The sequence below is a fragment of the Thalassospira sp. MIT1004 genome (assembly GCF_001858545.1).
Classification (GTDB): domain Bacteria; phylum Pseudomonadota; class Alphaproteobacteria; order Rhodospirillales; family Thalassospiraceae; genus Thalassospira; species Thalassospira xiamenensis.
In genome coordinates this window covers 230,687-277,652 of record NZ_MCAO01000044.1, presented here as the reverse complement: position 1 = coordinate 277,652, position 46,966 = coordinate 230,687, and the positions used below count along the sequence as shown (strand labels likewise).

The window sequence follows — 46,966 nt, the reverse complement described above, 5'->3', positions numbered from 1 at the left end:
CAGAAAGAACTTCAAAACCCCTGCCGAGCTATTCTCTGAGCAGGTCAAACATGTTGCACTTCAAGTGTGAGTCCATCTTTCCGCCTGCGCGGGAATGACGTTGGGGAAGTTGCGGGGGACGGTTAAGAGGGCGGGCTGGCAAAGGGGGGTGCGGGTTTAGGCGGTGGGGAGCCTGAAAGCCGCGTAAAACAAAACGGCCGCCCCATTGGAGCGGCCGTTTGAATGATCGGGTTGCCCTGATCGGGATTACATGTGGATCGCGCGTTTGTCGGCGTCCAGGGCGGCTTCCTTGACGGATTCGCCAAGGGCCGGGTGGGCGTGGCAGGTGCGTGCAATGTCTTCGGCAGAGGCGCCGTATTCCATCGCCAGCACAACCTCGGCAATCAGATCGCCAGCCGCCGGGCCGACAATATGTGCGCCGACGACGCGGTGGGTTTTCTTGTCTTCGAGGATTTTAACGAAGCCCTCGGTGCTTTCCATTGCCTTGGCGCGACCGTTGGCAGTGAAGGGGAATTTGCCGACCTTGTAGTCAACGCCTTCTTCCTTGAGCTGCTCTTCGGTTTTGCCAACGGCGGCAACTTCGGGCCAGGTGTAAACAACACCCGGGACCTTGCCGTAATCGACATGGCCTTCTTCGCCCGCGAGCATTTCGGCCAGCGCAACACCGTCTTCTTCGGCCTTGTGGGCCAGCATCGGACCGATGATGGCGTCCCCAATGGCAAAGATGCCCTGCACGTTGGTCTGGAAATGTTCGTCGGTTTTAACGCGACCGCGATCATCAAGTTCGACGCCGACCTTATCAAGGCCAAGGCCCTTGACGAACGGACGGCGGCCAATGGCGACCAGAACGACGTCGGCCTTGACTTCCTCGGCATCGCCGCCCTTGGACGGTTCAACCGTGAGCGTCACGCCAGACTTGCCGGTTTTCGCACCGGTAACCTTGTGGCCCAGTTTGAATTCAAGGCCCTGTTTGGCAAAGATGCGCTGGGTCTGTTTGACCAGTTCGCCGTCCATGCCCGGCAGGATGCGATCAAGATATTCGATCACGGTGACTTCGGAACCAAGGCGACGCCAGACCGAACCGAGTTCGAGACCGATCACGCCCGCCCCGATGACAACCATCTTTTTCGGCACTTTCGGGAGCACCAGACCACCGGTCGAGGAGACGATGTTTTTCTCGTCAATCTCGACACCCGGCAGCGGGGTGACTTCCGAACCCGTGGCGATCACGATGTTCTTGGCATTCAGGGTTTCTTCGCCGCCGTCCAGAAGGGCAACCTTGACCGAGGTCGGCGAGGTGATTTCGCCAGCACCCTTGACATAGGTGACCTTGTTCTTCTTGAACAGGAATTCAATGCCCTTGACATTGCTGTCAACGACCTTGTCCTTGCGGGCCATCATCTTTTCGAGATTGACCTTCGGCTTGGAGACTTCGATGCCATGGGTATCGAAATGTTCCGTCGCTTCCTCGAACAGGTGGGAGGAATGAAGCAGGGCCTTGGACGGGATGCAGCCCACATTGAGGCAGGTCCCGCCAAGGGTGCCGCGTTTTTCAACGCAGGCAACCTTGAGACCAAGCTGTGCGGCGCGGATGGCGCAAACATAACCGCCAGGACCGCCACCGATCACGACAACGTCGTAGTTCTCAGCCATGAGTTCTTTGATCCTTTTGTCTGATCAGATGTCGAGCAGGATGCGTTCCGGGTTCTCGATGCATTCCTTGACGCGTACCAGGAAGGAAACGGCTTCGCGGCCGTCAATGATACGGTGGTCATAGGACAGTGCCAGATACATCATCGGACGGATTTCGACCTTGCCGTCGATGGCGACCGGGCGCATCTGGGTTTTGTGCATGCCGAGGATACCGGACTGCGGCGCATTCAGGATCGGGGATGACAGAAGGGAGCCAAACACGCCACCATTCGAGATGGTGAACGAGCCGCCGGTCATTTCATCCATGCCCAGTTTGCCGTCACGTGCACGTTTGCCGAAATCGACAATGGTGCTTTCGAGGTCGGCAAAGGTTTTCTTTTCAGCCGAACGGATGACCGGAACAACCAGACCCTGCGGGGTGCCAACGGCAACGCCGATATCGCAGTAGTTCTTGTAGATGAAGCTGTTGCCATCAATCTCGGCATTGACCGCCGGCCATTCATTCAGTGCGGTGGTGCAGGCCTTGATGAAGAAGGACATGAAGCCGAGCTTCACGCCGTGTTTCTTTTCAAAGCCGTCCTTGTACTGGTTACGGCAAGCCAGAAGGTTGGTCATGTCCACTTCGTTATAAGTGGTCAGCATGGCCGCGGTGTTCTGGGCTTCTTTCAGGCGGCGCGCGATGGTCTGGCGCAGCTTGGACATTTTGACGCGTTCTTCGCCTTCGCGCAGTTCGCGTTCCGGCTTCGGTGCAGCAGGGGCGCTCGGCGCGGCAGCCGCCGCGCGCGGCGCCGATCCACCATTTTCGAGGAAGTTCAGAACGTCGCCCTTGGTCAGGCGGCCGTCTTTGCCCGATGCCGGAATTTTCGACGGATCGAGATTTTTGTCTTCGACCAGTTTGCGAACGGCAGGCGGCAGCGGATGATCGGCATTGGCCGAGGTCGAAGCAGCCGGTGCGCTTGCTGCCGGGGCAGCCGCCGGTTTGGCTTCTTCTTTTTTCGGCTCTTCTTTTTTCGGTTCTTCCTTGGCCGGAGCAGAGCCTTCGGCACCTTCCTTGATCATGGCGATCAGGGCGCCGACTTCGACTTCGTCACCTTCCTGGGCGACCAGTTCGGCAATCGCACCGGCGACCGGTGCGTTGACTTCGACGGTGACCTTGTCGGTTTCAAGTTCGACAATCGGTTCATCGGCTGCAACTGCATCACCGACTTTTTTGTACCATTTCGCAATTGTTGCTTCGGTAACAGACTCGCCCAGCGTGGGAACTTTAACTTCAGTCGCCATTTTTTCCTCGACCGTTTTTTCAATCAGACAGTTTGGGCCTGCCCGAATACGAATGAATTCTGAATGTGCGGGTCGAACGGGCGGTTTCCCGCCCGTCCGATAAAGTTATTTTACGCTCAGCGCGGCATCGACCAGTTCGGCCTGTTCGCGCAGGTGAGCCTTGAGCAAGCCCGTTGCCGGGGACGCGGCAGCCTTGCGACCGACATAGATCGGGCGACCGGCCTTGTGTTTGATCTCGGACAGCACGCCTTCGATACGACGATCGACGAAGTACCAGGACCCCATGTTTTCGGGTTCTTCCTGACACCAGACCACGTCGGCATTCGGATATTTGGCAAGTTCTTCTGCCAGTTCCTTGGCCGGCCACGGATAGAGCTGTTCGACGCGCACCAGGGCGACATCGTCAATCCCGCGGTTTTCGCGTTCAGCGAGCAGATCGTAATAGACCTTGCCCGCCGACAGGACGACGCGTTTGACCTTTTTGGCATCGGTCAGCTTGCCGGTTTCGCTGATCACTGATTTGAAGACGGTCCCCGGTCCGAATTCGGACAGCGGCGAGACCGCCTGTTTGTGACGCAGAAGCGATTTCGGCGTCATCAGGATCAGAGGCTTGCGGAACGAACGGCGGATCTGGCGGCGCAGGATGTGGTAATAGTTTGCAGGGGTCGTGACGTTGGCCACCTGCATGTTGTTTTCACCACAAAGCTGCAGATACCGTTCCAGACGGGCGGAACTGTGTTCCGGGCCCTGACCTTCGTAACCGTGCGGCAACAGCATCACCAGACCCGACATGCGCAGCCATTTGGCTTCGCCCGAGCTGATGAACTGGTCAATGATGACCTGTGCACCGTTGGCAAAATCACCGAACTGGGCTTCCCACAGAACCAGCGAATGCGGTTCGGCAAGGGTGATGCCATATTCGAAGCCCAGAACACCGGCTTCGGACAGGGGCGAGTTGAGGACTTCAAGCTCGGCCTGGCCGGTACGGATGTTGTTGAGCGGGGTGTATTTTGCCTCGTTGGTCTGATCGACCAGTTTTGCGTGACGCTGCGAGAAGGTGCCGCGCTGGCAATCCTGACCGGACAGACGCACAGGTGTGCCTTCGCACATCAGGGTGCCGAAGGCGAGGGCTTCACCGGTTGCCCAGTCGATGCCTTCGCCGGTTTCGAACATCTTGGCCTTGGCCTTGAGCTGGCGCAGGATTTTCTTGTTGATGTCATAGTCGCTGGGCGGGGTCGAAAGCGCCCGGCCAACTTCCTGCAACAAGTCGTTTTCCACACCGGTCTGACCGGTCCAGTCCGCATCTTCGCCGTGCGAGGAGGCGAGGCCCGACCATTTGCCTTCGAGCCAGTCTGCCTTGTTCGGGCGATAGGCTTCGGAGGCCTTGAATTCGTCGTCAAGGTGGCTCTGGAATTTCTGATCCAGTTCCTTGACGCGTTCTTCGGTCAGAAGACCTTCCTTGACCAGCTTCTGGGCGTAGATGTCCTTGGTGGTCGGGTGTTTGCCGATCACGTCATACATCTTGGGCTGGGTGAAGGCCGGTTCGTCGCTTTCGTTGTGGCCAAAGCGGCGATAGCAGAACATGTCGATGACAACGTCCTGTTTGAATTCCTGACGGAATTCGGTCGCGATGCGTGCGGCGTGAACCACGGCTTCTGGGTCGTCACCATTGACATGGATGATCGGCGCCTGAACGACCTTGGCAATATCCGAGCAGTAAGGCGAAGAACGGCTATCGGACGGCTTGGTGGTGAAACCGATCTGGTTGTTGACGACAAAGTGGATCGTACCGCCGGTACGATAGCCTTTGAGGTGCGACAGATCGAAGGTTTCAGCGACAAGACCCTGACCGGCAAAGGCCGCATCCCCGTGAAGGAGGATACCCATGACCTGTTCGCGTGCGGTGTCCTTGCGCTGTGCCTGTTTGGCGCGGACCTTGCCCAGAACGACGGTGTTTACCGCTTCGAGGTGGGACGGGTTCGCGGTCAGCGACAGGTGAACAACGTTGCCGTCAAATTCGCGGTCAGCGGATGTGCCAAGGTGATATTTGACGTCACCCGAGCCCATCACGTCGTCCGGCTTGGACGGGTTGCCCATGAATTCCGAGAAGATCGCCTGGAACGGTTTGTTCAGAACGTTGGCCAGAACGTTCAGACGACCACGGTGCGGCATGCCGAACACGACCTCGCGGATGCCAAGCTGGCTGCCGCGTTTGAGGATCTGTTCAAGGGCCGGCATCAGGGCTTCGCCACCGTCGATGCCGAAACGCTTGGTGCCGACATATTTGGTGTGCAGATAGTTTTCGAAACCTTCGGCTTCGACCAGACGTTCAAGGATGGCTTCCTTGCCGCGTGCGGTAAACTGTGTCTGGTTGCCGATGCTTTCGACGCGCTGCTGAATCCAGGATTTCTGTTCAGGTTCCTGGATATGCATGAATTCGATGCCGATCGAGCCGCAATAGGTTTTGCGGGCCAACGATACGATCTGACGAACGGTCGCGGTTTCAAGGCCAAGAACATTGGCGATGTAGATCGGGCGATCCATGTCGGCTTCGGTGAAGCCATAGGTTTTCGGATCGAGTTCCGGGTGCGGATCGCGCGGGGCAAGGCCCAGCGGATCAAGATTCGCTTCGAGATGGCCGCGCACGCGATAGGAGCGGATCAGCATCAGGGCGCGAATCGAATCATGTGCCGCGGCACGGATGGCGTCGGAGCTGACCGGCGCGGTCTGTTGTGCGGCGTGGGCCGCCGGTGCGTAACCGCCATTGGCGGGACGTTCGGCGTGACCCTGTGAGACGTCGTAACCTTCCATACCGCCAACAACCTTGGTTTCCCGCGGCTGCCAGCTGGGTCCCTGCATTTCGGCAAGGAGATCGGAGGCGTCGTCCTGCAACCCGTCAAAAAACTCGGCCCAGCTCTGATCAACCGCAGTTGGGTTGCTCTGATACCGGGCATAAAGTTCAGCGATGTAGGTTGCGTTCGACTCGTTCAGAATCGTGTCGATATCTTGAGGTTTCATTTGTGGTCTTGGAAGGCATGGTCCCGAAAGAGACCACGCCTCCCCCTGCCTTTCCTCTGACTACCCTGATTACCCGTTCAAAGCCTTGAGCATGGTCGAGCCAAGGCTTGCCGGGGAATCGGCAACAAGAATACCAGCGCTGCGCATTGCTTCCATTTTCGCATCCGCAGTGCCCTTACCGCCGGAGATGATCGCACCGGCATGGCCCATGCGTTTACCCGGAGGTGCGGTGACACCGGCAATGAAGCCGGCAACCGGCTTTTTGACTTTGGAAGCCTGCAGGAATTCGCATGCTTCTTCTTCGGCGGAACCACCGATTTCACCGATCATGATGATGCCCTGGGTTTCAGGGTCATTCAGGAACAGTTCAAGGCAATCGATGAAGTTGGTGCCGTTGACCGGGTCACCACCGATACCGATACAGGTCGACTGACCCAGCCCTGCGGCGGTGGTCTGTGCGACTGCTTCGTAGGTCAGCGTACCGGAACGTGAAACGATACCGATTTTGCCGCGACGGTGAATGTGGCCCGGCATGATGCCGATCTTGCATTCGTCCGGCGTGATGACACCCGGGCAGTTCGGACCGACCAGACGGGTTTTCGAACCCGAAAGGGCGCGCTTGACGCGAACCATGTCTGCAACCGGAATGCCTTCGGTGATGCAGACAGCCAGTTCGACCTTGGCGTCGATGGCCTCTAAGATCGCATCAGCCGCGAAGGGCGGCGGAACATAGATCACCGATGCATTGGCACCGGTCACATGGACTGCTTCGTCAACGGTGTTGAAGACCGGCAGGTCAAGGTGCTTGGTGCCGCCTTTACCCGGGGTTACGCCGCCAACCATTTTGGTGCCATAGGCAATTGCCTGTTCGCTGTGGAAGGTACCCTGCGAACCGGTGAAACCCTGGCAGATAACTTTGGTGTTTTTATCGACGAGAACAGCCATAGTTACGCGGCCTCCTTCACAGCTTTGACCACCTTTTCGGCGGCATCGGCAAGGTTATCGGCCGAAACAATCGGCAGACCCGATTCTTCGAGGATTTTCTTGCCAAGTTCGACATTCGTGCCTTCGAGGCGAACGACCAGCGGAACGTTCAGGCTGACTTCGCGGGCTGCTGCCACAACGCCGTCTGCGATCACGTCACAACGCATGATGCCGCCAAAGATGTTGACCAGGATGCCTTCGACATTCGGATCAGACAGGATCAGTTTGAACGCGGTCGTAACGCGTTCCTTGGTGGCCCCGCCGCCAACGTCGAGGAAGTTTGCCGGTGCGCCGCCATAAAGCTTGATGATGTCCATGGTTGCCATGGCAAGGCCAGCGCCGTTGACCATGCAGCCGATGGTGCCATCGAGCTTGATGTAGTTGAGGCTGTGTTTTGCAGCTTCGAGCTCGGCCGGGTTTTCTTCGTCTTCGTCGCGCAGTTCTTCGATGTCCGGATGACGGAACAGCGCGTTGTCGTCGAAGTTCATTTTGCAATCGAGCGCGATGATGTCGCCATCACCGGTGACGACCAGCGGGTTGATTTCAACCATCGCCGCATCGGTTTCGAGGAAGCAGTTATACATGGCGGTCATGAATTTGACGGCCTTGGAAACCTGTTTGCCTTCGAGACCCAGTGCGAATGCCAGTTTGCGACCATGGAAGCCCGAGAAACCGGCAGCCGGATCGATGTCAACGGTGACGATCTTTTCCGGGGTTGCTTCGGCAACTTCTTCGATGTCCATGCCGCCTTCGGTGGAGGCCATGAAGATCACGCGCGAAGTGGCACGGTCAACAAGCAGCGAAAGATAAAGTTCGCGTGCGATGTCGCAGCCTTCTTCGATATAGACGCGTTTGACTTCCTTGCCATCCGGGCCGGTCTGGTGGGTGACCAGGGTCGCGCCGAGCATCTGACCGGCATTGGTGCCGACTTCCTCGACGCTTTTGACGACGCGAACGCCGCCCTTGTCGCCAGCGGTTGCTTCCTTGAAGGTGCCTTTACCGCGGCCGCCTGCATGGATCTGTGATTTCACCACGTAAACCGGGCCAGCCAGGGACTGGGCCGCTTCGGTGGCTTCCGCAGCGGTGTATGCAACCTTGCCGTTCGGCACGGTCACACCGTATTTGCGAAGAATTTCTTTCGCCTGGTACTCATGAATATTCATGTTCGGTCGCTTTCTTGCCTTCCGTACGATTTCCTGTGGGTCAGAAATCGTGGTTTCAATGTCCCTGCTTCATAACGGGACGTTGTTGCGAGGCCCGCGTTCATTGACGTTATAATAACGACAATGAATGAAAAACGGGCCGGTCACTGACCAGCCCGCTTCGCGATCTTAGAGCATGCCCTTGGCAGCTTCGACGAGGCCGCGAACAGCGTTCACGGAGTTGTCGAAGTTTGCCTTTTCGGACTCGTCGAGGTTGATTTCGACGATGCGTTCAACACCGCCAGCGCCCAGAACGACCGGGACGCCGACATACAGGCCGTCAACGCCGTATTCGCCGCTAAGGTAAGCAGCAACCGGCATGACGCGTTTCTGGTCTTTCAGGTAGCTTTCGGCCATCGCGATTGCCGAAGCAGCCGGGGCGTAGAAAGCGGAACCGGTTTTCAGAAGAGCGACGATTTCAGCACCACCGTCACGGGTGCGCTGAACGATCTGGTCGATCTTTTCCTGGGTGGTCCAGCCCATTTTGATCAGGTCGGGAACCGGGATACCGGCAACGGTCGAATAACGGATCGACGGGACCATGGTATCGCCGTGACCGCCCAGAACGAAGGCGGTGACATCCTTGACCGATACATTGAATTCTTCGGCGAGGAAGTAACGGAAGCGGGCAGAGTCCAGAACGCCAGCCATGCCGACAACTTTTTTCGGATCGAAGCCGGTTGCCTGCTGCATCACCCAGACCATCGCATCAAGCGGGTTGGTGATGACGATGACGAATGCGTCCGGGGCATGTTCCTTGATGCCCTGACCAACCTGGGTCATGACCTTGGTATTGATGCCGATGAGGTCATCACGGCTCATACCGGGTTTGCGGGCCACACCGGCAGTCACGATAACGACATCAGCGCCTGCGATGTCCTTATAGTCACTGGTGCCCTTGAGGTCGGCATCAAACATGTCGACGGGGGAGGATTCAGCAATGTCGAGAGACTTGCCCTGTGGCATGCCATCAACGATGTCGAAAAGGACGACGTCGCCAAGCTCTTTCAGGCCGACGAGGTGGGCCAGAGTACCACCAATATTGCCGGCACCGACGAGCGCGATCTTGTTGCGGGCCATTCCGTTACCTTCTTCCCTATTGCGCTTCCGAGGCGTCGAAACTCAACTTGGGAGCGCGATTGAAAATTTAAACCTGCGAACGCGAAAGAATCGTTCGTAAACACCGAGTGTCGTAAACTGATTCGGCCGCTTTTACAAGGGGAAACGCCGCTGTTTTCACGAGGAAAACCGCCGGTTCCCGGTTTGTTGCAACTATTGTCTAAACGCTTAAAAACCAATCATGTTGCAGATGCGAATAAATGCAAATCGGCAGCAAAACCAAAGCCTGTTTGCGCCTTGGCGCTGCCTAAAGGAAAGGCAGGTCGCGCTTTTGCCGCGAATTGATGCGCATGATCTTATCTTTTGACGTCCAGCCTTGCAGGAAACGGCCATCTGCCATGCGGCAGGCGGTGCATGAGGAAATCGTGCTTCAGGCAGATTCTGCATTTTTGCAAAGACAAATGCGCGCCAGACGCAAGAATCGGCATGCCAACCCGCACCTGCTGGTGATTTTTTGTGCCATCATTGAACCCGTGCGGGTGGAGTCGTTTTTGAGGCGTTCAAATTCGCCCGGACCAGACGGGCATCAGATAGGGCGTCAGATGGGGCAGCAGACCGATCAGGTCAGATGCGGCATGTCGAGATATTCCTGGCTGCGCATTTCGGTCATGCGCGACACGGTGCGCTGAAATTCAAACGAATAATCGCCGTCGGTATAGATTTCCGACGGATCGCATTCAATCGCACAGATCAGCTTGGTTTTATGTTCATACATCGCATCGATGAGGGTTCCGAACCGTTTGGCCCAATCACGGCGCGAGTCCGGCAGTTTCGGGATCAGGTCGATGACGATGGTATGGAAATGGGTGGCAATCGCGATGTAATCGCCCGGTCCGAGCGGCTTGGTGCAAAGTTCATCAAAGGTAAAGCGCGCCACACCGGCCCCGGCGGCGGAAATTTCGATCTTGCGGCCCTTGTTGGTCAGGCTGTCGGGGGCGACACGTGCGCCTTCGGTGACGGTTGCGAACATTTCATCGATCTTGGCTTTCGCATCCGGTCTCGCCGGGAACAGGAAGACATCGGCCGCGGTCAGATTGCGCATGCGGTAATCGGTCGGGCTGGCGAGTTCGAGCACATCAAGTTTCTGTTTGATCATGTCGATGAAGGGCAGGAAGTTCTGACGTTGCAGGCCGTCTTTGTAAAGATCATCGGGCATGCGGTTGGATGTGGTGACAATCACCACGCCATGATCAAAAAGCTGTTCGAACAGGCGGCCCAGAATCATCGCATCGGTGATGTCGGTGACCTGCATTTCATCAAAGCATAAAAGCCACGCATCATTGGCCAGATCCTTGGCAATCGGGGGGATCGGGTCGGCGTCGTCCTTTGATTTGGTTTTGCGGAAACGGTGCATGCGATCATGCACATCCTGCATGAAATCGTGGAAATGCACCCGGCGTTTGCGATCCACGGCAACGGTTTCGTAAAACAGGTCCATCAGCATCGATTTGCCGCGCCCGACTTCGCCGTAAATATAGAGCCCTTGCGGCGGTTCGGGTTCCTCGCGACGGCGCGTCAGGCCAAACCGTTCGCGCCAGCCGCCCGACCCGGTGTGGGGTTCGTAATGGTTCAGCGCCTTGAACAGGCTTTGCAGTTTTTCGGCACAGAGTTCCTGCATGGGATCATGGGACAGTTCGCCCGCGGTGATTTTCGCGCGGTAACGTGAAAGCGGGCCGTCGGTCATCAAGGATCTCGTCATGCAGTGAAAAGGAATAAGGAGGCAATGTCATAGCGCCAAGCTGCTTTGCAATGCAACATGCTGATGTGACATAGGTGTTTATGCCGTGTTTTGGAATCAGATCAGGCGCATCTTTTTAAACAGCCAGATTTCAAACAGGACAATCCCGGCCAGAATGATCGAAACGCCCAGAAAGCCAAACGGGCTTTCGGCGGCGGGAATTCCGCCGACATTGATGCCCAGAAGCCCGGTGACGAAACTGATCGGCAGGAACAGACCGGCGATCACGGTCAGCCAGTACATGGTGCGGTTCATGCGTTCGGTTTCCAGCGCCATCATGTTTTCATTGACGATCTGGATGCGTTCGCGAAGGGAGTCAAATTCTTCGACCAGACGGATGGTTTTATCGGTCAGCGTGCGTGCGCGGCGTTTATAGCGTTTATCAAGCCAGGCGGTTTTATGTTCGACATATTGCGCCAGCGCATCGCGTTGCGGGGACAGGTGGCGGCGCAGACGCAAAAGCTGATTGCGGACATCCGAACAGCGCCGACGCAGCGGCAGGGTTTTGTTTTCAGGCGTGCCTTCCTGATCGTCTTCGATGGTGTCGACTTCGTCTTCAAGGCCAAGCACGACATTGTCGACGCGAAATACCAGCCGTTCGGCGACGGTGAGGACGAAATCATCGGGATTGCGCGGCGCGTTATTCTGCGCAATCGCGGCCCGGATATCATCAAACGCCTTCAGCGACCGGTTGCGCAGCGTAATCACCAGATTGCCCGATACCCAGAAGCGGGCCGAAATCATATCGGCCGGATCATTTTCGGCGTTCAGATTGACGCCCCGCAAATTCATCGAATAGCCATGATCATAAAAGAAGACCGATGGCCGGGTGCCGCGCGTGGACAGGTTATCGGCGATGGTGGGATCAAGTCCGACAATGTCGATCAGCCAGCGCCGAACGCCATCGGCCATCCAGTCGAGATGCACCCAGAGAAATTCATGTTCACCGGTTTGGGGAAGGTTTTTGCTGATGTCCTGCCATTCAAGGGGCGTTCCGTTGCCGTCGCTATCGAGTTTAAAAGCATTGATCAGGGCGGATGAAGGCATGTGGGGCTCCGTCTGGTGCTTGAAGACAGGTTGGGGCCGGTCCGGGAACGAAACGGGACGTGATTCGTTATCGACGACAGTGTAACCTGTTTGCAAATCAGGAAAAACGGGTTTTGGGCATTCGCCCGCCAGAGGTCAGTATGGAATATCTATCATGACGACAGTTCGACCGATTGTAGTGTGGATTATGGCGACAATAATGTCCGCCATCCTGATCAGTGGCGGCGCATATGCGCAGGACAAGACACAGGAAAATCCCCAGAAGATCGAACTGGATCAAAGCCAGAAACTGATATCTGGCTGGAATGACGGTCTTGATGACATTGATGCGGCCCTGTCGGACGGTGAAGCCAGCGGGCGGTTGTTAAATGAAAGCCGGGCCCAGGTCGAAAAGATCACCGAGGGCAGTGCGACATTGCAGTCAAGTGCGGCGGAGCGTCTGAACCGCCTGAATGCCGCCCTTGGCAAACTGGGCGAACCGCCCGCTGAAGGCCAAAGTGAAGTCCCCGCGGTTGCCGCCGAACGATCCCGTCTTAACGATGCCATTGCCGAGATCAGCGGCGTGATCAAGCAGGTTGAACTGGTTGATTTCCGTGCGACCGAGGTTTCCGACCATCTGGCGCGGATTTCGCGCGAACGGTTTACGCGGCGTATTCTGGGCCGGGTTGACGTGCCGTGGGACGGCGAAACCTGGGGCCAGGTATGGTCGGGCGCGATTGAGCTGCCCGACATGGTGCGCAGCCGCTATGCCGATCTTGATCTTGAAGGCCAGATTGGCGACGAGCTGGCAGAGGTCGCGCCGGGGCTGGTGTTGCTGGCGTTTATCGTGATGGCCGCCCTGATCGGAGGCGAGGTCGCGGTGCTGCGCTGGCTGCCGGAAAGATGGCAGCATGTGCCAAAGGAAGACCGGGTTTCATTGATATCGGGGACGCGGTTCCTGTTTACGGCGATGGTGCCGGGTATCGCACTTGTCATTGCCTATCAGATCGTTAATCGACAGCCCGACCTTCTGGCCGGAAGCATGGGCGATTTCATCTATCAGTGCTTTGCAGCCCTTTTGTTCCTGCTGTTTGTCGGGGCGGCGATCCGCAGTATTTATTCCCCGTTCCTGCCGGGGATGCGGCGTGCGGGCACAACCGCGACCGGGGCGCGAGTTGTCGGGCTTTTATCGTTGCTGGCGGCGGTGATTTACGCATCCGATCTGGTGCTGCTGCAGGGTGCGACCACGCTTGGCACGTCGCTTGAAATCGCGCTGGTGCAAAGTGTTTCCAACGTTTTCCTGATTTCGGTCATTCTGTTTGTCTGTTCGCTTGGCGTGTTCTGGGAACATGGCGAACCGGACCGGCACGAATTATGGGCCAAGGTCGAAAGACGGTCGCGCCGCGGATTGCGGATCGTGGCGGTCCTGCTGCCGGTGCTGACGCTTCTGGGCTATGTGGCGCTCGCACGGTTCATCCTTGAAAACCTGATGACCGGGCTTGCGTTTATCACCAGTTACTGGCTGTTGCGCGGCTATGCGCGCGCCCTTGTGCATACCTATCTGGTGAAACCGGCGGCACCCGATGATGACGGGGCCAGTGATGCGGTGCATGGCACGCTTTATTTCTGGCTGCGTGTGACGATTGATGTCGTGATGTTTTCGGTTGCCGTGCCGCTGGCGGTGCTGATCTTTACCGACATTGCGTGGGCGGATTTGCTTGATGCCGCCGAAAAGGCGTTTATCGGGATACAGGTGGGCGGGATCAATTTCTCGCTCCGTGCCATTCTGATCGCGATTTTGCTGTTCCTTGCGGTTCTGGGCGTCATGCGGTTTTTCCAGCGGATGCTCAATACGCGCGTTCTGCCCAACACCAAGCTTGACGAAGGTTTGCAGCATTCGGTTTCGGCGATTTTCGGCTATGCCGGGATTTGCCTTGCGGTGTTGCTGGCGATTTCGGCGGCGGGGATGGATTTGTCCAACCTTGCGATCATTGCCGGTGCGATTTCGGTCGGTATCGGTTTTGGCATGCAAAGTATCGTCAGTAACTTTGTGTCGGGCCTGATCCTTCTGATCGAACGGCCGATCAAGGTGGGGGACTGGATCGTGGTCGGGGCCGATCAGGGGCTGGTCAAGGATATCAGGGTGCGCGCGACCGAGATCGAAACCTTTGACCGGTCATCGGTGGTGATCCCGAACTCCGAACTGATTTCGAACCGGGTGATGAACTGGACGCTGAAAGATCGCAGCGGGCGGGGGATCATCAAGATCGGGGTTTCGTATGGATCGGATGCCAACAAGGTGCGTGAAATCCTGCTGGAGATCGCCGATAAGCGCCGCGAGATTCTCAGCTATCCGGCCCCACAGGTGGTGTTTATCGATTTCGGGGCCAGCTCGCTTGATTTCGAATTGCGCTATTTCCTGCGCGATATCGGTGATGTTCTTTCGGTGGGCAGTGCGGTGCGGTTCGAAATTCTTGAACGGTTCCGGGCCGAGGGTGTTGAAATTCCGTTCCCGCAGCAGGATGTGCATTTCCGCGATATCGACAGACTGGCCGACGCCATCCGCGATGCCGGGCATGGCAATGCCAAGCCGGTGATCGAGGCGAAGGATGATATCGCGGAGCCGAGCGCCGAAACAGGTGATGGCGAGGGCACCGACCCGGCCACACCGCCATCGACCGCCAAGGATGAAAACCGCGACAGGGATGCGGCTGCGCGCAGTATCCCCGATGCCGGGGGGGATGCGGACGGGGATGGGCCGCGTTAAGCAGGTAATCGGGCGGTATTAAATATCGAAAAGCGCAGCCGTGATCTTTTGGCCCATCGGGGCCATCAGGTGGCGGTCGCGTTGCGAGAGCCAGCGCATTTCGGCGATTTCGCGCGACGGGGTCAATGTGCCGGTAAAGCGTGCGGCGAAGCATTGCATGCGGACAATAACCCCAGATGGCTGGTTATGGCCGCGACCGGCATGGATGCCCAGCGGGCGGATGGATTTTTCGATCAGCGTCACGCCGAGTTCTTCGCGGATTTCACGGATCAGGGCTTCGATGGCGGTTTCGTCCGCATCGATCTTGCCACCGGGCAGGTAAAACCGGTCCCGTCCGTGGCTTCTTACCGACAGGACTTTGCCGCCATCACGGAAAATCCAGTTGGCGGTTTCGACAATCCTTGGGGCTGGTCTGATAGCGTTCATCTTGATCTGCCCCGATCAGAGGATGGCGACATCCAGCCCGATATCGACCGCCGGGGCCGATTGGGTGATGCGCCCGACCGAGACATAATCAACCCCGGTGGCGGCAATCGCGCCAATGGTTTGCAGGTTCACACCGCCGGATGCCTCTGTCTTGCAGCGGCCCGCCACAATCGCAACCGCCTGGCGCAGCATATCGGGGCCCATGTTATCAAGCAGGATGATGTCGGCACCGGCATCGGTGGCTTCACGGACCTGATCGAGCGTATCGCATTCGACTTCGATTTTCGGCAGGTTGGCCGCACGGGCGGATTTCACGCATTCGGTGATCGAGCCGACAACGCCGATATGGTTATCCTTGATCATAACCCCGTCATACAGACCCATGCGGTGGTTCTGTGCACCGCCCATGCGGGTGGCGTATTTTTCCATTTTGCGCCAGCCCGGAAGGGTTTTGCGGGTATCAAGCAATTTGGCCGTCGTATTGCCCATCGCCGCGACATAGCTGCGTGTGGTGGTGGCAATGCCAGACAGATGTTGCAGGGTATTGAGTGCGGTGCGTTCCGCGGTCAGGATGCCGCGTGCATTGCCTTCGACCACGGCCAGCACGTCCTTGGCGGCAATCGCATCGCCGTCTTCGCACTGTTTGGTGATTTTGGCATCGGGGACCAGTTTGCGGAAACATTCAAGGGCGATATCCAGACCGGCGACCACAATATCCTCGCGCGTTTCAAGCGCGACGCGCAGGCGCGCATCGGCGGGAATGACATTGTCCGATGTGATGTCACCGGGGCCGATATCCTCGGCAAAGGCGCGGTCGATGAATTCGGAAATTTCAGCCTGGGTCAGGACGGTCATGGTGGGGCGCATCTTTTTGGGGGAGGGGGATGGAAAACAGCCCCGCGAAACGAGATTTCTGCGGGGCTGTTGATAAGGTCGAATTAGGCCGCGTTTTCTTTTTTCAGCGGAATGCCCTTTGACATTTCCAGCATCCGTTCAAGCGGTTTGACCGCAGCAACACGCAAATCTTCGGGCATGATGATCTGCGGGCCGTTATTGACCAGACACAGATAAAGCTTTTCAAGTGTGTTCAGTTCCATGAACGGGCAGTTATTGCACGCACATGACCCATCGGCACCGGGCACGGGAATGAATTCCTTGTGCGGGGCGGCTTTTTCCATCTGATGGATGATGTGGGGTTCGGTCGCGATCAGGTATTTCTGATCCGGGCCGTTGATCACATATTCCAGAATGGCGCGGGTCGATCCGATGTGATCGGCATGTTTGAGAATGCCGTCATGGCATTCCGGGTGGGCGGCGATTTTGGCATCCGGATTCTGGGTTTTAAGGCGGATCAATTCGCGTTCGGAAAACTGTTCATGCACGATGCATGAGCCGTTCCACAGCGTCATGTCACGGCCGGTTTTTTTTGCAAGGTACGTGCCAAGGTGACGGTCCGGTGCCCACAGGATCGGTTTATCAAGCGGGATCTGATCGATGATTTCAGCCGCGTTCGACGAGGTCACGATGATATCGGAGGCGGCCTTTACCTCGGCCGAGCAGTTGATATAGGTGACCGACACGTGATCGGGATGCTGTTCGCGGAATTTGCGGAACGGTTCGGGCTGGCACGAATCTTCGAGCGAGCAGCCGGCCTTTGAATCGGGCAGCAGCACGGTTTTGTTCGGGCTGAGGATTTTGGCGACCTCGGCCATGAAACGCACACCGCAGAACACGATGACATCGGCATCGGTTTCGGCGGCCTTGCGCGACAGATCAAGGCTGTCACCGACAAAGTCGGCCAGATCCTGAATTTCTCCGTCCTGATAATAATGGGCCAGAATGATCGCGTTTTTCTCTTTCTTGAGGCGGGCGATTTCCGCTTCAAGATCAAGGGTCGGATCAATCTGCATTTCAGACATTGCGCCGGGCGCGGCCTCGGCGATGGTGGCAATCTGGTTCATGGCGTCGTCTCATCTCGCCTGTTGCAAGCCGGAGATAAGCAGCGGGTCCCGGCATTGCAAGTTAATGACAGTTTGAAACCTCAATATCGCCATTGGGCCGGGATGGCAAGGAATTGGGCGGTGACGGTGATCTTTGTTGAAGGGCACTTCACCGTAATATAACCGCCCGGCCTATAATCGCGGGGCAGCCGCGACCTGCTGCTACATATCTGCGTTGCAGAACGGGAAGTGTGCATTTGTCCGGGATGGGGGCATAACACGCGCAGCTGATGCAGATGAGAGTCTTTGATATGGATTGGGTCCCTATAGCCTTTGGTACGTTCAAGGGTGTCGCGTTGGGCACGGGCATGTTCTTTGCCATCAAGTGGCATTACGATCAGGGAAAGAAGATCGGCAGGCGGAAGGTGCTGATTGCGACTGCCAAGATGGTGGCAATCTTCGTGTTGGCGGTTCTGGTCCTTGGGCTCGTTACCTTCGGGCTTGGCAATATGCTTGGTCTGGATCTGAGTTACTGACAGCATCACCTGTCCGGTCCGGACAATGGCCCCGTCTGACGGTGATGGGGAATGCCAGATAAAGAACCGGATAAATAAATCGCAAAAGACTATCGGGGAACTGCGCGCCGGATCATTTTCGGGCGATGGTTTTCTGTGCCGATTCCATGATGACGTAAAAATAAAAATAAGTTCGTTGTAAAATATCGAAATCGATTCATATAAGTAAAAATCGGCGGGATATTTTCGCGATTTACCAGAATCGCAAATTTTATTTGTTCAAAAACTCATCGGATATTTTTGGGGCGTTGATTTTTTGAAGAATAAAATCCGTTTCCGCGTGCCTGCATACACCTGAAATAAACTGCGGTTATTTGGCGACGGGATTGATTCCTGTCGTTTTTCTTAACCAATGCGCATCTGCGCGCTAGGAGCTATTTTGACAAACCGTACCACATCGAAAATCCTGAATTTCGCGCGGCCGTTCAGTCTGCGCGGTCTGGCAGAAGTGCTGCCCGCCGGGGCCTATAAGGTGATTACCGAAGAATCGCTTCCGGAAAACGTGACCTATCCGACCTATCAGTGGGTTTCGACCAAGATGCACCTGCATGCCAATGCGGACCGTGCGGGCGATATCCGCATGATGAATGTTGATCCGCGTGATCTTGAAGTCGCCCATCTGCGCGATCAGAAAATGATGGATTCCCGCCCGCGGGTGGCGTTTTCAGCGCACAAATCAAACAACCGCGCCAAACGCGTCTTCTGATTCTGGTCCCCGGTCAGGAAAGCCTGACCGGTAAACCGCCCCGCATCAATCAGACCGAAAACCCGTAATATTCCCATTCCGCCGCACTGACCTTGAGTACCATATGTTCGTATTCTGCCTGCTTTATGCGGGTGAAGGCGGTGTGGAAGCGTTCGCCCAGTGTGCGTTTGTTGAAATCGGACGCACCGAAGCGGTCAATGGCGTCTAGCCAATGGCGCGGCAGGTCGTTCGGGGCTTTGTCATGGCCGATTTCATCGGTGCTTGGTTTGCCGGGATCGGTTTTGTGTTCGATGCCGTCAAGGGCCGCCCCAAGGGTTACGGCGGCGACGAGATAGGGATTGGCATCAACGCCCGCGATGCGGTGTTCGAAATGCCGCGTCTTGCCCGGTGTGCCGGGCACACGCAGCGCCACGGTGCGGTTTTCAACACCCCAGTCATCGGATGCCGGGGAATACATGGCGGACGCAAATCTGCGCCATGAATTCATGAAGGGGGCCAGGATCAGCATGGTTTCGCCAATCGTGCCGCGAATGCCGCCGATGGCGTTGAGCATAAGGGGGCTCAAGCTCCCGTCCGCCTGATCGGCAAACAGGTTATTGCCGTTTTCGTCCGCCAGTGACAGATGCAGATGCATGCCAGAACCGGCTTCGTTGCCGAACGGTTTGGGCATAAAGACGGCTTCCATCCCGAAACGGCGTGCGCAGGTGCGGATCAGGCGTTTGGCGATGATGACGTCATCAGCAGCCCGCATCAGATCGCGATAGCGGATGGTCATTTCATACTGGCCCGGACCATATTCGGAAATCAGGGTTTCAAGCGTCAGATCAAGATGCTTCGCCCCTTCGTACACCGCATCAAACAGCGGCGACATTTCATCGATTTCATCGACCGACATGGTGTTGCGAAGGGGTGACCGGCGTTTGGTCATGGCGTAGGATGCCGGGTGATAAAGCCCGCCCGCGTCGGCATCGCGGTCCACCAGATAAAATTCCAGTTCGAACGCGCCCATTGGGGCAAAGCCAAGGGCATTGGCGCGGTTGACCTGAGTGAGGAACACATTGCGCGGATCGACATCGTGCGGGGTTGCGTCCTCGTTATACATGCTGATCAGAAGCTGCCCCCGGCCCGTGTGGGGCAGATAGCCAAGTGTTCCGGGTACTGGCCAGCAACGACCATCGCCGCCACCGCCGGTCTGCACCAGACCGCAATCATCAACATCCTCGCCCGTGACGTCCTGCCCGAAGATCGAGGTCGGCAATCCGCGCCCGGATTTATAGATGCCTTCAAGCTCGTGACGGCGGATCATCTTGCCGCGTCCGATGCCGTGAAAATCGGTCAGGATGATGTCGATGGCCTCGACATCGGGGTATTTGGCAAGGAATGCCTCGGCCTCGGACATATTGGAGCCGCTGGGGGATGAGGGGGCAGGGGCGTTGGTGCTGGACACGGGTGGAATTCCTGATGGGGGGCGGTTTTGGTTTTAGCCCTGATAACGGCGGAAGAAATAGCGATCCTGCGGGACGCCTTCGGGGAGCGGTTCGGCGATGGTGCCGGGCACGTCGATTTTCTGATCGGAGGCGACAATCGCGCCCTTGATCAGGGCCGCAGGCAGGGTTTTGCCGATGAAAGAGGCGATTTTGGCGTTGAGCGCCTCGTCCCCCGTTCCGACATCGGAATGGACGAGGGCGACCTTGCCAGCGAAGCGTTCAACCGCCATTGGCAGGGTTTCGAAAATGTCACCCAGAAACAGGTGATCGTCATCGGGGATGCATTTCGGGTGGGCGGCGATCTGGCGGTCAAAGACAAAGATTTCGCGATCCGGCATGATTTCACGCAAATGATCGAAGGTGCGGCCATTGCCAAGCCCGATTTCAAGAACAATACCGTCATGGTCCTTGATCATTTCGGCGGCGGCATTCAGGCAGTCGCGCTGGGCCTGCAGGCGGCGGATGACGCTGTTAAGGCGGGACATTTATTCTTGTTCTCCGGGCGGTGAGGGTGAAATCGCGATATCATCCGAAAGCGGCCCGGTGCAAGGTGGTTAACCCGCACCGGGGGCTTTGAACGGGGTGTCAGCCTTTGAAAATCGTGGCGTCAAAGGCCGGGACGCGGGCACGGAAGGCATCGAGCCATGTGACGAGGGCGGCGTAAGTTTCGCGCCATTTGCCATCAAAGCGCAGATCAAGATAACCCAGCGCACAGGCAACCGCGACATGGCCGATGGTCAGGTCACCGGCAAGCGACGGCGGGTTGGCGTCAAGGTGATCCATGGCGCGTTTGACCTTGTCCGACTGATAGGAAAGCCAGTCGGCGGAGCGTTTTTCTTCGGGGCGCATGCGGTGTTCGTAGACCTGCAGGATCGAGGCATCGATGATGCCATCGCCAAGCGCCTGAAGGGTCAATGCCTCCCACCGGGCGTCGCTTTCGGTCGGGTGCAGGGTGATGCCATCGACCTGTGCGTCAAGATATTCGCAGATCACGCGGCTATCGAAAATCTTGCGGCCATCATCAAGGATCAGGATCGGAATTTTACCCAGCGGGTTCTGTTTGCGCAGGGTGTCTTCCGGATCATTGGTATTGGACATTTCGATGGTGAGCTGATCGTAAATGCCAAGAATTTTGGCGACGATTTTGACCTTGCGGCCGAAGGGTGACGGGTCGCTGGAGCGCAGGATCATGGGGTTCCTCCGATGAATTTCAACAAGTTGCCCGCAGTGTAAGGGGGAAATGCCGTTTCGAAGAACCCCAAATTTCGCGATTGTGGAAATCCTGCCGGGAAAGGGGCATCAGCCCCGGCGGTAATCAGGGGAATTGCCGGGCTCCATGACGGCTTCGCCCAACCGGGCAAGATGCAGTTCACGCGCCAGCCGGATCGATGGCCGCAGGGCAAAACACACCGACCCGATGATGAAAAGCCAAGTTCCGGCCTTCATCAGGTCATCATAGAGGAACATGATGCTGCCGATGGTAAACAGCACCGCAGCCAGCCAGTCGACCGAGGTATAGGCGATTTCATAGGCGCTATAGACCTGGCGGTGGCGTGAGGATGCGTCAAAGCGGCGGCTTCGGAAAAGCTTCATGGCGGACTCCCGTTTATGATGGGTTGCTTTGTCCGTAACGCATGAAGGCGGTAAACGTTCTTGAGAGATGTAGCGGAAGATCAACGCCGCGCACGGGGATGGGTCCCCTGATAGACGGCCATCAGGCGTTCGGTATCGACCGAGGTATAGCGTTGGGTGGTCGAGAGCGAGGCGTGGCCGAGCAGATCCTGAATGGTGCGCAGATCACCGCCACCGGCCAGAAGGTGGGTGGCAAAGGAATGGCGCATGGCGTGCGGGGTCGCGGTATCGGGCAGGTTCAGGAGGCCGCGAATTTTGCGCATTTCGCGTTGCGCGACCTGTGCGACCAGCCGCCCGCCACGTGCACCGACGAATAGCGGTTCATTGCCGTTCGGGGCATAGGGACAGGTGTGGACATAATCCTCGATCGCGTCGCGCACGATCGGCAGGACCGGGACAAGGCGCTGTTTGTTGCCCTTGCCGGTGATGACCATCGAATCGCCCGTCGGGCGTTGATTGGCGTTAAGGTCCAGTGCTTCGGATATGCGCAACCCGCAGCCATAAAGCAGGGTGAACAGGGCGAGGTTGCGTTTGGCAAGCCACGGTTCATCCTGCCACGCGCCGGCATTATCAAGGACGGCGATGGCATCCTGCGGGCTAAGCGGTTTGGGGACCGATTGCGGCAGTTTCGGATTGCGGATCGAATTGACCGCAGCATTTTGCCCGCGTCCGGTGCGATCCAGGAAGCGATAGAAATTGCGCAGTGATGATAGGGCGCGCGCGGTCGAGCTTTTGGCCATGCCATCCATGCTGCGCCGGGCAAGCCAGCTTCGGAAGTCGCGCGGGTTTAATTGCAGAAGAACGGTAATATCGGGTGTGTCGCCCTTATGCCCCCGGACAAAACCAAGGAAGGAATAGAGATCGGCGAGATAATTTTCGGTGGTGTGATCGGAGGCGCGCCGTTCGGCGGAAAGCCATTGCCGCCAGTCGGCAATGGCATCGCGCACATCTTCGGGCAGGGTCAGGGCCATAAGCCCCTTATTCATTGCGCCGGTGTCAGCCATCGACGCACACCAAATTCGATCACGGAGGCGAGGAACATGATCAGGTCATGAGCCTGTGCCGGGCTGAAATAATCGGGTTCGGCGACGCCAAAGGCGACAATCCCGACCGGATCGCCATAAAAGGGTGCGACGCGGACAATGGCGGCGGAGCGGATATTATCGGCCTGCGGGCCAAAAATCGCCTCGTCCCCGGCATTGTCGGGCAGAAGCCAGACATCGTTTTCTTCGCCCAGAACCTGATCAACCGCACCGGCGGTCAGACGACGGACACGACCGCCGCAACGCGGCACCGTGGCGTCTTCGCTTTCTTCAAAGCACAATGCGATGGCGTCAAGATCAAGCAGTTCGGGCACAAGGTCCTGAAGGGCTTCGACGAAAACCTCGAACCCGCGGGCATTCAGAAGCGCCAGAACCGCACGATGGATGCGGCTTTGGGTTTCGAGGTTGGATTTGGAGATATTGATCAGTTCGCTTGTGGCGCCGCGCAGCTTTTCGCGTTCATCACGCAGGCGGGTGACGACATATTGCTGCATGTCGGCAATGCCTGAGCCCAGTTCGCGCACCGGCATGTCGAGGCTGTCAAGCAGGTCCGGCCGGTTGGCAAAAAAGTCGGGATGTTCGGCGAGGTAGGCCGCGACGTCGTCGGCGCGCAATGCTGTCTTTTCCATCTGATCCGGTAATTTGCAGTGAAACGAAAAACCCGGCAGCCACAATGCGGGCTGCCGGGTTAAATGCGTGTTAAGGACCGGTGATAAACCTGATCCTTGGCCGAATTTGTCGGTCTTAGAGGATCGACTGGCCGGTTTTTGCCCAATCGGCGACAAAGGTTTCAAGGCCCTTGTCGGTCAGCGGGTGTTTGAACAGCTGGCCAAGAACCTGCGGCGGGATGGTGACGACGTCGGCACCCAGACGGGCCGAATCGACAACATGCTGCGGGCCGCGTGCGGACGCTACGAGGATTTCGGTCTGCCAGTTCGGGTAGTTGTTGTAAACTTCGGCGATGTCGGCAATCAGCTGCATGCCATCGGACGAAATATCGTCAAGGCGGCCAACGAACGGCGACACATAGGTCGCACCGGCCTTGGCGGCCAGAATGGCCTGACCGACCGAGAAGCAAAGGGTGACGTTGGTCTGGATGCCTTCGTCGGTGAAGGTGCGGCAGGCTTTGAGCCCGTCCGGGGTCAGCGGCAGCTTGACGACGACATTGTCGGCGATTTTCGCAAGTTTGCGGCCTTCGGCAACCATGGTTTCATAGTCGGTCGCGGCAACTTCGGCGCTGACCGGGCCGTCAACCACGTCACAGATTTCCTTGATCAGATCAAGGAACGAGCGGCCGGTTTTGGCAACAAGCGACGGGTTGGTGGTCACGCCATCAACGAGGCCGGATTTGGCGATTTCGCGGATTGCGTCGATGTCGGCGGTGTCGATGAAAAACTTCATTGGATTTCCTGCTCAGGAGCTTTTGAAGATCGTTGTTCGATGATGCGGTTAGCTGATAGGGTCCGGTTCCATTCAAATGACGGTACCAGACGCCCAGTGCTGTGGGACCGTTTTCTTTTGTGCCACAAGCCGGTTATGCATAATCATGCGACCAACCCAGAGGCATCCTGACGGGGTTTATAATATATGAGCGCCGCAAAGGCCATATCGGGAAATCTGTTTGGTGATGATCCGGCCTTTCAGGTGACGGGTGAAACGATCAGTGTTCTGCCGCCGCTGCCCTTGGCGGGCCCGTATGATTATCTTGTCCCCGAAGGGTTGAGCGTTCAGCCCGGCGACTTTGTCGAAATTCCACTGGGCCGTCAAACCCAGCGCGGCGTCGTCTGGGGTAAGGCCAGGGGCGACGTCGATCCGGCCAAGCTGCGCGAAATTTATGGCGTTTTGCAGGCACCGCCAATGACCGATGTAACGCGAAAGTTCGTCGATTGGGTGTCGGCCTATACCATGGCGCCGCAGGGGGCGGTGTTGCGCATGGCGATGAGTGTTTCTGATGCGCTGGAGCCGCCAAAGCCGATTTTCAGATTTACCCTTGCCGATCCGGCAGAAGGGGAAGGCGATGGCGAAAGCAGCCTTCGCATGACGCCGCCGCGCAAGCGGGTGATGGCGTTTTTGCGTGACCATCCGCCGATGGAACAGGCTGATATCATGCGCGAAACCGGTGCCGGGGCCAGCGTGATCAAGGGGCTGGTCGAAGCAGGCGTCGTCCGGCGTTTGATGGTCACCCCGCCATCGCCGTTTGACGACCCCGACCTTGATATTGCGCGCCCGCATTTGTCGGAGGCACAGGAACGCGCGGCAGACATGCTGTGTGCCAAGGTGGCGGGGGATGGGTTTTCGGTCACGTTGCTTGATGGTGTGACCGGGTCGGGCAAGACCGAAGTTTATTTCGAGGCAATCCGAACCGCGTTGGAGGCGGGACGGCAGGTGGTGGTCCTGTTGCCGGAAATCGCCCTTTCGGCGCAATGGTTGCAGCGGTTCCGCGACCGATTCGGCGTTGAGCCGGCGCTTTGGCATTCCGAAGTCGGGCAGGCGCGGCGACGCGATACATGGCGGGCGGTGGCCGATGGATCGGCAAAGCTTGTGGTCGGGGCGCGCTCCGCACTGTTTCTGCCCTATGCCAATCTGGGCCTGATCGTGGTGGATGAAGAACACGAACATGCGTTCAAGCAGGAAGACGGCGTGATTTATCATGCGCGTGACATGGCGGTGGCGCGTGCGCATCTGGGCGGTATTCCGGCGATTCTGGCGTCCGCCACCCCGTCGCTTGAGACCCTGGCGAATGTCGAAGCCGGGCGGTATGAGCGGGTCGAGCTTTCGGAACGCCACGGCATGGCGGTTTTGCCAAGTGTCGAGATTGTCGATATCCGGCAGGACAGGCCGGAGCGGCAACGCTGGATCACGCCGACCTTGAAAAAGCGGCTGGCGGAAACATTTGCCGCCGGGGAGCAGGCGATGCTGTTCTTAAACCGGCGGGGTTATGCGCCGCTAACGCTTTGCCGGGCCTGCGGGCATCGGTTCCAGTGCCCGAACTGTACGGCGTGGCTGGTGGAGCATCGGGCATGGGGCAAATTGCAATGCCATCATTGCGGTTATCAGGCCAAGGCACCCGATAGCTGCCCGGCCTGCGGGGCGGAGGAAAAGCTTGCGGCGTGCGGGCCGGGGGTGGAGCGGCTTTATGAGGAAGCGGTCGAGACATTCCCGCAAATCCGGATCGAGGTCGCGACATCGGACAATATCGCCGGGCCAAAGGCGGCGGCAGAGCTTGTCAATCGGGTGCATAATCACGAGGTTGATTTGCTGATCGGCACGCAGATTTTGGCCAAGGGTTATCATTTCCCGATGCTGACCCTTGTGGGGGTGGTCGATGCCGATCTTGGCCTTGCGGGCGGGGATCTGCGCGCGGCCGAACGCAGTTATCAGTTGATGACGCAGGTGGCCGGGCGGGCCGGACGCGGGGATCGGCCCGGCATGGTGTTGTTGCAGACCGCCGACCCGTCCAACCGGGTGATCAAGGCGATTGCGGCGGGCGACCGCGATGCGTTTAACGAGGTTGAATTATCCCAGCGCATGACGCATGGCATGCCGCCGCATGGAAGGTTGGCCGCCCTGATCATTTCGGGGAAAAAGGAAAACGAGGTCGACGAAGCCGCATGGCGGATTGGCCGGGCGGCACCAAGGGGTGATGGCATTGTCGTTCTGGGACCGGCCCCGGCCCCGTTATCGTTGCTGCGCGGGCGGTATCGCAGACGGTTCCTGATCCGGGCCGATAAACAGGTGCGGTTGCAGGCGATGATCCATGACTGGTTATCAAAGGTGAAAACACCGGGCAGTGTCCGGGTGCAGATCGATATCGATCCTTACAGCTTTATGTAGGGTCGGTTCGGATTCAGTTCTGATATTGGGACTGCCACCAGTCGAGCCCATCCGGGCCGAGGTAATCCTGAAAGATGGTGGCGAGGCGGCCATCATCGCGCATTTCGCGGATGATCTGGTCATAGCGTTTGAGAAACGCGTCCTTGTCCGGGTAATCCGACGCCTTTGAAAACACGTTATAATAGGGCGCGCGGCGAAGCGGCGGATAGATGAAGGCGATTTTTTCGCGTTGCCCGTTGCGCAGGGTTTCGTAAAGCGTGCTGAGGTAATTGACCGGCACGACATCAAAACGGTTTTCCAGCAGCATCGGGATCAGCAGATCGTTTTTGGCGACGATTTCGATATCAAGCCCCGATTGCCAGAAGGTATCGGTATAGGAATATTCCGCCGCCGCCCCGACGCGGTGGCGCGCCAGATCGGAAAAATCATTAAACGTGATCCGGTCCCGGTCTTCAATCCGCACGGCAAAGCGCCAATCGAGCAGAAGATGGGCTTCGTCGGGATAGTGCAGATACTGGCTGCGTTCGGCGTTTTGCGAAAGGGTCAGGATGATGTCGCTGCTGCCGGTCTGGGCATTGTGCAAAAGGCGGCGGCCATTATCGACAAGCTGAAAGCGGTAATCGGTGATGCCCATATCGTTGAGCACTTCGGTCATGATGTCGATATCAATGCCACGCGGATCACGGTCGACCATCCATTTCAGCGGGGCTTCGGACAGGCCTTCGATGATCAGGGTGCGGGCAGGGGCGGTGGTTGCAAAGGCCGCAATCAACAATGCCGCGATCAGGGTACATTTACCCGGCAGGTGATATCGGAACGACCCCGCCAAAAGCACGAAATCCCGGCATCGCGCCATATATTGTCTCCCGTCATGCTTGCGGGTTATGGATAGCCCAGATTTTTAAATTCCATGGATAAGATTTGATGACGAATGTTAAAAATTCAACAAGCCTGCGCGAAAGCCAGCAAAGCATATGTGACTGGGCCGAAAAGATTTTTGGCCCGGTGGCCGATCCCCGTGCGCTTGTCACGCGTGCGATGACGGAGATGAAAGAGCTTGATGAAGCGGTTGTTGACCGCGATCTTTCGGAAATCGGGCGCGAAGCGGCGGATGTGATGATTTTGCTGTATCGGCTGGTCGATCAGTTCGGTCTGGACCTTGATCATGAAGTGCAGGCGAAAATGGCGATCAACCGGGCGCGCCAATGGTCGGCCAAGGGCGATGGCACCGGATCGCATATCTAGGGTCCCGACCCTGATTGGCGGATCGGGCCACCGGTAGGGTGACCCGGCGCGATGATATCAGTTGGCGCTGTAGACCTTGCTGGACTTGCTGGTGAGCCAGGCCGGGATGGATTGCTTTTTGGAGCCGACGGTGGCGCTGTTGAAATTGTCAGCTTCGAGATAGACGTGGGTGGGGGTGATGCCCTCCGGGCTCATCCAGCTATCGGAGGGCACGTCTTCGGCCGGGGTTTCGGACAGCGGGGCGGTCACGGCATCGCAGGCGATTTTGTAAACCGTGGTTTTACCGCCGAATGCATTGAGGCGGCTATCAGCCATGGCCCTGTAATCCGCCGATGTCAGATCGACAAAAACGGAAATTGCGGTTCCGGCCTGATCCTGATCATCGTAATAGGCGCGCGAGGCGGACGGCACGAAGGGGCTGGCGGTGCCGGTTTCGACAAAACGGAAATAGCCGTTGCTACACGCGAAGGCATTGATCGGAAGCAGCAGGGCAAGGCCTGCAATCAGCAGGCCGGCCAGAGGGGACATCGAGGGCAGTTTCATTTGAACCTCCTTGGGGATGACATGGGTGTCCGGAATTGACGCCGGGAAGGTTCGAATGTGATGTCGATTACACTTTTTGATCGGAAAAAACGGTTATCGATCAGGGGTTGTACGGACGACATCGTCGAAAAAATCGGGGATTCGTTCCTTAGAGGTGATTTCCCAAAGGCAGAATCCGCCGATGGCGGGAGAGGCGGCATTATAAAATAGTTGTAAAAAGCCTCGAAACGCGAGCGATCCGGGGCTGTTTTGCCCCAACTTCAGTAAAGAATGAAAAAGACCGCCCAAATGGCGTTGCGCGGGGGTTGCCCCTGTCATGGACATGTGATACCAAACGCTCGCTTCTCGGCGGGAACACCTTCCGAGAGACCATTTTTTTATACGTATCCGAGTCGTTCTCATAACCAGAATTGAGGGCTTTCACCGGTGTCCCAAAATACTGCCGCGACCGGGCTTCAAGGGCGTTACGCCACAGCATTATTCGAATTGGCCCAGTCGGCCGATGCGCTTGATGCTGTCAAAAGCGATCTTGAATTGCTCGACCAGGCCATCGTCGAAAGCGATGACCTGCGGAATGTGCTCCGTAGTCCCGTGATTTCCCGGGATGTGCAGGCCAAGGCAATGGCGGCCCTTCTGGACAAGCTTGGCGTTTCCGAGTTGACCAAGAAGACCGTTGGCGTTCTGTGTCAGAAACGCCGCCTTTTCGTTCTGCCGGATGTTATCAGTTCCTACCTTTCCATGCTCTCAGCTTTCAAAGGCGAAGTGACCGCACAGGTGACGTCGGCTTCCGAGCTGAAGAAAGAGCAAATCGAAGCCGTTACCGGCGCTCTTAAAGAAGTTGTCGGTGCCACTGTCAAAGTGGACCTGAATGTCGATCCGGCGGTTCTTGGCGGCCTTGTCGTCAAGGTCGGTTCCCGGGTTTTTGATGCCTCGCTTCGTACCAAATTGCAGAAGCTCGAGCTCGCTATGAAAGGGGTTGCGTGATGGAAATCCGCGCCGCGGAAATCTCCGCTATTCTTAAGGATCAGATCGCCAATTTTGGCGCTGAAGCCGAAGTTGCCGAAGTCGGTCAGGTTCTGTCTGTCGGTGACGGTATCGCCCGTGTTCATGGTCTTGACAATGTTCAGGCCGGTGAACTGGTCGACTTCCCGGGTGGCATTAAGGGCATGGCCCTGAACCTTGAGGAAGACAATGTCGGTATCGTTATTTTCGGTTCCGACCGTACCATCAAGGAAGGCGACCAGGTCAAGCGTACCGGTGCCATCGTTGACGTGCCGGTTGGCAAGGAGCTGCTGGGCCGCGTTGTTGACGCGCTTGGCAATCCGATCGACGGTAAAGGTGAACTGGGTGCGAAAGAACGTCGCCTTGCCGACGTCAAGGCACCGGGCATCATCCCGCGCAAATCGGTTCATGAGCCGGTCCAGACCGGTATCAAGTCGATTGACTCGCTGATCCCGATTGGCCGTGGCCAGCGCGAGCTGATCATTGGTGACCGTCAGACCGGTAAAACCGCGATCATCATCGACACCATCCTGAACCAGAAGCCGGTGAACGATGCAGCGAAATCCGACAGCGACAAGATGTTCTGCATCTATGTTGCGGTTGGCCAGAAACGTTCGACCGTTGCACAGGTTGTTAAGGTTCTTGAAGAACGTGGTGCTATGGAAAACACCATCGTTGTTGCCGCGACCGCTTCTGATCCGGCGCCGATGCAGTTCCTGGCGCCGTTCGTTGCCTGCGCAATGGGTGAATATTTCCGCGACAATGGCATGCATGCCACCATCTTCTATGATGATCTGTCGAAACAGGCTGTTGCCTATCGCCAGATGTCGCTGCTTCTTCGCCGCCCGCCGGGACGTGAAGCTTTCCCGGGCGACGTTTTCTATCTGCACTCCCGTCTGCTGGAACGTGCTGCGAAAATGAATGACGAAAACGGCGCTGGCTCGCTGACCGCTCTGCCGGTTATTGAAACCCAGGGTAACGACGTTTCGGCGTTTATTCCGACCAACGTGATTTCGATCACCGACGGTCAGATCTTCCTTGAAACCGACCTGTTCTATAAGGGCGTTCGCCCGGCTGTGAACGTTGGTCTGTCGGTTTCGCGTGTGGGTTCGTCCGCGCAGATCAAGGCAATGAAACAGGTTGCCGGTTCGATCAAGCTGGAACTTGCCCAGTATCGTGAAATGGAAGCTTTCGCACAGTTCGCATCGGATCTTGATCCGGCGACCCAGAAACTGCTGGCACGTGGCGCACGTCTGACGGAACTGCTCAAGCAGCCGCAGTATTCGCCGCTTAAAGTGGAAGAACAGGTTGTTGTGATCTATGCCGGTGTGAAGGGTTACCTTGACGGTGTGGAAGTTGGCAAAATTCGTGCTTTCGAAGAACAGTTCCTGAACGATATCCGTTCGACCGGTTCTGACATTCTTGATGCGATCCGCACCGAGAAGGTTCTTTCGGAAGCCACCGAAACGAAGCTCAAAGCGTTCCTCGACAAGTTCGCGAAAACCTTCGCGTAAGTCTGAAATTTAGGCGAAGGAGGAAACGCAATGGCTAGTTTGAAGGATCTGCGCTCGCGCATTGCCAGCGTCAAATCGACGAAGAAAATTACTTCGGCGATGAAGATGGTGGCGGCCTCCAAGCTCCGCCGTTCGCAGGATGCAGCAGAAGCAGCCCGTCCCTATGCGGATCGCATGGGGACGATGCTGGGACGGCTTGCAGCCGCGGTTGGTGGCGCACAGGGGGCACCGAAGCTTCTGGCAGGTACCGGCAAGGATGATGTGCATCTGCTCGTCGTCTTTACCGCGGACCGTGGCCTTTGCGGTGGTTTCAACGCATCGATCATCAAAGCGACCCGTATCAAGGTCCGCGCCCTTCGCGCGGCTGGCAAAACGGTGAAGCTGATCTGTGTTGGCCGCAAGGGTGCCGATGCGCTCAAGCGTGAATTTGGTGACGCGATTGTCGCCCGGTATACTGGCGTCGAGGGCAAGAAGGGGATTGATTTCTCTGCTGCTACCGACGTTGCTGACAAAGTTCTGGCGCTGTACGAAGAAGGCGAATTTGACGTCTGCTCGATCTTCTATAACAAGTTCGTGTCAGCAATTTCGCAAGTCGTGACCGAACAGCAGCTGGTACCGTTCGCGGTGCCGGAAGCCGACGGGCAGGAAGAAGCTACCGGTTCTTCTGCGGTTTATGAATATGAGCCGTCCGAAGAAGCCATTCTGGCTGATCTGCTGCCGCGTAATGTCGGGGTCCAGATTTTCGGTGCGATGCTGGAAAGCAGTGCATCCGAGCACGGTGCGCGTATGTCCGCGATGGATAACGCAACCCGCAATGCCGGCGATATGATCGACCGACTGAGCATCCAGTACAACCGCTCACGTCAGGCCCAGATCACCAACGAACTGATTGAAATCATTTCCGGCGCCGAGGCTTTGTAAGCGGGTCGCAGGAACTAACGGATAGTTTTGTCCGAGCAGGAGACAATACCTATGGCGAACAAGAAGGCGGGGAAAATTTCCCAGGTTATGGGCGCCGTCGTCGACGTTAAATTCGACGGCGATCTGCCTCCCATTCTGAACGCGCTGCATGTTGACAACAACGGCCAGCGTCTGGTTCTTGAAGTTGCACAGCACCTTGGTGAGAATGCCGTCCGTACCATCGCGATGGACACCACCGAAGGTCTGCGTCGCGGTCAGGAAGTCATTGATACCGGTGACGCGATCTTGGTTCCGGTTGGTCCGGAAACCCTTGGTCGTATCCTGAACGTCATCGGCGAGCCGGTCGACGAACGTGGTCCGGTCAACGCGAAAATGACCTCCCCGATCCACCGTGAAGCACCGTCCTTCACCGATCAGTCAACCGACACCGAAATTCTGGTTACCGGCATCAAGGTCATCGACCTGATCGCGCCGTACACCAAGGGTGGTAAAATCGGTCTGTTCGGCGGTGCGGGCGTGGGTAAAACCGTTCTCATCATGGAACTGATCAACAACGTGGCAAAAGGCCACGGCGGTTATTCGGTTTTCGCTGGTGTTGGTGAACGTACCCGTGAAGGTAACGACCTCTATCACGAGATGATGGATTCGGGCGTTATCAACCCGGAAGGTGCATCCAAAGCCGCACTGGTTTATGGCCAGATGAACGAACCCCCGGGAGCACGTGCACGTGTCGCCCTGACCGGTCTGACGATTGCGGAATATTTCCGTGATGAAGAAGGCCAGGACGTTCTGTTCTTCGTCGATAACATCTTCCGCTTTACCCAGGCGGGTTCGGAAGTGTCGGCACTTCTGGGTCGTATCCCGTCTGCCGTGGGTTATCAGCCCACACTGGCAACCGACATGGGTGCGCTTCAGGAACGTATCACCTCGACCAAAAAAGGTTCCATTACCTCGGTCCAGGCCATTTACGTCCCTGCCGATGACTTGACCGACCCGGCACCGGCAACCTCGTTTGCCCACCTTGATGCGACCACGACGCTCAACCGTCAGATTGCCGAGCTTGGCATCTATCCGGCTGTTGACCCGCTCGACAGTACCTCGCGTGCGCTTGATCCGGGCGTTATCGGCAAGGAACACTACGAGACCGCCCGTGAAGTGCAGCGTATCCTTCAGACCTATAAGGGTCTTCAGGACATCATCGCAATTCTCGGCATGGACGAGCTTTCGGAAGAAGACAAACTGGTCGTGGCCCGTGCCCGTAAGATCCAGCGTTTCCTTTCGCAGCCGTTCCACGTTGCAGAAGTCTTTACCGGTACTCCGGGCGTGTTCGTTCAGCTCGAAGACACCATCAAGGCATTCAAGGCCATCTGCGCTGGTGAATATGACCACATGCCTGAACAGGCATTCTACATGGTCGGCACCATCGAAGAAGCCATCGAGAAAGCTAAGAAGATGGCCGAAGCTGCCTAAGGCAGCTTCGGTCCCCCTTCCCATACGGGAGAGAGGACTGTCATGACTGATACGACTGTATTGGAACTTGTTTCGCCGTCTGCCCTGCTCAAATCCGAGCCGGTCGAGATGGTCGTTGTTCCGGGCACGGACGGGAATTTTGGCGTGCTGCCGAAGCATTCGCCGATGATCTCGACCATTCGCCCCGGTGTCATCGACATCTATGCAGGTGGCAAGGTTTCCGAACGTATCTTCGTTGCCGGTGGCGTCGCCGAGGTTAACCCCGAGCGTTGCACCATTCTGGCCGAAGAAGCGGTTCCGGTTTCCGATATCAAGGCCGATGAAGCCCAGGCACGTCTTGAGACCGCGCAGGCGGACCTGAAGGCGGCAACCACGGCGCATGACAAGGCGAATGCCGAGCGTGCGCTTGAGGTTGCTCGTGCGCAGATTGCCGCACTGTCCAACTGATCATCGATCTTCGACTTTGTTAAAAAGGCCGCTGTTGTGCAGACAGCGGCCTTTCTGCTTTTGGCATGTCAGAAGGGCTGATCGGGGCAGCGTGATGGGGGTAGCCGCAACCGGCGGCGGGATCAGGGGGACGGGGTCAGGGCAAGACCGAGCCAGAAAGATTCGATCATCTTCATCAGTTCGATGAATTCCGTGACATCGACCGGTTTGCGCAGATAGCAGTTCGCCCCCGCCGCATAGCACAGATCCACATCATGTTCGGCCCCCGACGTGGTCAGTACGATCACAGGGATCGAGGCGGATGACGGATCATTCCGGATTTCGCGCAGCATTTCGCGGCCATCCTTGCGGGGCATGTTCAGGTCCAGCAGGATCAGGCGGGGCCTTGGCGCATTGCGATAAGGGCCATCCTGTTGCAGGAACTGGCGCGCGGTCATCGCATCCTTGACGTGATGCAGCGTAACCGGGTGGGTGAATTCACGGAGCGCTTCCTGAACCAATCGGGCGTCGCCCGGATTGTCTTCTATCAGCAGCAAATTGCTTACGGCCCCGCTTGCACCGGCGATCATGCGACGTCCTTATTCTTTTGGATGGGGAATGTCGGAAACTCCCCCTTTTGATAGATGAGAATTATAGTCAATCTTTTAGGGGAATTGAAGAAAAAGACAGAATAAATTCAATCTTTTAGGGGGAAAGTTTGAAATTTCTGAATCCGGTTCACTTTTTCAACGGGTCAAATTTGAGGAAACAGAACGCCAAATCAATAGGATACAGGCGAAAGTTTGATCAAAACACTATCCTTGCGTATTGTTTGGCTGGCTGCATTCGTATGGGTGTAAACAGAAAAAACGCACCGCGATTTTTCACGGTGCGTTCGATTCTGGGTGATGAATGATGGTGGCCGTTTGGGGCCGGTCATGCCGCACGGGGCGGCACGTGGTCAATTCGCAGGGATGCCCAGTTCATCGGCCAACCCGGCAAAGCGGGTCAGAAGATCGGTATCATCGGAAAATACCTGTCGGGCATTGTCATAGGCCTGCTTTGCCTGATCGGGTTGGCCGATCACCATATAGGCGCGGATCAGACGGGCCCAGCCTTCGGGGTTTTCCGGGTTTTCCGCCAGCTTGTCGGCCAGCTGGGACACCATGCCAAGGATCATTTCCTGACGTTCTTCGGGCGACATTTCGGCGGCTGCTTCCATGTCTTCGCGCGAGGGTCCTCTGGGCCCGGCAGGGGCGTTTGAGGCCATTGGCGGGGTGATCTTGATCCGGCCTGTAATGTCGATCCCCTGGGCGAGGGCGGCTTCGTCGATCCGGGCCAGCACCATCGGAAGCCATCCGGCATCGGACGGCGCACCATTCACCAGCACGATCCAGCGATCAATCGCGGCAGCGACATTGCCGTTCTGCGCATCGGCAAGACCGAGGAAATACTGGATGCGGGGATCCTTGCTGCCGGATTGGGCGGCTTCTTCGAGTGCGCCGCGGGCGATTGTGTTGACCTGACCGTTATTCGCCCGGATGACGCTTTCGGCATACATCGCCAGATAATCACCATCGCGACCGGATTGCTTGACCGCTTCGAGGAAGGCGGTCTGGGCTTCTTCGGCGCGCCCAAGCGCCATCAGACTGGCGCCAAGCAGTTCCCAGCCCTTGAGGTCATCGGGATTTTCAAGCAGGCGGTTTGACAGGTCCTGTACGGCGCGGTTCAGCGCGTCATTGCGGCTGGCGTCATTTTCGCTGGCCTGCCGGGCGGCCATGATTTCGTCAGTACGGCTGGCAATGGGGCGATCACGCAGGTCGGGGCGGCCAAAGTCCAGATAAAGGCCGATACCGCCGACAAACAGAAGCAGGGTAAAGATCGCAACAGCCGGGCGCAGGCGGGAGATGCGCGTTGCGGCCTCGCCGGATTTCTGGCGGGTGCTGATGCGCTGATCGGTGGCAAGGATGCGGCGCTGGACTTCGGTGCGGGCGGCGTCGGCCTGTTCGCCGGTCAGAACGCCGCGTTCGATGTCGCGGCCGATTTCGGCAAGCTGGTCGCGGTAAACCGCAAGATCGCGTTGCAGTTCGTCTTCGTCCATGTCGGCAAGGTGATCATCACCCGCATCGGCACTGGCGGAACGCGCATTTCGCAAGATCGGCCAGAGGACGTAACCCGCCACCAGAGCCGTCAAGGCGCCAAGAACAATCCAGATGGTCATTGAGAATCCTATTCGGCGGGTACGGTGTGAACCGTTTTGGTGGAGCGGGCAGGGGCACCGACGCGATAACGACGATCGGAGAGCGACATCAGACCACCCAGTACCATGATGATGCCACCGGCCCACATCCACGGGATCATCGGTTTGACATAGAAGCGCGTCACCCATTTGCCGCTGGCGTCTTCATCGCCGATGACAGCATAGATATCGCCGGTGAAACCGGACCGGATTCCGGCCTCGGTCGTGGGCATGCCTTCGACGGTGTAGACGCGCTTTTCCGGGGTAAGCGTTATGGTGCGTTCGCCCGGGGTTGCGATGGTGATGGTGGCCTCGCGGGCGAAGAAGTTCGGCCCCTGATATTCGCGAAGGCTGCTGAGTGTGAAGGTATGGCCCGAAACAACCGTGCTTTCACCGATGGCAAGCGATTGAACCGATTCTTCTGTCCATGCCTGTGATCCGGTGATCCCGGCAATGACAATCGCCATCCCGGCATGAGCCAGCATGGTGCCGTGTGCCGAGCGTGGCAGATTGCGCATCCGGCGGAAGCTGGTCGAGAGCGGTTCGCGGAAAAGCTTGATCCGTCCGGCCCATTCCAGCATCGTTCCAACAAACAGCCAGATCGCCAGCCCCATGCCAAACAGGGCAAAGGCCGGACCACCGGCAAGCCAGTAGGTGACGATCAGAACGAGGATCACGGCGGCAATGGCGATTTTGAGCTTGCCCAGAACCGCAAACAGATCGGCACGTTTCCAAGGCATCATCGGCCCGAATGCCATGGCAATGATCAGGGGCGTCATGATCGGAACGAAGGTGGAATTGAAGAACGGCGCACCGACCGAAATCTTTTCACCGGTCAGGGTTTCAAGCAGCAGCGGATAAAGGGTGCCGAGCAGCACCATGGCCGCGGCAATCGAGAGCAGCACGTTGTTGAAAACAAGTGCGCCTTCGCGCGAGATCGGCTGAAACAGACCGCCGCCCTTCAGGGTTGGCGCGCGCCACGCATAAAGGGCCAGCGACCCGCCCACCGTCAGACACAGCAGGAACAGAATAAACACCCCGCGCGTCGGATCGGTGGCAAAGGCATGAACCGATGTCAGCGCGCCCGACCGCACAAGGAAGGTGCCGAGCAGCGAGAAGGAAAAGGCAAGGATCGACAGGAAGATCGTCCAGCTTTTGAGCGCGTCACGTTTTTCAACGACAATCGCCGAATGCAAAAGCGCGGTTCCGGCCAGCCACGGCATGAAGGATGCGTTTTCAACCGGATCCCAGAACCACCAGCCACCCCAGCCGAGTTCGTAATAGGCCCACCAGGAGCCAAGCCCGATCCCGGCGGTCAGGAACATCCATGCGGCCAGCGTCCAGGGACGGACCCAGCGCGCCCATGCCGGATCAACCCGGCCTTCGATGAGTGCGGCAACGGCAAAGGCAAAGGCCACCGAGAAACCGACATAGCCGAGATAAAGGAACGGCGGGTGAATGGCGATGCCGGGGTCCTGAAGCAGCGGGTTCATGCCTTCGCCGTTGAGCGGCGGATTAATCACGCGTTCGAACGGGTTAGACGTCAGGAGGATGAACAGCAGGAAGCCGAGGGCAATCAAGCCCATGACGCCAACGACGCGCGCCAGAAGGCTTGGCGGCAGGTTCTGGCCAAAGCCAGCGACCGCGGCCGAAAACAGGGTCAGGATCATCACCCAGAGCAGCATCGAGCCTTCGTGGTTGGCCCAGACGCCAGTGATTTTATAGATCAGCGGTTTGGAGGTGTGGCTGTTGGCGACCACATTGACGACCGAGAAATCGGATGTGACATAGGCATATGTCAGGGCGGCAAAGCTTGTACCGACAAGGGCAAAGCAGGCAATCGCCAGACGTGGCGCAATTTTCAGAAGTGCGACATCACGCCGCGATGCGGCCAGAAACGGGATGGTCGACTGTGCCAATGCCACCACGAGTGACAGCACCAGGGCATAATGTCCGATTTCAACAATCATAAGTGGGCCTGTTGTTTGCTCTTATCCGCCTGCGGGGCTGATATAGTCGCTCCGGTCTGGTTTGAAAACCTTGCGGAATATCAAATATGCGCTATTTGCTGCACAGGCGAAGGTCAAAGTATGGCAATAGTCATTACATATTACGCCAATTCACGATATAAAACCGCAATCAGCGAGCGGAAATTGAAGACCAAGGGTCTGTAGAACATGAGTCAATGTCCTGTCATTGACATCGCGCAAAGGGAAATATGGGCACGTCGGGCAACCACGGCCTCTATTGTCATTGCTGCGACGCTGATTGCCATCAAGGCCGCCGGTTGGTTCATGACCGATTCCGTCAGCCTTCTGTCTTCGATGATTGATAGCATGCTTGATGTCGGGACGTCTGTGATCAACTTCATGGCGGTCCGAAGCGCATGGCGCCCGGCCGATCACGATCACCGTTTTGGCCATGGCAAGGCCGAACCGCTGGCGGGGCTTTTCCAGTCTGCCTTCATGATCGGGGCGGCCATTCTGGTTCTGGCGGAGGCCGGATCGCGGCTTGCCGAACCACAGCCGATCCGGTTTGCGGTTGAAGGCGTGTGGATCATGTCGATCTCGCTTGTCATGACCGTCGGGCTTGTGTTGCTGCAACGAAAAGCGGTGCGGATGTCCGGGTCGTTGGCGGTTGACGCCGATTCGATGCATTACACCAGCGACATCCTGTCCAATCTGGCGGTGATTGTTGCCCTTGTTGCCGGTTTTTCCGGCCTGAACTGGGCCGATCCGGCGATTGGCGGCATGGTGGCGCTTTTCCTGCTTTATTCCGCGGTCAAGGTCGGGCGCAATTCGGTTTCGGTCCTGATGGATCAGGAATTGCCGGAATCGGACAGCCAGCGGATCATCGAACTGACGATGAAAAACGCGTCCGTGATCGGCATTCACCGTCTGCGCACCCGGTCATCGGGCGTGCATCGCTTTGCCGAGATCGAACTGATCATGGATGGCGGGATGCTGATGCGGGAATCGCACACCATCTGCCATCAGGTGATGGACAGCATCCGGGCGGAATATCCCGATCTGGATATCACGATCCATCCCGAACCGCCCGAAGACATCCATCTCGACGAGTTTAGCGGTTATACCGAAGACCCGGAATTCTGGCATACGGGCCGGGCGCGCAAGGCCGGTCAGGACAGTATTCCGGCGTCAAATGGCGAGCTGGCGACGGGTCGCTAGGTTTTGGGTGTTTTCCACCAATTGACATTACCCGCATAACTTGTAACCCTGCAATCGATCACCTGGGGAGCCCCGACAAGGGGCTGAGAAACTGCTGGCTTTGCAGCGCAGTGACCCTTTGAACCTGATCCAGTTCATACTGGCGTAGGGATGGTGCGGATGCCGGCATATTTACCTGTTTTGATACTGTGGGTACGCCCCGTTTGTCATGGCAGGTTTCCCATTACCGGTCGGCATTTTTCATCAGCAGCCTCTCGCAGAACTGGGTCTCCATTGCCTTGATTGCAAAGGGGCCTTTTATGTCTGTTCCATCTACCAAAACCGATATCACTAGCGATGACACAACCGGGCCGTTGCCCGCATCGCGCAAAATCCACATTACGGGATCGCACTTTTCCGATATTCGCGTACCGATGCGTGAAATTGCGGTTCATCCCACGGCGGGCGAACCGCCGATCAGGGTTTATGACCCGTCGGGGCCCTATACCGACCCGGATGTCACGATTGACATTGCCAAGGGACTGCCACGACTGCGCCGAAGCTGGATCGCGGCGCGTGCTGATACCGAACGATATGCCGGGCGCGACATCAAACCCGAAGATAACGGCTTTGTCGAAAGTGAAAGCCATGCGGTTCCGGCATTTCCGCAAAGCCATGCGCCGTTGCGCGCAACTGGCGGGCGGGCAGTGACGCAGCTGGCCTATGCCCGGGCCGGAATCATTACCGCCGAAATGGAATATGTCGCGATCCGTGAAAATCTGGGCCGGGCGGAAATGCGCGCCAATGCCAAGCGTGATGGCGAGGCATTCGGGGCGGTGATCCCCGATCATGTGACGCCCGAATTCGTCCGTGAAGAAATTGCACGGGGGCGCGCGATCATCCCGGCCAATATCAACCATCCGGAAGCCGAACCGATGATCATCGGGCGGAATTTTTTGGTGAAGATCAACGCCAATATCGGCAATTCGGCGGTGACATCATCAATGGCGGAAGAGGTTGAAAAGATGGTCTGGGCGACGCGATGGGGGGCGGATACGGTGATGGACCTGTCGACCGGGCGCAATATCCACAATATCCGCGACTGGATCATCCGCAATTCGCCGGTGCCCATCGGGACGGTGCCGATCTATCAGGCGCTGGAAAAGGTTGGCGGTATTGCCGAGGACCTGACATGGGAAATATTCCGCGACACATTGATCGAGCAGGCCGAACAGGGCGTGGATTATTTCACCATCCATGCCGGATTGCGGTTGCATCACATCCCGTTAACCGTCGACCGGGTGACCGGCATCGTATCGCGGGGTGGGTCGATCATGGCAAAATGGTGCCTGCATCATCATCGCGAAAGTTTCCTGTATGAGCATTTCGCCAAGATTTGCGATATCTGCCGGGCGTATGACGTTTCCTTTTCGCTGGGCGATGGATTGCGGCCCGGATCGATTGCCGATGCCAATGATGCCGCCCAGTTTGCCGAACTGGAAACACTGGGCGAATTGACCCGCATTGCATGGGATCGTGATTGCCAGGTGATGATCGAGGGGCCGGGCCATGTGCCGATGCATAAAATCCGCGAAAACATGGACAAGCAATTGTCGATTTGCGGCGAAGCACCGTTTTACACGCTGGGCCCGCTAACCACCGATATTGCACCGGGTTATGATCACATTACGTCCGGCATCGGGGCGGCGATGATCGGCTGGTTCGGAACCGCAATGCTGTGTTATGTGACGCCCAAGGAACATCTGGGCCTGCCGGACCGGGATGATGTGAAGACCGGGGTGATTACCTATAAGATTGCCGCCCATGCTGCCGATCTTGCCAAGGGGCACCCGGCGGCCAAGGCGCGCGATGATGCGCTTTCGCGTGCACGGTTTGAATTTCGCTGGGAAGATCAGTTCAACCTGTCGCTGGACCCGGAAACCGCACGGGCATTTCATGATCAGACCCTACCGAAAGAGGCGCACAAGGTCGCGCATTTCTGTTCGATGTGCGGGCCGAAATTCTGTTCGATGCGAATTTCGCATGAAATCCGGGCCGATGTGCAGAAGGAAGGCATGGCGGCGATGGCGGAAAAATACCGTGATGGCGGGGATTTATACATGCCCCGAAACATCGGGAAATAAGCCTGTGAAAATGGCGGGCCCGGTGACGGACCCGCCTTCTTCTTTTGGTTTGCCGTGCCGAAAGGTTAAAGGACGGTCAGCATGCTGGCGACCAGCGGATGACGGACGATGTCCCGATCAGCCAGTTTGACGCAGGCGATGTCTTCGACATTTTCAAGACGGTCGGACATTTCCGACAGGCCCGACATTTCCGGCAGAAGGTCTGTCTGGTCCGGGTCGCCGGTCAGGATCATGGTTGAATTCCAGCCAAGGCGGGTGACCAGCATCTTGAGCTGCCCGTAGGTGCAGTTCTGGGCCTCGTCAATCACGACGAAGGCGTTGTTCAGTGTGCGACCGCGCATATAACCGATGGGCGCGATTTCAATCGTGCCGTCTGAAAGGTACTGCCGCAGGCGTTTGGCACCGAGACGGTCATTCAGTGCATCGTAAAGCGGGCGAAGATAGGGGGCCATTTTGGCTTCGACGTCGCCGGGCAGGAAGCCGATATTTTCGCCGGCCTCGACTGCGGGGCGGGCCAGAACGATGCGGCCGATTTCGCCCTTGTCGAGTGCTTCGACGGCCTTGGAAACAGCGATAAAGGTTTTCCCGGTTCCCGCCGGGCCAAGTGCAAGGATGAGGTTGAAGGCATCGATTGCTTCCATCAGGGCCGCCTGATTTTCGCTTTTCGGGCGAATGTGGCGGCGGAAGCTTTGATCGCGTTGGCCGTTCTGAGGGACGTCACCCTGACCGTTCAGGGGATGCCAGTTTGACTTGTCACCGTCAAACAGCTCGTGAACGTTGGTGTCTGCCTGTTGCGGACGGCTACGACGGCGTGCTGCGCGCTTACCCATAAGTCACCTCATCAATTGTGCCAATAAAGCAAAACGCGCCATTCCATCATGGAAAGGCGCGCATTCAATTTTCATCTTGCGATGGAAGTGGCGGGTGGGTTCACCGCCGTTCGCAGCAACATGTTGCATCTGCGATCCGGGGGGCGAAAAATTCCGTTTTACAACGTGCTCTCGCGTCACTCGGGAACCCCTCCTGCGGTCCAGTTATTGACCGTACAACAGAATCGTACGCCTACATCCTGTGTTTTGTCACTGTTTTTTATCTGATTAAATTTAAATGAAATCGGAAAGTGAGTCTTTTCAGAGATTTATGCCGCATCTGCGAGATGATTTTTTTCTAATGCAGTGCTTCGGGCGTCCCGGATTGGTGTTTTGGCAGGCCAAAACTGATTATCCAGCCGATCAGAAGGAAGGCGGCCGAGACGGCCAGACAGCCAACCAGACCGCCATACATATAGGCCAGTCCTGACAGGATGGTGCCAGTCAGTCGCCCGACGGCATTGGACATGTAATAGAAGCCGACATTCATCGCGACCCTGTCACCATCGGCATAGGCAAGGATCAGATAGGAATGCAGCGATGAATTGACCGCAAAGACCAGCCCGAAGACCATCAAGCCGCCCAGAACGGCGATTTCGGGCGAGATATCAAACTGCACGGCGGCCGCAATGCCCGCGGTGACGATGATCAGGGCGGAAATCCACAGGCGCGCACTTTGGCCATCCGGGGTGCGCGTGCCCGCGCGCAGGATTTTGGGCGCAATCGTCTGGATGAAGCCATAGCCGATCACCCACAGCGCCATATAGGTACCGACCTCGATATGGCCCCAGCCAAGATGGGTTGCCAGAAAGACCGGCAATCCGACGACAAACCAGATATCGCGCGATCCGAACAGGAACATGCGGGCGGCTGACAGGATATTGATCTTGCGATCCTTGGAGAAGACGTCGCGGAATTTGGGTTTCGGTTTGTTGGCCGGGGCGGCCATTTCGGGACCGATGGACAGGGCCACCGCAATCAGGATGACGGTCAGCCCGGTTGCCATCGCGAGCAGCGCCCCGCCAAAACCAAGCCACGCCAGAAGCGCACCGCCCATGAAAAAACCGGCCCCTTTGAGCGCGTTTTTCGAGCCGGTCAGAAGGGCGACCCAGCGAAACAATGCCCCGTTGGCATTTTCGGGCACCAGAACCTTGATTGCCGATTTGCTCGACATTTTGGTCAGGTCCTTGGCGATACCCGATGCGGCCTGCAGGCCCATGACATAGGCAACCGATATCCACGGCAGCCAGTTTTCATTGGTCAGGGACAGGGCGGAAAGGGCGGCGATCTGGGTGATCAGCCCGGCAAACAGGGTAAAGCGCAATCCGCGCGCCTGTGCCAGCCAGCCACCGACCAGATTGGTGATGACCCCGGCACATTCATAAAGGACAAACAGAAGGGCGATTTCAAAGGCCGAATATCCAAGGTCATTGAAATGCAGCAGAACCAGCATGCGCAAAGCCCCGTCCGTCAGGGTAAACCCCCAATAGGCGGATGTGACAAGGGCATAATTGCGAATGGCCGATGACATGAAAATGATCCTAAAGGCTTTGGGCGACTTTGGCGGCCAGATCAACCATCCGGCAGACATAGCCCCATTCATTGTCATACCAGGCGAATATTTTGACCTGCCGTTTGTCGATCACCATGGTTGATCCGGCATCAATGATCGAGGAGCGCGGATCGTTGAGATAATCGCAACTGACCAGCGGGCGTTCCTCGTATCCGAGAATCCCGGCAAGATAGGTTTCCGAGGCGGTGCGCAGCAGGTTATTGACCGTTTCGAAATCGGTATCGCAGGCGACTTCGAACACGCAATCGGTCAGGGATGCGTTCAGCAGCGGCACGCGCACGGCAATGCCGTTCAGCTTTCCGGCCAGTTCCGGGTAGATCATGGTGATGGCGGTGGCCGAGCCGGTGCTGGTGGGGATCAGCGATTGCAGGCTGGACCGGGCGCGGCGCAGATCCTTGTGCGGCAGGTCAACCACGGTTTGGGTGTTGGTCACATCATGGATGGTGGTGATGGCACCATGCACGATACCCAGTTTTTCGTGGATGACCTTGACCACCGGGGCCAGGCAGTTTGTCGTGCAGCTTGCCGCGGTCAGAAGGTGATGGATTGCCGGATCATAGAGATCGTCATTGACGCCATAAACGATGTTAAGCGCGCCTTCCTTGACCGGGGCGGCGACGATGACTTTTTTCACCCCCTGATCAAAATAGGACTGAAGCGTTTCGGGGGTTTTGAATTTGCCGGTACATTCGAAAACGATATCGCAGCCCAGCCCGATCCAGTCGGTATCGCCCGGTGTGGCATTTTCCGAAAAGGTCAGGGCGGCTTGGCCATCAATGACAACCGTATCATCGATGCAGGTTACCGGATGGTCCCAGCGCCCATGCACGGAATCGAATTCCAGCAGATGGGCGGCGGTTTTCGCCCCGCCGCTGATTTCGTTGATATGGACGAATTCAAGGCCGGGATGGCCCCAGCCCGCGCGCAAGGCAAGACGCCCCATGCGGCCAAAGCCGTTGATGCCGATACGGATTTTGCGGCTCATTTCGAGGACTCCTGAATATCAGGTCACTAACGGGGCCGTTAGTGACCGTTTCGCGTTTTATGCGCTTTCGTTCGCAGGCATTACGGTTTTGCCAATGTCGTCGAGCTTCTGTTGCAGCGACATCCGGTCAAGGGAGGCGAAAGGCAGGCTCATGAAAATTGAAATCCGGTTGCGCAGCATGCGATAGGCATCGGCGAAGGCAAGGCGGATTTCGGCCTCGGTTCCGGTGGCACTTGCCGGATCGGGTACGCCCCAATGGGCGGTCATCGGGGAGCCGGGGAAAATCGGGCAGCTTTCCTTTGCCGTCTGGTCACAGACCGTAAAGATGAAGTCGAATTTGATTTCGTCCTGCGCGGAATAGACTTCCATCGGCTTGGAGGAAAAGACAGACGGATCATCGCCCAGACTTTTGAGAAGGTCGATTGTATAGGGATGCAGATTGCCGCGCGGATGTGCCCCGGCGCTATAGGCATGAAAATGCCCTGCGCCTTCACGGTTCATGATGGCCTCGGCCATGATGGAACGTGCGGAATTCCCCTGACACAGGAACAGGATGTTATAGGTACCGCCAGTCATGATGATGTCTCCGTCCGGTTATGCCGGTTTGGCGTTTCAACAGCAGGTCGAGGTCGATGTTTTGCCGGAAACCGCGATGCCGCAAAGTTCCGGGCGGCCCTGACAGCAATCATCGGCAAGAAATCCCAAAAGATCACGCATAACATCGGGGACGATCCGATAGATGATCGACCGGCCATTGCGTTGTGATGTGATCAGTCCGGCCTGGCTTAGAACCGACAGATGGGTGGACATGGTGTTGTGCGGGACCGCAAGGCTGCGTGCGAGGTCGCCTGCGGCCATGCCGTCTTCGCCCACGCGCACCAGAATCCTGAATGCTGCCAGACGGTGTTCCTGTGCCAGTGCGCCAAGGGCGCTGATTGCTGTGTTTATTTCCATATGTCGGGAAATATTGACATATTATGCAGAAGTCAAATGACGAATTTGTTTCAGCGATGGATGCGATCATGCCCGATATGACGATTTCACGGTGGCATGCGCGCCAAAAATCAGTACAGTGCGCGCCAACCCGAAATCATGATCAATGGATGAACCATGCCGACGATCGACGAGCAGGTATCGCGCCGCCGTACCTTTGCCATCATTGCCCACCCGGATGCGGGTAAAACGACACTGACTGAAAAGCTGCTGCTTTTCGGGGGTGCCATTCAGATGGCCGGTGCGGTGAAGGCGAAAAAGGAACAGCGTGGCGCACGTTCGGACTTCATGAAGATCGAACAGGATCGCGGTATTTCGGTGTCATCCGCCGTCATGACGTTCGAGTTCGAAAAAAACATCTTCAACCTGCTTGATACGCCGGGCCACGAAGACTTTTCCGAAGATACATACCGCGTTCTGACCGCGGTTGATTCCGCCGTCATGGTGATTGACGGGGCCAAGGGGATCGAGGCCCAGACGCGCAAGCTGTTTGAGGTCTGCCGTCTGCGCGATGTGCCGATCACGACCTTTGTTAACAAGCTTGACCGTGAATCACGTGATTTCTTTGAACTGATTGATCAGATCGAACGTGACCTTGCGCTTGATGTGTCGCCGGTGACATGGCCGATCGGATCGGGCCGGGATTTCCATGGCTGTTACGATCTGGTCAATGATCAGCTTCTGTTCATGGAAAAAGGCGGCAATGTCGTCAAGGAAGCCATTCCGATCAAGGGGCTTGATGATCCGAAGCTTGATGAACTGATCCCGGATTACCTTCTGGAGAAGCTGCGCGAAGAAGTCGAAATGGTGCGCGAAATCTGCCCGCCATTTGATTTGCAAAGCTATCGCGAGGGACATCTGACGCCGGTCTTCTTTGGCTCGGCGGTCAATAACTTTGGTGTTCGTGAATTGCTGCGCGGACTTGGCGATATCGCACCGACCCCGCGCCCGCAGGAAGCGGCAACGCGGCTGGTTGAGGCCAACGAGACAAAGGTTTCGGGCTTTGTGTTCAAGGTGCAGGCCAATATCGACCCGAACCATCGTGACCGTATTGCGTTCATCCGCCTGTGTTCCGGCCACTTCAAACGTGGCATGAAATTGAAGCACGTGCGCGCGGGCAAACAGATGGCGGTGCATAACCCGATGCTGTTCTTTGCCAATGAACGCGACATTGCCGAAGAAGCCTGGCCGGGCGATATCATCGGCATTCCGAACCACGGCACATTGCGCATCGGCGATACCCTGACCGAGGGCGAAGACCTTCGTTTCCGGGGTGTTCCGGCCTTTGCCCCGGAATTGTTGCAGAAGGTGCGCCTTGATGATCCGCTGAAGGGCAAACATCTTCAGCGCGCGCTTGAACAGCTTGCCGAAGAAGGCGCATCACAGGTGTTCAAGCCGATGATGGGGGCGGACTGGATCGTTGGTGTGGTCGGGCAGCTTCAGT

At 57.2% G+C, this 46,966-nt stretch carries 41 protein-coding genes and 1 riboswitch (1 of these 42 only partly in view); of the genes, 13 read left to right on the top strand and 28 right to left on the bottom strand.

From position 1 onward, the window contains the following. Positions 1 to 246: 246 nt before the first annotated feature. From lpdA to BC440_RS18715, 8 genes are all read right to left on the bottom strand, one after another. Entirely contained in the window at positions 247 to 1,653 is a 1,407-nt protein-coding gene (gene lpdA / locus BC440_RS18750; protein WP_007089208.1) for a dihydrolipoyl dehydrogenase, read from the bottom strand. Between the two features lie 24 nt (positions 1,654 to 1,677). Next, entirely contained in the window at positions 1,678 to 2,934 is a 1,257-nt protein-coding gene (odhB, locus tag BC440_RS18745; RefSeq protein ID WP_071240914.1) for a 2-oxoglutarate dehydrogenase complex dihydrolipoyllysine-residue succinyltransferase, read from the bottom strand. A 105-nt stretch (positions 2,935 to 3,039) separates the two neighbouring features. Next, a complete protein-coding gene (locus BC440_RS18740) occupies positions 3,040 to 5,952 on the bottom strand; it encodes a 2-oxoglutarate dehydrogenase E1 component (protein ID WP_071240913.1) in 2,913 nt (970 codons plus the stop codon). Between the two features lie 69 nt (positions 5,953 to 6,021). Further along, a complete protein-coding gene (sucD, locus tag BC440_RS18735) occupies positions 6,022 to 6,897 on the bottom strand; it encodes a succinate--CoA ligase subunit alpha (protein ID WP_007089205.1) in 876 nt (291 codons plus the stop codon). 2 nt (positions 6,898 to 6,899) lie between these two features. Next, positions 6,900 to 8,129, bottom strand: a complete 1,230-nt coding sequence (sucC, locus tag BC440_RS18730) for an ADP-forming succinate--CoA ligase subunit beta (protein ID WP_223305232.1) — start codon at positions 8,127 to 8,129, stop codon at positions 6,900 to 6,902. Between the two features lie 138 nt (positions 8,130 to 8,267). Further along, a complete protein-coding gene (mdh, locus tag BC440_RS18725) occupies positions 8,268 to 9,218 on the bottom strand; it encodes a malate dehydrogenase (protein ID WP_007089203.1) in 951 nt (316 codons plus the stop codon). Positions 9,219 to 9,816: 598 nt separating this feature from the next. Beyond that, positions 9,817 to 10,941 (bottom strand): cell division protein ZapE, encoded by a 1,125-nt coding sequence (gene zapE / locus BC440_RS18720; RefSeq protein WP_071240912.1) that lies wholly within the window; start codon positions 10,939 to 10,941, stop codon positions 9,817 to 9,819. Between the two features lie 111 nt (positions 10,942 to 11,052). After that, positions 11,053 to 12,042: a zinc transporter ZntB gene (locus BC440_RS18715; RefSeq protein WP_007089200.1), complete on the bottom strand. Its 990-nt coding sequence runs from the start codon at positions 12,040 to 12,042 to the stop codon at positions 11,053 to 11,055. 199 nt (positions 12,043 to 12,241) lie between these two features. On the opposite strand from BC440_RS18715, the gene BC440_RS18710 reads away from it, so the two are divergent. Beyond that, positions 12,242 to 14,788: a DUF3772 domain-containing protein gene (locus tag BC440_RS18710; protein WP_071240911.1), complete on the top strand. Its 2,547-nt coding sequence runs from the start codon at positions 12,242 to 12,244 to the stop codon at positions 14,786 to 14,788. Between the two features lie 18 nt (positions 14,789 to 14,806). Here BC440_RS18710 and BC440_RS18705 read toward each other — a convergent pair whose 3' ends face one another. The 3 genes from BC440_RS18705 to nadA all read right to left on the bottom strand — a co-directional run bounded on the left by BC440_RS18705 (position 14,807) and on the right by nadA (position 17,175). Further along, positions 14,807 to 15,214, bottom strand: a complete 408-nt coding sequence (locus BC440_RS18705; RefSeq protein WP_083379434.1) for an NUDIX domain-containing protein — start codon at positions 15,212 to 15,214, stop codon at positions 14,807 to 14,809. Positions 15,215 to 15,229: 15 nt separating this feature from the next. Beyond that, on the bottom strand, positions 15,230 to 16,081 hold the full coding sequence (gene nadC / locus BC440_RS18700) for a carboxylating nicotinate-nucleotide diphosphorylase (RefSeq protein WP_210766374.1): 852 nt from the start codon (positions 16,079 to 16,081) through the stop codon (positions 15,230 to 15,232). Positions 16,082 to 16,152: 71 nt separating this feature from the next. Beyond that, the gene (nadA, locus tag BC440_RS18695) at positions 16,153 to 17,175 is read right to left on the bottom strand and encodes a quinolinate synthase NadA (protein ID WP_007089196.1); all 1,023 of its coding nucleotides are present in this window, start codon (positions 17,173 to 17,175) and stop codon (positions 16,153 to 16,155) included. Positions 17,176 to 17,465: 290 nt separating this feature from the next. Here nadA and BC440_RS18690 point away from each other — a divergent pair, with 290 nt between their 5' ends. Beyond that, the gene (locus tag BC440_RS18690) at positions 17,466 to 17,690 is read left to right on the top strand and encodes a hypothetical protein (RefSeq protein WP_063093706.1); all 225 of its coding nucleotides are present in this window, start codon (positions 17,466 to 17,468) and stop codon (positions 17,688 to 17,690) included. 418 nt (positions 17,691 to 18,108) lie between these two features. Then, positions 18,109 to 18,435: a hypothetical protein gene (locus BC440_RS18685; protein ID WP_007089193.1), complete on the top strand. Its 327-nt coding sequence runs from the start codon at positions 18,109 to 18,111 to the stop codon at positions 18,433 to 18,435. Positions 18,436 to 18,484: 49 nt separating this feature from the next. Here the strand turns inward: BC440_RS18685 and BC440_RS18680 are convergent, their stop codons facing one another. The 7 genes from BC440_RS18680 to fsa all read right to left on the bottom strand — a co-directional run bounded on the left by BC440_RS18680 (position 18,485) and on the right by fsa (position 23,998). Next, positions 18,485 to 19,882, bottom strand: a complete 1,398-nt coding sequence (locus tag BC440_RS18680; RefSeq protein WP_247643604.1) for a glutamine synthetase family protein — start codon at positions 19,880 to 19,882, stop codon at positions 18,485 to 18,487. Positions 19,883 to 19,915: 33 nt separating this feature from the next. Beyond that, complete coding sequence (locus BC440_RS18675; RefSeq protein ID WP_071240908.1) at positions 19,916 to 20,407, bottom strand: class I SAM-dependent methyltransferase; 492 nt, start codon at positions 20,405 to 20,407, stop codon at positions 19,916 to 19,918. 100 nt (positions 20,408 to 20,507) lie between these two features. Further along, positions 20,508 to 21,113 (bottom strand): glutathione S-transferase N-terminal domain-containing protein, encoded by a 606-nt coding sequence (locus tag BC440_RS18670; RefSeq protein WP_071240907.1) that lies wholly within the window; start codon positions 21,111 to 21,113, stop codon positions 20,508 to 20,510. Between the two features lie 108 nt (positions 21,114 to 21,221). Further along, entirely contained in the window at positions 21,222 to 21,515 is a 294-nt protein-coding gene (locus BC440_RS18665; RefSeq protein ID WP_071240906.1) for a YrhK family protein, read from the bottom strand. Between the two features lie 80 nt (positions 21,516 to 21,595). Further along, entirely contained in the window at positions 21,596 to 22,558 is a 963-nt protein-coding gene (locus BC440_RS18660) for a tyrosine recombinase XerC (protein ID WP_083379433.1), read from the bottom strand. Continuing rightward, positions 22,537 to 23,226 carry a DUF484 family protein gene (locus BC440_RS18655; protein ID WP_071240933.1) on the bottom strand — a complete coding sequence of 230 codons (690 nt, stop codon included), beginning with the start codon at positions 23,224 to 23,226 and terminating at the stop codon, positions 22,537 to 22,539. The genes BC440_RS18660 and BC440_RS18655 overlap by 22 nt, the downstream gene beginning before the upstream one ends. A 115-nt stretch (positions 23,227 to 23,341) precedes the next feature. Further along, positions 23,342 to 23,998 carry a fructose-6-phosphate aldolase gene (gene fsa / locus BC440_RS18650; protein ID WP_037990470.1) on the bottom strand — a complete coding sequence of 219 codons (657 nt, stop codon included), beginning with the start codon at positions 23,996 to 23,998 and terminating at the stop codon, positions 23,342 to 23,344. A gap of 186 nt (positions 23,999 to 24,184) precedes the next feature. Here fsa and BC440_RS18645 point away from each other — a divergent pair, with 186 nt between their 5' ends. Further along, on the top strand, positions 24,185 to 26,431 hold the full coding sequence (locus tag BC440_RS18645) for a primosomal protein N' (protein ID WP_071240904.1): 2,247 nt from the start codon (positions 24,185 to 24,187) through the stop codon (positions 26,429 to 26,431). A gap of 13 nt (positions 26,432 to 26,444) precedes the next feature. On the opposite strand, the gene BC440_RS18640 is transcribed toward BC440_RS18645, so the two are convergent. Further along, the gene (locus tag BC440_RS18640; protein ID WP_071240903.1) at positions 26,445 to 27,287 is read right to left on the bottom strand and encodes an ABC transporter substrate-binding protein; all 843 of its coding nucleotides are present in this window, start codon (positions 27,285 to 27,287) and stop codon (positions 26,445 to 26,447) included. Positions 27,288 to 27,355: 68 nt separating this feature from the next. Here BC440_RS18640 and BC440_RS18635 point away from each other — a divergent pair, with 68 nt between their 5' ends. Then, positions 27,356 to 27,676 (top strand): DUF550 domain-containing protein, encoded by a 321-nt coding sequence (locus tag BC440_RS18635; protein WP_083379432.1) that lies wholly within the window; start codon positions 27,356 to 27,358, stop codon positions 27,674 to 27,676. 57 nt (positions 27,677 to 27,733) lie between these two features. On the opposite strand, the gene BC440_RS18630 is transcribed toward BC440_RS18635, so the two are convergent. Further along, entirely contained in the window at positions 27,734 to 28,219 is a 486-nt protein-coding gene (locus BC440_RS18630) for a hypothetical protein (RefSeq protein WP_071240902.1), read from the bottom strand. Positions 28,220 to 28,645: 426 nt separating this feature from the next. Between BC440_RS18630 and BC440_RS18625 the strand changes: the two genes are divergently transcribed. The 5 genes from BC440_RS18625 to atpC are packed head-to-tail and all read left to right on the top strand — an operon-like array spanning position 28,646 to position 33,573. Continuing rightward, entirely contained in the window at positions 28,646 to 29,203 is a 558-nt protein-coding gene (locus tag BC440_RS18625) for a F0F1 ATP synthase subunit delta (protein ID WP_007089181.1), read from the top strand. Continuing rightward, positions 29,203 to 30,735, top strand: coding sequence for a F0F1 ATP synthase subunit alpha (atpA, locus tag BC440_RS18620; RefSeq protein ID WP_007089180.1), 1,533 nt, complete (start codon positions 29,203 to 29,205; stop codon positions 30,733 to 30,735). The genes BC440_RS18625 and atpA overlap by 1 nt, the downstream gene beginning before the upstream one ends. Positions 30,736 to 30,765: 30 nt before the next feature. Then, positions 30,766 to 31,656: a F0F1 ATP synthase subunit gamma gene (locus tag BC440_RS18615; protein ID WP_007089179.1), complete on the top strand. Its 891-nt coding sequence runs from the start codon at positions 30,766 to 30,768 to the stop codon at positions 31,654 to 31,656. Between the two features lie 51 nt (positions 31,657 to 31,707). Then, a complete protein-coding gene (gene atpD, locus BC440_RS18610) occupies positions 31,708 to 33,126 on the top strand; it encodes a F0F1 ATP synthase subunit beta (RefSeq protein ID WP_007089178.1) in 1,419 nt (472 codons plus the stop codon). A gap of 42 nt (positions 33,127 to 33,168) precedes the next feature. Continuing rightward, the gene (gene atpC, locus BC440_RS18605) at positions 33,169 to 33,573 is read left to right on the top strand and encodes an ATP synthase F1 subunit epsilon (protein WP_007089177.1); all 405 of its coding nucleotides are present in this window, start codon (positions 33,169 to 33,171) and stop codon (positions 33,571 to 33,573) included. A gap of 122 nt (positions 33,574 to 33,695) precedes the next feature. On the opposite strand, the gene BC440_RS18600 is transcribed toward atpC, so the two are convergent. The 3 genes from BC440_RS18600 to BC440_RS18590 form a co-directional block, all read right to left on the bottom strand. Beyond that, the gene (locus tag BC440_RS18600) at positions 33,696 to 34,142 is read right to left on the bottom strand and encodes a response regulator (RefSeq protein ID WP_007089176.1); all 447 of its coding nucleotides are present in this window, start codon (positions 34,140 to 34,142) and stop codon (positions 33,696 to 33,698) included. A gap of 371 nt (positions 34,143 to 34,513) precedes the next feature. Further along, a complete protein-coding gene (gene ccmI / locus BC440_RS18595; protein ID WP_071240901.1) occupies positions 34,514 to 35,773 on the bottom strand; it encodes a c-type cytochrome biogenesis protein CcmI in 1,260 nt (419 codons plus the stop codon). Between the two features lie 8 nt (positions 35,774 to 35,781). Continuing rightward, positions 35,782 to 37,761 (bottom strand): heme lyase CcmF/NrfE family subunit, encoded by a 1,980-nt coding sequence (locus BC440_RS18590; protein WP_037990475.1) that lies wholly within the window; start codon positions 37,759 to 37,761, stop codon positions 35,782 to 35,784. Positions 37,762 to 37,968: 207 nt separating this feature from the next. Here BC440_RS18590 and BC440_RS18585 point away from each other — a divergent pair, with 207 nt between their 5' ends. Together BC440_RS18585 and thiC are read left to right on the top strand one after the other, a co-directional pair. Continuing rightward, positions 37,969 to 38,979 carry a cation diffusion facilitator family transporter gene (locus tag BC440_RS18585; protein WP_007089173.1) on the top strand — a complete coding sequence of 337 codons (1,011 nt, stop codon included), beginning with the start codon at positions 37,969 to 37,971 and terminating at the stop codon, positions 38,977 to 38,979. Between the two features lie 53 nt (positions 38,980 to 39,032). Next, a riboswitch (TPP riboswitch) is annotated at positions 39,033 to 39,148 on the top strand. 130 nt (positions 39,149 to 39,278) lie between these two features. After that, entirely contained in the window at positions 39,279 to 41,102 is a 1,824-nt protein-coding gene (gene thiC / locus BC440_RS18580; protein ID WP_071240931.1) for a phosphomethylpyrimidine synthase ThiC, read from the top strand. 65 nt (positions 41,103 to 41,167) lie between these two features. Here the strand turns inward: thiC and BC440_RS18575 are convergent, their stop codons facing one another. The 5 genes from BC440_RS18575 to BC440_RS18555 all read right to left on the bottom strand — a co-directional run bounded on the left by BC440_RS18575 (position 41,168) and on the right by BC440_RS18555 (position 45,483). Continuing rightward, entirely contained in the window at positions 41,168 to 41,932 is a 765-nt protein-coding gene (locus BC440_RS18575) for a PhoH family protein (RefSeq protein ID WP_007089171.1), read from the bottom strand. A 337-nt stretch (positions 41,933 to 42,269) separates the two neighbouring features. Beyond that, complete coding sequence (arsJ, locus tag BC440_RS18570; protein ID WP_210766373.1) at positions 42,270 to 43,502, bottom strand: organoarsenical effux MFS transporter ArsJ; 1,233 nt, start codon at positions 43,500 to 43,502, stop codon at positions 42,270 to 42,272. A gap of 10 nt (positions 43,503 to 43,512) precedes the next feature. Beyond that, a complete protein-coding gene (locus BC440_RS18565; RefSeq protein WP_007089169.1) occupies positions 43,513 to 44,529 on the bottom strand; it encodes an ArsJ-associated glyceraldehyde-3-phosphate dehydrogenase in 1,017 nt (338 codons plus the stop codon). Positions 44,530 to 44,586: 57 nt separating this feature from the next. Continuing rightward, a complete protein-coding gene (locus BC440_RS18560) occupies positions 44,587 to 45,105 on the bottom strand; it encodes an arsenate reductase ArsC (protein ID WP_071240900.1) in 519 nt (172 codons plus the stop codon). A 36-nt stretch (positions 45,106 to 45,141) separates the two neighbouring features. After that, positions 45,142 to 45,483: a metalloregulator ArsR/SmtB family transcription factor gene (locus tag BC440_RS18555; protein WP_071240899.1), complete on the bottom strand. Its 342-nt coding sequence runs from the start codon at positions 45,481 to 45,483 to the stop codon at positions 45,142 to 45,144. 156 nt (positions 45,484 to 45,639) lie between these two features. Here BC440_RS18555 and BC440_RS18550 point away from each other — a divergent pair, with 156 nt between their 5' ends. Beyond that, positions 45,640 to 46,966 carry the 5' portion of a peptide chain release factor 3 gene (locus tag BC440_RS18550; RefSeq protein WP_007089166.1) on the top strand. It continues 269 nt past the right edge of the window, so only the first 1,327 of its 1,596 coding nucleotides appear in the window; the start codon lies at positions 45,640 to 45,642; its stop codon lies off the right edge, out of view.

Excerpts from the sequence above, each read along its gene's own strand:
- fsa (WP_037990470.1), bottom strand. The coding sequence starts at position 23,998 with ATGAAGTTTTTCATCGACACCGCCGACATCGACGCAATCCGCGAAATC.
- BC440_RS18710 (WP_071240911.1), top strand. The coding sequence starts at position 12,242 with ATGTCCGCCATCCTGATCAGTGGCGGCGCATATGCGCAGGACAAGACA.
- mdh (WP_007089203.1), bottom strand. The coding sequence starts at position 9,218 with ATGGCCCGCAACAAGATCGCGCTCGTCGGTGCCGGCAATATTGGTGGT.
- BC440_RS18560 (WP_071240900.1), bottom strand. The coding sequence starts at position 45,105 with ATGACTGGCGGTACCTATAACATCCTGTTCCTGTGTCAGGGGAATTCC.
- lpdA (WP_007089208.1), bottom strand. The coding sequence starts at position 1,653 with ATGGCTGAGAACTACGACGTTGTCGTGATCGGTGGCGGTCCTGGCGGT.
- BC440_RS18655 (WP_071240933.1), bottom strand. The coding sequence starts at position 23,226 with ATGGAAAAGACAGCATTGCGCGCCGACGACGTCGCGGCCTACCTCGCC.
- thiC (WP_071240931.1), top strand. The coding sequence starts at position 39,279 with ATGTCTGTTCCATCTACCAAAACCGATATCACTAGCGATGACACAACC.
- BC440_RS18715 (WP_007089200.1), bottom strand. The coding sequence starts at position 12,042 with ATGCCTTCATCCGCCCTGATCAATGCTTTTAAACTCGATAGCGACGGC.
- BC440_RS18665 (WP_071240906.1), bottom strand. The coding sequence starts at position 21,515 with ATGAAGCTTTTCCGAAGCCGCCGCTTTGACGCATCCTCACGCCACCGC.
- atpC (WP_007089177.1), top strand. The coding sequence starts at position 33,169 with ATGACTGATACGACTGTATTGGAACTTGTTTCGCCGTCTGCCCTGCTC.
- BC440_RS18635 (WP_083379432.1), top strand. The coding sequence starts at position 27,356 with ATGACGAATGTTAAAAATTCAACAAGCCTGCGCGAAAGCCAGCAAAGC.
- atpA (WP_007089180.1), top strand. The coding sequence starts at position 29,203 with ATGGAAATCCGCGCCGCGGAAATCTCCGCTATTCTTAAGGATCAGATC.
- BC440_RS18590 (WP_037990475.1), bottom strand. The coding sequence starts at position 37,761 with ATGATTGTTGAAATCGGACATTATGCCCTGGTGCTGTCACTCGTGGTG.
- BC440_RS18575 (WP_007089171.1), bottom strand. The coding sequence starts at position 41,932 with ATGGGTAAGCGCGCAGCACGCCGTCGTAGCCGTCCGCAACAGGCAGAC.
- BC440_RS18585 (WP_007089173.1), top strand. The coding sequence starts at position 37,969 with ATGAGTCAATGTCCTGTCATTGACATCGCGCAAAGGGAAATATGGGCA.
- zapE (WP_071240912.1), bottom strand. The coding sequence starts at position 10,941 with ATGACCGACGGCCCGCTTTCACGTTACCGCGCGAAAATCACCGCGGGC.
- atpD (WP_007089178.1), top strand. The coding sequence starts at position 31,708 with ATGGCGAACAAGAAGGCGGGGAAAATTTCCCAGGTTATGGGCGCCGTC.
- BC440_RS18555 (WP_071240899.1), bottom strand. The coding sequence starts at position 45,483 with ATGGAAATAAACACAGCAATCAGCGCCCTTGGCGCACTGGCACAGGAA.
- BC440_RS18565 (WP_007089169.1), bottom strand. The coding sequence starts at position 44,529 with ATGAGCCGCAAAATCCGTATCGGCATCAACGGCTTTGGCCGCATGGGG.
- BC440_RS18615 (WP_007089179.1), top strand. The coding sequence starts at position 30,766 with ATGGCTAGTTTGAAGGATCTGCGCTCGCGCATTGCCAGCGTCAAATCG.
- BC440_RS18690 (WP_063093706.1), top strand. The coding sequence starts at position 17,466 with ATGGATTGGGTCCCTATAGCCTTTGGTACGTTCAAGGGTGTCGCGTTG.
- BC440_RS18705 (WP_083379434.1), bottom strand. The coding sequence starts at position 15,214 with ATGAACGCTATCAGACCAGCCCCAAGGATTGTCGAAACCGCCAACTGG.
- odhB (WP_071240914.1), bottom strand. The coding sequence starts at position 2,934 with ATGGCGACTGAAGTTAAAGTTCCCACGCTGGGCGAGTCTGTTACCGAA.
- nadA (WP_007089196.1), bottom strand. The coding sequence starts at position 17,175 with ATGAACCAGATTGCCACCATCGCCGAGGCCGCGCCCGGCGCAATGTCT.
- nadC (WP_210766374.1), bottom strand. The coding sequence starts at position 16,081 with ATGCGCCCCACCATGACCGTCCTGACCCAGGCTGAAATTTCCGAATTC.
- sucD (WP_007089205.1), bottom strand. The coding sequence starts at position 6,897 with ATGGCTGTTCTCGTCGATAAAAACACCAAAGTTATCTGCCAGGGTTTC.
- BC440_RS18600 (WP_007089176.1), bottom strand. The coding sequence starts at position 34,142 with ATGATCGCCGGTGCAAGCGGGGCCGTAAGCAATTTGCTGCTGATAGAA.
- BC440_RS18630 (WP_071240902.1), bottom strand. The coding sequence starts at position 28,219 with ATGAAACTGCCCTCGATGTCCCCTCTGGCCGGCCTGCTGATTGCAGGC.
- BC440_RS18740 (WP_071240913.1), bottom strand. The coding sequence starts at position 5,952 with ATGAAACCTCAAGATATCGACACGATTCTGAACGAGTCGAACGCAACC.
- arsJ (WP_210766373.1), bottom strand. The coding sequence starts at position 43,502 with ATGTCATCGGCCATTCGCAATTATGCCCTTGTCACATCCGCCTATTGG.
- BC440_RS18645 (WP_071240904.1), top strand. The coding sequence starts at position 24,185 with ATGAGCGCCGCAAAGGCCATATCGGGAAATCTGTTTGGTGATGATCCG.
- ccmI (WP_071240901.1), bottom strand. The coding sequence starts at position 35,773 with ATGACCATCTGGATTGTTCTTGGCGCCTTGACGGCTCTGGTGGCGGGT.
- BC440_RS18675 (WP_071240908.1), bottom strand. The coding sequence starts at position 20,407 with ATGTCCCGCCTTAACAGCGTCATCCGCCGCCTGCAGGCCCAGCGCGAC.
- BC440_RS18640 (WP_071240903.1), bottom strand. The coding sequence starts at position 27,287 with ATGGCGCGATGCCGGGATTTCGTGCTTTTGGCGGGGTCGTTCCGATAT.
- BC440_RS18670 (WP_071240907.1), bottom strand. The coding sequence starts at position 21,113 with ATGATCCTGCGCTCCAGCGACCCGTCACCCTTCGGCCGCAAGGTCAAA.
- BC440_RS18660 (WP_083379433.1), bottom strand. The coding sequence starts at position 22,558 with ATGGCTGACACCGGCGCAATGAATAAGGGGCTTATGGCCCTGACCCTG.